General features: G+C 39.6%; 50 protein-coding genes and 1 riboswitch (1 of these 51 running past the window's edge). Of the genes, 26 read left to right on the forward strand and 24 right to left on the reverse strand.

What is annotated here, in order from left to right; genetic code table 11:
- On the reverse strand, positions 1-65 hold a 65-nt coding region (locus AKG98_RS23055), incomplete at its 3' end, for a helix-turn-helix domain-containing protein (RefSeq protein WP_157534181.1).
- 280 nt (positions 66-345) lie between these two features.
- Here AKG98_RS23055 and AKG98_RS19740 point away from each other — a divergent pair.
- The 5 genes from AKG98_RS19740 (at position 346) to AKG98_RS19760 (ending at position 5,745) form a co-directional block, all read left to right on the forward strand.
- The gene (locus AKG98_RS19740) at positions 346-693 is read left to right on the forward strand and encodes a metalloregulator ArsR/SmtB family transcription factor (protein WP_067050144.1); all 348 of its coding nucleotides are present in this window, start codon (positions 346-348) and stop codon (positions 691-693) included.
- A gap of 8 nt (positions 694-701) precedes the next feature.
- A complete protein-coding gene (arsB, locus tag AKG98_RS19745) occupies positions 702-1,730 on the forward strand; it encodes an ACR3 family arsenite efflux transporter (protein WP_067050147.1) in 1,029 nt (342 codons plus the stop codon).
- A gap of 88 nt (positions 1,731-1,818) precedes the next feature.
- A complete protein-coding gene (locus tag AKG98_RS19750; RefSeq protein WP_067050150.1) occupies positions 1,819-2,826 on the forward strand; it encodes an ArsJ-associated glyceraldehyde-3-phosphate dehydrogenase in 1,008 nt (335 codons plus the stop codon).
- The gene (gene arsJ, locus AKG98_RS19755) at positions 2,823-4,046 is read left to right on the forward strand and encodes an organoarsenical effux MFS transporter ArsJ (RefSeq protein WP_067050153.1); all 1,224 of its coding nucleotides are present in this window, start codon (positions 2,823-2,825) and stop codon (positions 4,044-4,046) included. The genes AKG98_RS19750 and arsJ overlap by 4 nt, the downstream gene beginning before the upstream one ends.
- 229 nt (positions 4,047-4,275) lie before the next feature.
- Positions 4,276-5,745 carry a carbon starvation protein A gene (locus AKG98_RS19760; RefSeq protein WP_067050156.1) on the forward strand — a complete coding sequence of 490 codons (1,470 nt, stop codon included), beginning with the start codon at positions 4,276-4,278 and terminating at the stop codon, positions 5,743-5,745.
- 134 nt (positions 5,746-5,879) lie between these two features.
- Here AKG98_RS19760 and AKG98_RS19765 read toward each other — a convergent pair whose 3' ends face one another.
- The 7 genes from AKG98_RS19765 to AKG98_RS19795 form a co-directional block, all read right to left on the reverse strand.
- Positions 5,880-6,578: an ABC transporter ATP-binding protein gene (locus AKG98_RS19765; protein WP_067050371.1), complete on the reverse strand. Its 699-nt coding sequence runs from the start codon at positions 6,576-6,578 to the stop codon at positions 5,880-5,882.
- A 16-nt stretch (positions 6,579-6,594) separates the two neighbouring features.
- A complete protein-coding gene (locus tag AKG98_RS19770; RefSeq protein WP_067050159.1) occupies positions 6,595-7,878 on the reverse strand; it encodes an ABC transporter permease in 1,284 nt (427 codons plus the stop codon).
- Positions 7,879-7,880: 2 nt separating this feature from the next.
- Entirely contained in the window at positions 7,881-9,098 is a 1,218-nt protein-coding gene (locus AKG98_RS19775; RefSeq protein WP_067050161.1) for an ABC transporter permease, read from the reverse strand.
- Positions 9,095-10,321 (reverse strand): TolC family protein, encoded by a 1,227-nt coding sequence (locus AKG98_RS19780; protein ID WP_228140372.1) that lies wholly within the window; start codon positions 10,319-10,321, stop codon positions 9,095-9,097. The genes AKG98_RS19775 and AKG98_RS19780 overlap by 4 nt, the downstream gene beginning before the upstream one ends.
- 49 nt (positions 10,322-10,370) lie before the next feature.
- Entirely contained in the window at positions 10,371-11,507 is a 1,137-nt protein-coding gene (locus AKG98_RS19785; protein WP_157534176.1) for an efflux RND transporter periplasmic adaptor subunit, read from the reverse strand.
- A 162-nt stretch (positions 11,508-11,669) separates the two neighbouring features.
- On the reverse strand, positions 11,670-12,620 hold the full coding sequence (locus AKG98_RS19790; protein ID WP_228140373.1) for an alpha/beta hydrolase: 951 nt from the start codon (positions 12,618-12,620) through the stop codon (positions 11,670-11,672).
- Positions 12,621-12,699: 79 nt separating this feature from the next.
- Entirely contained in the window at positions 12,700-13,173 is a 474-nt protein-coding gene (locus tag AKG98_RS19795) for an ASCH domain-containing protein (RefSeq protein ID WP_067050171.1), read from the reverse strand.
- 312 nt (positions 13,174-13,485) lie between these two features.
- Here AKG98_RS19795 and AKG98_RS19800 point away from each other — a divergent pair, with 312 nt between their 5' ends.
- Positions 13,486-14,775, forward strand: a complete 1,290-nt coding sequence (locus AKG98_RS19800; RefSeq protein WP_067050173.1) for a serine hydrolase — start codon at positions 13,486-13,488, stop codon at positions 14,773-14,775.
- 56 nt (positions 14,776-14,831) lie between these two features.
- Here the strand turns inward: AKG98_RS19800 and AKG98_RS19805 are convergent, their stop codons facing one another.
- Positions 14,832-15,800: a YheT family hydrolase gene (locus AKG98_RS19805; RefSeq protein WP_067050176.1), complete on the reverse strand. Its 969-nt coding sequence runs from the start codon at positions 15,798-15,800 to the stop codon at positions 14,832-14,834.
- Positions 15,801-16,004: 204 nt separating this feature from the next.
- On the opposite strand from AKG98_RS19805, the gene AKG98_RS19810 reads away from it, so the two are divergent.
- Genes AKG98_RS19810 through AKG98_RS19825 form a run of 4 tightly spaced genes read left to right on the forward strand, consistent with a single transcriptional unit; the run spans position 16,005 to position 20,119 of the window.
- The gene (locus AKG98_RS19810) at positions 16,005-17,150 is read left to right on the forward strand and encodes an ABC transporter substrate-binding protein (protein WP_067050377.1); all 1,146 of its coding nucleotides are present in this window, start codon (positions 16,005-16,007) and stop codon (positions 17,148-17,150) included.
- Positions 17,151-18,902: an ABC transporter permease gene (locus AKG98_RS19815; RefSeq protein ID WP_067050179.1), complete on the forward strand. Its 1,752-nt coding sequence runs from the start codon at positions 17,151-17,153 to the stop codon at positions 18,900-18,902. It begins immediately after the preceding gene.
- Positions 18,868-19,521 (forward strand): ATP-binding cassette domain-containing protein, encoded by a 654-nt coding sequence (locus AKG98_RS19820; protein WP_067050181.1) that lies wholly within the window; start codon positions 18,868-18,870, stop codon positions 19,519-19,521. The genes AKG98_RS19815 and AKG98_RS19820 overlap by 35 nt, the downstream gene beginning before the upstream one ends.
- Positions 19,514-20,119: a CDP-alcohol phosphatidyltransferase family protein gene (locus tag AKG98_RS19825; RefSeq protein WP_067050184.1), complete on the forward strand. Its 606-nt coding sequence runs from the start codon at positions 19,514-19,516 to the stop codon at positions 20,117-20,119. The genes AKG98_RS19820 and AKG98_RS19825 overlap by 8 nt, the downstream gene beginning before the upstream one ends.
- Before the next feature lie 52 nt (positions 20,120-20,171).
- Here the strand turns inward: AKG98_RS19825 and AKG98_RS19830 are convergent, their stop codons facing one another.
- A complete protein-coding gene (locus AKG98_RS19830) occupies positions 20,172-20,600 on the reverse strand; it encodes a MarR family winged helix-turn-helix transcriptional regulator (protein ID WP_067050187.1) in 429 nt (142 codons plus the stop codon).
- 16 nt (positions 20,601-20,616) lie between these two features.
- Positions 20,617-21,237, reverse strand: a complete 621-nt coding sequence (locus tag AKG98_RS19835; protein ID WP_067050190.1) for a cytochrome b/b6 domain-containing protein — start codon at positions 21,235-21,237, stop codon at positions 20,617-20,619.
- A 127-nt stretch (positions 21,238-21,364) separates the two neighbouring features.
- Here AKG98_RS19835 and AKG98_RS19840 point away from each other — a divergent pair, with 127 nt between their 5' ends.
- Both AKG98_RS19840 and AKG98_RS19845 read left to right on the forward strand, forming a co-directional pair.
- Complete coding sequence (locus tag AKG98_RS19840; protein ID WP_067050193.1) at positions 21,365-21,841, forward strand: cytochrome c; 477 nt, start codon at positions 21,365-21,367, stop codon at positions 21,839-21,841.
- A gap of 56 nt (positions 21,842-21,897) precedes the next feature.
- Positions 21,898-22,359 (forward strand): hypothetical protein, encoded by a 462-nt coding sequence (locus AKG98_RS19845; RefSeq protein WP_067050194.1) that lies wholly within the window; start codon positions 21,898-21,900, stop codon positions 22,357-22,359.
- A 76-nt stretch (positions 22,360-22,435) separates the two neighbouring features.
- Here AKG98_RS19845 and AKG98_RS22545 read toward each other — a convergent pair whose 3' ends face one another.
- From AKG98_RS22545 to AKG98_RS19870, 6 genes are all read right to left on the reverse strand, one after another.
- Positions 22,436-22,612, reverse strand: a complete 177-nt coding sequence (locus AKG98_RS22545) for a hypothetical protein (RefSeq protein ID WP_198155575.1) — start codon at positions 22,610-22,612, stop codon at positions 22,436-22,438.
- A gap of 78 nt (positions 22,613-22,690) precedes the next feature.
- Entirely contained in the window at positions 22,691-23,125 is a 435-nt protein-coding gene (locus AKG98_RS19850) for a bifunctional diaminohydroxyphosphoribosylaminopyrimidine deaminase/5-amino-6-(5-phosphoribosylamino)uracil reductase RibD (RefSeq protein WP_067050197.1), read from the reverse strand.
- Between the two features lie 223 nt (positions 23,126-23,348).
- Entirely contained in the window at positions 23,349-24,272 is a 924-nt protein-coding gene (locus AKG98_RS19855) for a M14 family metallocarboxypeptidase (RefSeq protein WP_067050200.1), read from the reverse strand.
- A 166-nt stretch (positions 24,273-24,438) separates the two neighbouring features.
- Positions 24,439-26,307, reverse strand: a complete 1,869-nt coding sequence (locus tag AKG98_RS19860; RefSeq protein ID WP_067050203.1) for a M4 family metallopeptidase — start codon at positions 26,305-26,307, stop codon at positions 24,439-24,441.
- Between the two features lie 277 nt (positions 26,308-26,584).
- Positions 26,585-29,878, reverse strand: a complete 3,294-nt coding sequence (locus tag AKG98_RS19865; protein WP_067050206.1) for a hypothetical protein — start codon at positions 29,876-29,878, stop codon at positions 26,585-26,587.
- 345 nt (positions 29,879-30,223) lie between these two features.
- The gene (locus tag AKG98_RS19870) at positions 30,224-31,414 is read right to left on the reverse strand and encodes an acetate/propionate family kinase (protein WP_067050209.1); all 1,191 of its coding nucleotides are present in this window, start codon (positions 31,412-31,414) and stop codon (positions 30,224-30,226) included.
- A 404-nt stretch (positions 31,415-31,818) separates the two neighbouring features.
- On the opposite strand from AKG98_RS19870, the gene AKG98_RS19875 reads away from it, so the two are divergent.
- Positions 31,819-33,198, forward strand: coding sequence for an L-cystine transporter (locus AKG98_RS19875; RefSeq protein WP_067050212.1), 1,380 nt, complete (start codon positions 31,819-31,821; stop codon positions 33,196-33,198).
- 210 nt (positions 33,199-33,408) lie between these two features.
- Positions 33,409-35,172: a hypothetical protein gene (locus tag AKG98_RS19880; RefSeq protein ID WP_067050215.1), complete on the forward strand. Its 1,764-nt coding sequence runs from the start codon at positions 33,409-33,411 to the stop codon at positions 35,170-35,172.
- Positions 35,173-35,281: 109 nt separating this feature from the next.
- Here the strand turns inward: AKG98_RS19880 and AKG98_RS19885 are convergent, their stop codons facing one another.
- Positions 35,282-36,019: a hypothetical protein gene (locus tag AKG98_RS19885; protein WP_067050218.1), complete on the reverse strand. Its 738-nt coding sequence runs from the start codon at positions 36,017-36,019 to the stop codon at positions 35,282-35,284.
- Positions 36,020-36,336: 317 nt separating this feature from the next.
- Between AKG98_RS19885 and AKG98_RS22365 the strand changes: the two genes are divergently transcribed.
- The gene (locus tag AKG98_RS22365) at positions 36,337-36,477 is read left to right on the forward strand and encodes a hypothetical protein (protein WP_157534177.1); all 141 of its coding nucleotides are present in this window, start codon (positions 36,337-36,339) and stop codon (positions 36,475-36,477) included.
- A gap of 32 nt (positions 36,478-36,509) precedes the next feature.
- Here the strand turns inward: AKG98_RS22365 and AKG98_RS19890 are convergent, their stop codons facing one another.
- The gene (locus AKG98_RS19890) at positions 36,510-37,349 is read right to left on the reverse strand and encodes a TOBE domain-containing protein (protein ID WP_067050221.1); all 840 of its coding nucleotides are present in this window, start codon (positions 37,347-37,349) and stop codon (positions 36,510-36,512) included.
- Between the two features lie 456 nt (positions 37,350-37,805).
- On the opposite strand from AKG98_RS19890, the gene AKG98_RS19895 reads away from it, so the two are divergent.
- From AKG98_RS19895 to modC, 5 genes are all read left to right on the forward strand, one after another.
- Positions 37,806-38,903 carry a diguanylate cyclase gene (locus AKG98_RS19895; protein WP_067050380.1) on the forward strand — a complete coding sequence of 366 codons (1,098 nt, stop codon included), beginning with the start codon at positions 37,806-37,808 and terminating at the stop codon, positions 38,901-38,903.
- Positions 38,904-39,035: 132 nt separating this feature from the next.
- Positions 39,036-40,196, forward strand: a complete 1,161-nt coding sequence (locus tag AKG98_RS19900) for a diguanylate cyclase (protein WP_067050224.1) — start codon at positions 39,036-39,038, stop codon at positions 40,194-40,196.
- A gap of 137 nt (positions 40,197-40,333) precedes the next feature.
- Positions 40,334-41,131 (forward strand): molybdate ABC transporter substrate-binding protein, encoded by a 798-nt coding sequence (modA, locus tag AKG98_RS19905; protein WP_067050227.1) that lies wholly within the window; start codon positions 40,334-40,336, stop codon positions 41,129-41,131.
- 27 nt (positions 41,132-41,158) lie between these two features.
- Complete coding sequence (gene modB, locus AKG98_RS19910; RefSeq protein WP_067050230.1) at positions 41,159-41,845, forward strand: molybdate ABC transporter permease subunit; 687 nt, start codon at positions 41,159-41,161, stop codon at positions 41,843-41,845.
- Complete coding sequence (gene modC, locus AKG98_RS19915) at positions 41,845-42,933, forward strand: molybdenum ABC transporter ATP-binding protein ModC (protein ID WP_067050233.1); 1,089 nt, start codon at positions 41,845-41,847, stop codon at positions 42,931-42,933. The genes modB and modC overlap by 1 nt, the downstream gene beginning before the upstream one ends.
- 21 nt (positions 42,934-42,954) lie before the next feature.
- Here modC and AKG98_RS19920 read toward each other — a convergent pair whose 3' ends face one another.
- From AKG98_RS19920 to AKG98_RS19935, 4 genes are all read right to left on the reverse strand, one after another.
- Positions 42,955-44,271 carry a type II toxin-antitoxin system HipA family toxin gene (locus tag AKG98_RS19920; protein WP_067050236.1) on the reverse strand — a complete coding sequence of 439 codons (1,317 nt, stop codon included), beginning with the start codon at positions 44,269-44,271 and terminating at the stop codon, positions 42,955-42,957.
- A complete protein-coding gene (locus AKG98_RS19925; protein ID WP_067050238.1) occupies positions 44,272-44,544 on the reverse strand; it encodes a helix-turn-helix domain-containing protein in 273 nt (90 codons plus the stop codon).
- Between the two features lie 654 nt (positions 44,545-45,198).
- Complete coding sequence (locus AKG98_RS19930; RefSeq protein WP_067050240.1) at positions 45,199-45,960, reverse strand: ankyrin repeat domain-containing protein; 762 nt, start codon at positions 45,958-45,960, stop codon at positions 45,199-45,201.
- A gap of 88 nt (positions 45,961-46,048) precedes the next feature.
- Positions 46,049-46,720: a hypothetical protein gene (locus tag AKG98_RS19935; RefSeq protein WP_067050243.1), complete on the reverse strand. Its 672-nt coding sequence runs from the start codon at positions 46,718-46,720 to the stop codon at positions 46,049-46,051.
- A gap of 182 nt (positions 46,721-46,902) precedes the next feature.
- On the opposite strand from AKG98_RS19935, the gene AKG98_RS19940 reads away from it, so the two are divergent.
- Positions 46,903-47,610 (forward strand): AraC family transcriptional regulator, encoded by a 708-nt coding sequence (locus AKG98_RS19940; protein ID WP_067050246.1) that lies wholly within the window; start codon positions 46,903-46,905, stop codon positions 47,608-47,610.
- A 145-nt stretch (positions 47,611-47,755) separates the two neighbouring features.
- Complete coding sequence (locus AKG98_RS19945; RefSeq protein ID WP_067050249.1) at positions 47,756-48,619, forward strand: DMT family transporter; 864 nt, start codon at positions 47,756-47,758, stop codon at positions 48,617-48,619.
- Positions 48,620-48,749: 130 nt separating this feature from the next.
- Here AKG98_RS19945 and AKG98_RS19950 read toward each other — a convergent pair whose 3' ends face one another.
- Entirely contained in the window at positions 48,750-51,149 is a 2,400-nt protein-coding gene (locus AKG98_RS19950; RefSeq protein ID WP_067050252.1) for a glycosyl hydrolase family 18 protein, read from the reverse strand.
- Positions 51,150-51,674: 525 nt separating this feature from the next.
- A riboswitch (purine riboswitch) is annotated at positions 51,675-51,774 on the forward strand.
- Between the two features lie 29 nt (positions 51,775-51,803).
- Here AKG98_RS19950 and add point away from each other — a divergent pair.
- The 4 genes from add to AKG98_RS19970 all read left to right on the forward strand — a co-directional run.
- Positions 51,804-52,799, forward strand: a complete 996-nt coding sequence (gene add / locus AKG98_RS19955; RefSeq protein ID WP_067050255.1) for an adenosine deaminase — start codon at positions 51,804-51,806, stop codon at positions 52,797-52,799.
- Between the two features lie 834 nt (positions 52,800-53,633).
- On the forward strand, positions 53,634-55,211 hold the full coding sequence (locus AKG98_RS19960) for an NAD(P)-binding domain-containing protein (protein ID WP_067050258.1): 1,578 nt from the start codon (positions 53,634-53,636) through the stop codon (positions 55,209-55,211).
- 50 nt (positions 55,212-55,261) lie between these two features.
- Positions 55,262-56,284: a 2OG-Fe(II) oxygenase family protein gene (locus tag AKG98_RS19965; RefSeq protein WP_067050262.1), complete on the forward strand. Its 1,023-nt coding sequence runs from the start codon at positions 55,262-55,264 to the stop codon at positions 56,282-56,284.
- A 112-nt stretch (positions 56,285-56,396) separates the two neighbouring features.
- On the forward strand, positions 56,397-57,671 hold the 5' portion of the coding sequence (locus AKG98_RS19970; protein ID WP_067050265.1) for a tryptophanase. It continues 96 nt past the right edge of the window; only the first 1,275 of its 1,371 coding nucleotides appear in the window; the start codon lies at positions 56,397-56,399; its stop codon lies off the right edge, out of view.

Genomic DNA, 57,671 nt, shown 5'->3' on the forward strand with positions numbered 1-57,671 from the left:
TGAGCAAGTATTGTTACCTGCTCATTGTTTGGGTAGAACCTGTATTTATACGCAATAAGTTTCAATTTTCAGCACCTTAGATAACTGTATCCATATACAGTATCAAGTTCTAAACGTAGACTCTATGTGCAAATATGTCAATATTAATAACAACACAGAGTGCTTATTGCTACGCAATAATGACTTACATCACAGCCCTAAAGGACAGTGTTTTTCGTCAAAGGTGATAAACCAACAAATATCACAAAAAACATATATAACAAACAATGAATATAACAATTGACACATATAACAAGTTATATATATACTCAGAACATAACAAAAATCATATATGAGTGAGGCAATATGGAACCGACACAACTTTTTAAAATTCTTTCTGACGAAACTCGCCTAAGAATATTAATGTTAATTGATATTGAAAAAGAGCTTTGCGTATGTGAACTAATCTCGGCAGTGACCGCAAGCCAGCCAAGTATTTCCCGTAATTTAGCGCAACTCCGTAAGTCTGGTTTATTAGTTGATAGAAAGTATAAACAATGGGTGTTCTATGCCATTAACCCAGAATTACCGGAATGGCAAAAAGCCATTATAGATCTTAGCACACAACAAAATAGCAGCTTAATCAGTACTGATATACAACGACTAAACGATATGGGTAAACGCCCTGAAAGAACACAACAACACTGCGAGTAGGAACGAACATGGGTATATTTGAACGGTATTTATCAGTATGGGTAGCACTTGCTATCACCACAGGTGTGATTTTAGGCGCTTGGCAACCAGACGTTTTTCAGTTAATTGCAGATTTAGAAATTGCACATGTTAACTTAGTTGTCGCCGTCTTTATCTGGATAATGATTTATCCAATGATGGTACAAATCGATTTTTCTGCCATTAAAGATGTCGGCAAAAATCCAAAAGGATTATTCCTCACCGTATTCATTAATTGGATCATTAAACCCTTTACTATGGCTGCTTTTGCCTGGTTATTTTTTAAAGTGTTTTTCGCTGACATGGTCGACCCAAGCTCTGCACAAGAATATATTGCGGGGATGATCTTACTCGGTGTCGCGCCTTGTACTGCAATGGTATTTGTTTGGTCACAACTCACCAAAGGTGATGCAAATTATACCTTAGTGCAAGTGTCCGTGAACGATATTATTATGGTCTTTGCATTTGCCCCTATCGCTGCATTTTTACTGGAAGTCAGTGATATCAATGTACCTTGGGAAACCTTGCTGTTATCTGTTTTACTCTATGTTGTCCTGCCATTAATTGCAGGTATCCTGACACGTAAAACATTAAATAAGTCAACAGACAAAGAAGCAATTCAGCATGCGCTAGCAAAGCTAAAACCTTGGTCTATCTTAGGCCTACTCGCCACCGTTGCTTTACTGTTTGGTTTTCAGGCTAACACCTTACTGAACGATCCTAAGACCATTGTTCTCATCGCTATTCCGCTGGCATTGCAGACATACATGATCTTTGCGATTACTTTTTTTGCCGCAAAACGCCTTAAACTACCGCATAACATCGCAGGTCCGGCTTGCTTAATTGGTACCTCCAATTTCTTTGAGCTCGCTGTCGCCGTTGCTATCTCGTTATTTGGTCTGCATTCTGGCGCAGCACTTGCCACTGTGGTGGGTGTACTCGTTGAAGTGCCTATTATGCTATCGCTCGTCGCCATTATTAATCGTAGCCAAGGTTCTTTTAACTATTCAAAACCTTAGTGACTAAACTTACGTCAATAAAAAGAGTAATCTACGTAGTAATGAAATAGAAACATACATTGAAATAATCTGTATTTTGGAGAATAAAATGACTATTAAAATCGGTATAAATGGATTTGGCCGTATGGGTCGCCTGGCAATGCGTGCAGCCTTTAATTGGGATGATGTTGAAATTGTGCAAATTAATGATCCTGCTGGTAGTGCAGAAACACTGGCGCACTTACTTAATTTTGACTCTATTCATGGCCGTTGGGAACATCAAGCTGAACATCTTGGCGATAAAATGATCATCGCAGACCGCTTTATTCCTTGTACGCGTAATACCGCCATTACCGATACCGACTGGTCACAGTGTGACGTGGTACTGGAAGCGTCAGGCAAAATGAAAACATCCGCGCTATTACAAGGTTATTTAGACCAAGGTGTTAAGCGCGTAGTGGTCACTGCGCCAGTAAAAGAAGAAGGCGTATTAAACGTGGTGATGGGGGTGAATGATGACCTTTACAACAAAGACCTCCACCCTATTGTTACCGCAGCATCTTGTACCACTAACTGCCTCGCGCCTGTGGTTAAAGTGTTAAAAGAAAAATTGGGTATTAAACATGGTTCAATGACCACGATCCACAACATCACCAATACACAAACTATTCTAGATGCACCGCATGCTGATTTACGTCGTGCCCGTGCTTGTGGTACATCATTGATACCGACAACGACGGGATCTGCAACGGCAATTACCAATATTTTCCCAGAATTAACTGGTAAGTTAAACGGTCATGCTATCCGAGTGCCGTTAGCAAACGCATCACTCACCGATTGTGTTTTTGAAGTAGAACGTGAAACAACGGCAGAAGAAGTGAACAGTTACTTTAAGCAAGCGGCAGAAAACGAACTTAAAGACATCCTTGGTTATGAAGAACGCCCATTAGTATCGGTTGATTATAAAACCGATCCGCGCTCAAGCATCATTGATGCCTTATCAACGATGGTTGTTAATGGTACGCAAGTGAAAATTTATGCTTGGTATGACAATGAATGGGGTTATGCAAATCGTGCCGCAGAATTGGCTCGTATGGTAGGTCGCTTAGACAAATGATAAAAGCGTTGGCGGGTATTTCACCACAAATAAAACAATATCTCATTATTACCGGTAATTATTGGGCTTTTACCTTAACCGATGGCGCATTGCGCATGTTGGTTGTGCTGTATTTCCACCAGCTTGGCTACAGCCCTTTTAATATCGCCATGTTATTTTTGTTTTATGAAGTGTTTGGCGTCATCACTAATTTAATTGGTGGTTGGCTAGGTGCTCGGCTGGGATTAAATAAAACCATGAACATTGGTTTAGGGCTGCAAATTGTCGCTTTAATGATGTTAACCGTACCCGCTGACATGCTGACGGTTGTTTATGTGATGATCGCACAAGCCTTATCCGGTATAGCTAAAGACTTGAATAAGATGAGCGCCAAAAGTGCTATTAAGTTGCTGGTTCCAAAGGGTAATAACGATAGCGGTAGTAATAACAAGCTGTACCAATGGGTTGCGGTTCTTACCGGCTCTAAAAATGCGTTAAAAGGGGTTGGTTTTTTCTTAGGTGGTGTCCTATTAACTACGCTTGGTTTCCAAGGTGCAATTCAGCTTATGGCAGCAATGCTATCTGTGGTCTGGATGTGGAGTTTAATCAGTTTAAAAACCGAACTAGGTAAAGCCAAAAATAAGCCTAAATTTACGGAAATATTTTCTAAGAGTCGTTCGATAAACCTACTCTCTGCAGCACGGTTATTTTTATTCGGTGCCCGTGACGTTTGGTTTGTAGTTGCACTCCCAGTATTTTTAGCAACAAGCTTTAACTGGGATCATTGGTGGGTTGGCGGCTTTATGGCAAGTTGGGTTATCGGTTATGGCATGGTGCAGTCAATCGCTCCGCGCTTCACCGGTAAATCACCATCACCAAGAGCTGCAGCACGATGGGCAGGTTATTTAGCCATTATTCCAGTATTGATTGCCATTGCACTGCATTATCAATTCTATGTGCAATTCTCGATTATCGTTGGCTTATTAATCTTTGGTGGCTTGTTTGCCATCAACTCATCATTACACAGTTACTTAATTGTGAGTTTAGCCAGCAGTGATGGCGTATCCATGGATGTTGGCTTTTACTACATGGCTAACGCAATGGGACGACTGATTGGTACTGTGTTATCGGGCTGGGTATTTCAACTTTATGGCTTAGAAATGTGTTTGTGGATATCCGCCTTATTTATCACCATGTCTGCCATGATTGCATTAAAACTAAAAGACTCATCGACAAGCTAAACCGCAACATAACTTGGTAATAGTTTACGCTATTACCAAGTATGCCTCCCCCTAATGACTTAATTCTCCCACCAAATATCATCACGTCACAAAATAAACTCCATTTGCTTGAAGTTACCTACAAATAGTTGAAAATTGGCAGGTTAACACCTTTCATGTGCAACCTTTACATATAGAGTCCTACACTCCCAATTAAATCCATACAGCCAGGACGGAGTAATAAACAGCTATGATTATCTTTTTTATCTGCATAACACTATTAATATTAGGGTATAAATTTTATAGCCCCTTTGTTGAAAAACAAGTTGGTATTGACCCTACTGCGCAGACACCACAAGTCAGGTTTGAAGAAGGCATCGACTACGTTGCAATTCATCCTGTTAAAGCCTTCCTTATTCAATTTTTAAACATTGCTGGTGTTGGCCCTATTTTTGGTCCGATCCTTGGTGCGCTTTATGGTCCAATAGCCCTTGTTTGGATCGTCCTAGGTAATATTTTAGGTGGTGCAGTACACGATTATTTTTCAGGCGTACTCAGTATTAAAGAAGATGGTAAAAGCCTACCTGAAATTGCAGGACACTATTATAACGTCTTCTTTAAAGCGGTGATGTTAGTATTCACTGCTATGCTACTATTTTTTGTTGGCGTGGTCTTTATCATGAGTCCTGCAGGTCTATTAAGTAACCTCACTTATTTCGAAGGCACTTTCCTCGCTGGCAATACGTTTTGGGTATTAGTGATCTTGAGCTATTACTTACTCGCAACCCTGTTACCTATTGATAAGATAATTACTAAGTTTTATCCTATTTTTGGTTTATTAATGATTGTAATGACTTCACTTATTGCGATTTCATTACTTTTCAATGCCCCTCATTTACCTGTCGCTGGTGATTTTTTGGGGTATTTCAACGCCGATCATTACAACCATGATTTCTTAGAACCCAATGCCGATGGTCTGCCAGTGTGGCCATTATTATTCATGACCATCACCTGTGGCGCGATCAGCGGTTTCCATTCTACCCAAGCACCTATTATTGCCCGCTGCTTAACCAATGAAAAATATGTTCGTCCCGTTTATTATGGCGCGATGATGTGTGAAGGGATTGTCGGTTGTGTATGGGCATTAGCAGGTATTGCCGCGTTTCCTGAAGGTTACTCTGAACTTAAAGCATTGCTTGATCAAGGAGGTCCAGGTCTCGTGGTTAACCATATAGCAAACAGTTATCTTGGTGCACTCGGTGGTATTATGGCTATCATTGCAGTTGCCGTATTCCCTATTACGTCAGGTGATACAGCCTTCCGTTCATTACGTTTAACGTTAGTTGATGCGTTTAATATCCCGCAAAACTTACGCAATCGTTTGTTACTGGCAGTGCCAATTTTGATTATCGCTTATTTCATGACTAAGTTAGACTTTTCATTAATCTGGCGTTATTTCGCATTTTCAAATATGCTGCTTTCTACCTGTGTATTATGGCTAGCAACTAAATTCTTATTTGAACGCGGAACTTTCCATTGGATTGCTAGTTTGCCTGCCGTTATTGGTACCAGTGTTACCGCATCTTATATTATGACTGCAAGAATTGGTTTCAATATGCCGATTGAATACAGTAAACCGATTGGTGTTGCTGTTGGTGTCGTCACGTTACTATTACTCATCATTTCACATAATAAACGCCCAAAAACTTTGATTACTTAATGATGACAAAACAGATTGCAGCCATTGTTCAAGCATGCAACTACCGTGAGTACTATTCTTACTTAGTCCAAGTAAAAATAGTAGGCACAATGCTGAATAATTAATTCAGCATTGTGCCCTGGTGAAGTCAAGAACTAAGCCACACGTTCATCTGAAACAATTTGTCCATCTTTGATATTGATAATACGTTTGGTACGCTGAGCCAAAGCGTTATCATGAGTGACGATAATTAAGGTTCGACCTTCTCTGTGTAATTCATTAAACAAGGCTTCGATTTCGGCACCTGATTTAGAATCTAATGCTCCTGTCGGTTCATCCGCCAGGATAATTTGCGGATCATTAACCAATGCCCGAGCAATCGCAACCCGCTGCTTTTGCCCACCAGAGAGTTGATTAGGCTTATGGTGCATACGATCCCCCAAACCAACTCGTTCAAGTAATGCAGCCGCTTTTTTCCTTCTTTCAGCTGCTTTTACGCCTCGATACACCAAAGGTAGAGCGACATTTTCCAATGCACTCGCATATTCCAATAAATTGAAACTTTGAAAAACAAATCCAATATTCAGATTGCGAATTTTTGCTAACTGATTACCGCTTAATGCGGACACATCTTGGCTATTCAAATAGTACTCACCCAAGGTTGGTTTATCTAAACAGCCGAGCATATTCATTAATGTTGATTTACCAGAACCCGAGGGGCCTAATATAGAAAGAAACTCACCTTTATTTATCGACAAAGAAACACGGTCCAAGGCACGTATTTCTTCATCACCACTTTTATAATGCTTACTGATCCCATTTAGAATAACGAGTGTTTCAGCTGTAGGTATCATATTGTTATCACTATTATCATTCACTTTGTAACGCCTCTAAAGGTGTAATGCTGGCGGCCCTATTTGCAGGAAACCAAGCCGCTGCGACTCCGACTAGACTGAGGGCAAGAATAACCAAGCCGATGATAGAAAAAGAGAGTTCAGGTGTAGGTTTTCCGAGTTCTTCATACAAACGATTTCCCGAAATAGGTAATGCCTGAATCGAATTTATCAAACCAAAAGTCAGTCCTAATCCGAGTACCCCTCCAATTGCCATAGTAAAAAGAGACTGAGTCAAATAATGAAGTCTGATCGTTGCAGGGCTTGCTCCTACGGCCATTCTTAAGCCAATGTCACGAGTAGCACGCTTAACCGTTGCGTACATCACATTAGCGATCCCAATGCCCGCAACACCTAAGGTAACAAACCCGATAATACCTAAAAAACTTTGTAAACCAATTAAGAAACGACGCATCGTTTTTTGCCTCAACAGCATATCTTGGACCTGAACCAACTGCTTATCCTCGACACTTGCACCATACTTTCTCGCAATTACTTGTTTCACTGTGGCCGCAACTTGCTTTCGGTCTACTTGTTTAACAGGTTCAATATTGAGCGCAGAAATAGCGCTGTTTTGATGAAAACGCTGCCAAGTAGAGAACGGCACAAAGATCGACTCGTTCAATGGAATTCCTTGTTCTACATTTGCACTGCTACTTTTTATCAGTCCGATAACGATAAACTCTTCACTGCCTACCTTGACTTTTTTCCCCACGGGGTCAACATTTAAAGTCGGCGTGTTAATCCAGTCAAACCTATCAGATTTATTAAATAGAGATATCGCGGCGCTTTCTCCCATGACTATGACCTTACGCTGTTCCTTCATGTCCATAGGATTAAACCAACGACCTCCGGCTCTAATTTTCAAACCAGTCATCGTTTGGTATCCAGGATAAACACCAAGCGGCATTTGCCATGTTCGACGATTCTCAAACGTCACACGTTCATTCCATTTTGCACTGGGTTGGACATTTTTAACACTCGGCAGCACTTTAATCACATTAAGATCTTCACTCTTTAATTTAAGCTGTTTACCTATATAGAAATTACCCACATTTTTAGTCGCGTAGCCACCTGTCAGATAAATAAGTTTGCCATTGCCACTTTCAGAACTTCGAATAAGTCCTTGCCGTAAACCTTCACCAGAAGCCAACATAATAGCAATACATAGTGTGGCCCACGCAACCGCTAAAATGGTTAAACTAAGACGCAACTTTTCAGCTGCCATCTCCTGAAAAATTTGTCTTATTGGAAGTAACATTCTCAAGCCCTCGCATTTAAAGCAATAACAGGAACAAGGTTTGAAGCACGTCTAGCTGGAAAATAAGAAGCTAAAAGAGCAAGTACGGTAATTACACCTAACGACATCCAAACAGTCTCAAGCGTTATCATTGGAAAACCAAGCCACTCTGGCATACCAATATAATTCAATAACGCAACAATGGCATAAGAAGAGATAATGCCGATCGCCGTACCACAAGCCACTAAGATCACGCCTTCAGCTAAAAATTGTCCGAGGATATTATTTGGTGTCGCTCCAATCGCTAAACGAACGCCTATTTCGCGCGTACGCTCAGTAACAGACAAAAACATAATATTAGCCACACCAAGTGCACCGACCGCTAAAGTCATTGCGCCACTTGCCCCAAGAAATAACTGAATACCACGTAATAGGGTCTTAAAGAAAATAGCTTCTCTTCCTAAATCGGGCATATACATTGAGTCTTTATCGCTTGGATCAAAATGTTGCTGCTTAGCAAAAAATGATAACAAACTCTTCCGTAGCATCACGCCAGACACAGTGTCAGCAGGTGACACTAATAGCATCCCAGGCTTGCTTTTCCATAAATCATTAAACGTTGAACTTGGGATCATAGCTTGGCTTTCTGCACTATTGAATGAGATACCGCTTTCATTTTTTTCTGTCACACCAATAACAATAAAAGGAATGCCATTAACCTTCAATGTCCCACCAACGCTTAGATTGCCAATATCAGCCAACCGCCAACCAACCACAGCAACACGGCTGTGATTATTTAAATCGCTGCGATTGATTTCTCGTGATTTATTTACTAATTTCTGGTTTTTTATCTCGAAAAACTGATTATCAATCCCCCTCACATAACCAGGTAAAGATCGTCCTTGGCTGTCAGTAACCCTTGCATCCCATTTCTCATAAACAACAGAAATATTACGAACTGCTGATTGCCTAGATATTTCACGCATGTCACTTTCAGAAGGTGACACATTTCTTCTGACAGGTAATCCTTGCCAAGCCTTGGCCGTCTGACTCGGAAATACCATTTGAGTATCACTCATTAATAGCGCAAAAGACTTAGTATTCGTTTGATAAAAACCTTCGCCTAACGCCACCAATACTAATACTGAGATAACCCCCCATACAATAGCAATAACGGCTAAAAAGCTGCGTAGACGATGAGCAAGTAAAGTTTGAATCGTTTGAGACAATAACCCGGTCATGATTGCAAAGCCCGCGAGATCATACTGATAGTATTGTCATCCAGCTTTCCTACCGACTTAAGCAAAGAAATACGGTGTTGCCAGTATTGATAAAATAAAGATTGAAGCGCATTCTTACTACTAAAAAGACGGTTATGTGCATCAATAACATCCGATGCTTCAGCCATGCCCGCGTCATAAATAATTTGCTTACTTTTTAATAATCGCTGCCGAGACTCTACTTGGTGTTGAGCAATCTCAACACGTTCCCAATCAACTGATAACTGAGTATATCGATTTGAAATAGTACTCTTAATACGTATTTGGACCGCTCGCACCTCTTCTTTGGCACGCAGTACCCGTAACTTAGCCCGGTCAACATTAGCACTGGTAGAGCCGTTCAAATCCAAAGGGACTGTCAGCGTCAAGCCAGCGTTCACATTACCATCGGTATTATAACTACCTCCGTAGCCTACAGAACCTACCACCGTAGGGTAATAGCCCGCTTTCGCCTGGTCCTTTCCAAACTCAGCCACACGTACATTCTGTTTTGCCACAAGCAGTTCTGGGCTGTTATCATTGGCAAGCTTTAACCAAGCCGTTTCGCTGTTTACAATCAACTTAGGTGGGGTCAAATTAGTCGTATCAATTTCATAAACAACATGCGGAGGAATATTAATTAAAGCGATTAAGACCGCCTTTTTATCCGCAACTTTAGATTGGCTTGCTAAGATATCAGCACGTTCATCAACATGATTCGCTCGCATATCTTCAAGCTCTGTTGAATGAATTTTACCCGCTTTATAACGCAGATCTGTAATGTGCAGCATCTTAGTTCCTTCATCGAATTTTTGCTGCGCTAAACGTAAATCACCTTGAGACTGAGCAAGCGCTAAATAAGCATTAATAAGGCGTTCTGCCAGCTCATTGTGGCTCTGTTTAAACTTTAATTTAGAAGTAAGGAACTGAGCCTGAGATTGGTCCAAGGCCGCCCACTTGCTGCTATCCCAAATCGTTTGAGTAAATCCCAGACTGTAACTATTCGTATTACTGCTACCATCATTCCATTGACTGCTTGCCGTTATGTCGGCGCTCGGTAGTAATGCACTTCGACTCGATCTTACTTCTGTTTCGCCGATTTGCTCGTCCAATTGAGATTGCTGATAAATGGGATCGTAATACTTTGCAGCATTCCATGCATCCTCAATTGTGAGCGCAAAACTAGATGGGCTAAAACTAGCCATAATAAGTCCGAAAAATGAATTAAAACAAAGAAATCGAACAGCCCTTTTTTTATTCATTTGGCTCTCCCATCATCATACTAATATCGATAATGGCTTCTCCATTTTCTAAGCCAGAAAGCACCTCTACTATAATGCCATCAGACAAACCTAGTTTAACTTCACGTGTTGAATATCCAGATTCTGATTCGTCAGGGATCCATACTTCTGGTATTTCACCATTAAAATTTAAAACCCGCTCAGGAATAGTAACAACGTCAGAAACATGTTTAAGAATAATTTTCGCTGTCGCAGAAAAGCCCGAACGAATCGTTATATCTTGCGGAAATTGAATATTACCGACTTCAACTTGAAAGCCATTGTCAAAGCTTTTGTTACTATCCGTAGTCGTTGAATTCAGCATCTCAGACTGCACTGCAACTTTACTTAACGTCCCTTTCATGACCACTCCAGGGTAAGGTGCTAATATAACATTAACGGGAGTACCTACTTTCAACTGTGCAGCGTCATGTTCACTAACACTACCCTTGAAAATCATGTCTTTCATATCCGCAACTGACATCATTTCTGTTGCTGCTTGACTTGATTCTGTTGACGTAATAGGTTCACCTATCTCAACCTTCAAGTTCAAAATCGTCCCATCAATTGGCGCTATAATGGTAGACGTCAGCTTTGAATCACCAATTGACGATTCACCGCTACGAATAAGATCGAAGTTTTGTTTCTTCTGCTGAACATCTGCCTGGCTCGACTTCACATCAGATCGAGCTTGAATGTACTCTCCATAATTCTTCGGAATAATATTTTTCGACACCAGTTGTTTTAAATTATCTAATTTTTGTAGTGCCGACTCTAACATTGCTTCGCTTCGCATTAACTCGGTATTGGCCAACGTTAATGCTGTAGGAGTAGGATTGGGACGGACTTTAATCAGTGGCGTACCCACCGTGACATAATCCCCCACTTGATGGTAAATCTCACCAACAATACCGTCTATTTGAGATTTAATAGAGATTGAATGTGCAGGAACAATTTGACCGACTGCAACAGCTTGTTTTTCAATCGTTCCTAATGAAGCCGTAATAGAAGGCAACTCGTCATTTTTATTCAATGATTGAGTCGTATTGTAATACACGGCTCCCATCACCGATGCTGTGAATAAAGCCATGAAGACCCAGCGTTTTTTCATAATATGTTCCATGTACAATAGAGATGAATGATGCGCAATGAACATATGACTACAAGTCGTTATTTATGTTCAATAAGCATGATACATAATTTATAAAATACGCGTGTTGATTTGTTTCGTACAACATGGAAGGTTGACTGACATGAATAGGGGTATTACTGATTATTCAGATATGCTCTCTTGAATATAACGACCGATATATTCAGCGCCAGATAAAATGATAGAAAAGTGAGTGTCATCTTTTAGTAGCTTTATTTCATTATTAACTTGAGTCGAGTTTGTATCAGCAAATCTCGTTACTTTTTGAGCATCAAATGCTTCATCGTTTTCACCAATCCATAAGCCAAAACGAGTGAGATTAGCGATCTGTTTAGCGGGTTCACTCGGCGTTAGTGCATTCGACATGTTAACAGTGTTAAACGTGACAATCTCAGGGTTATTCTTTAACACTTGTTCAGGAAAATTAAACATGACTGCTTTATCATGCCCCGCCAACAGCCCAAAGGACACTGAGTTAAGGATAAACTTCAGGGTATTTACGTCAGAGAATGCCACACGATTATTTTCATCATCAAGATTAGTTTCTGATTTATAACCAAAATAAGGCGCTAAGAAAACATAACCATCGATATTTTCACGCTGCGACCAGTTAGAATAATTTAATGCTAAACCAGCGCCGCTTGAGTGCCCACCAACATATATTGGCAATTGAGGATATCGATGTCGCGCTTGCTGAATAATCGTATTAATATCAGCCCAAACTTGTTCTTTGTTTGGCGCATCACCACGCGCGCCTTCAGAACTACCATGCCCCCTAATATCGGGCATATATACCGCAATATTAAAGTTATCTCGTAGGCCAATACCAAGATGATTATAAGAGAGTCCACTGTGCGCGCCACCACCATGAAAAAATATTAATACCGCGTTAGCGTTAGTCGGAATGTAAGGTCGATAAGCTAAAAAAATGTTATCTGTTGATTTGATATAATGTAATGACGCAAGCGGTTTTTCATCTGCCATTTTCAAGGCTGAAAGTGAAAAGAAATCACTGGCGATACTTGATGTCGGCCAGATCATGGCCATAGTGAGTAGACATACTTTGAGTAACACGGACTCCCCCTTCTAAACCAGCCATTGAGACTAAGTATAGTCCGCATCAATGGATAACAAATCTAAATTAATTAAGCGTTCAAGCGGCTGTACCATGCACCACTTGAAAATGCTCTAATACCAGCATCATATCTTCATTTACTTCAATATCAGCAGCAACACACTCATTAGAAAAGAAATCCCAATGCGCAGCACGCCACCAATCGAGGGTACGATCACCTTCACCTTCAGAACAGGCAAACTCAGCGGTCACATCCGAATATTTACATTCACTCACCGCGGTAATCTCAACAATCGAGGTAGGTTCACCATCCCAATCCGTAACCACCAATAAGTGTCCAGCTTTTGGCATAGGTTCAACCCCGGCTTCATACCAGTGTTTCATACTACAACTTGCTGTTTTAATACCCTTACTGATTAAGTCTGCGCAACGGTTGGCATTCGTTTCATCATTACAAAAATAATCTGCACTAAATGAAGTATATCGCTGACGTTCTATCTCCGTCAGCGTCGCTAAATATTCATTAAGAAAAGTTTTTGTTTTTTGTTCCATACCAACCCCACTAAACTACATTATTTTTGTATATCATCAATAACTTAACCTGTTATCTCTTCAACATAACATTAAAACTACCTCATTGAGTGTATTGAACTTTATAACTCGAAACAAGTATTAAGTTCACAGTTATTAAAATTGTATTTACCGATATAACTGACTACTTTATTTTCGATTAACAGTAGATTTAAACTGTACGTGTGCTTATTAACACTTTACTGCTAAGGTTTAAATATTGGGGATCTAATTGTTTATTCTAAAATATAACTCTATCGTCATTATCTATTCACCAATACTTGAGCTAAGAATATGATTATTGATTTTGGATTGAAGAGTTTAGTACATATAAATAGATACCTGCGTCTCGGTAATACGATCCATCTACCAAAATCTCTAGCGACAGTGACGACGGTTAATCGAGAGGAAGAAGTCGAACCAACAACAGTCGGTATGACACAAGATGGCGTAGACTCTATTTGGCAATCGGTTGAAGAAATTTATAAGACGGCGACACACCCGGCTATTTCACTGTGTTTTCGCCGCCAGGGAAAAATAATTTTAAGCCGTTCCATTGGTTATGCAAATGGCCATAAACCAAATGGAAAAGCAGACAAAAACGCACGACTCATGCAACCTGAAACACCCATTTGTTATTTTTCAGGTTCGAAAGCGGTTACCGCTTTTTTAATTCATTTATTAAACGAAGATAGACTTATCGATTTACATGATACCGTTAGCTTTCACTTACCTGAATTTGGTCTGCACGGTAAGCAAGATATCACTATCCATCAAGTATTATCACATCGCAGTGGCATGTCGGCCTTGCCAAGTTCACTTGGTATTAATTCACTTTCAGATAATGACGAAGTTTGGCTACAGCTTTGTGCGAAAAAACTACCCGAAACACAGGTTGATAAACTCGCCTACCATGCGCTGAGTGGTGGTTATATTTTAGAGCGTATCATTAACAAAGTAACGGGTATGAGCATACAAGAATTTCTTGACTTAAGAGTTCGTAAGCCGATGAATATGAAATACTTTAGTTATGGACTAAGCAAATCAAAAGCGTTAGATTTAGCCGACAACTATGCCACTGGCATAAAAGCAATGTACCCGATCTCGTATTTTATTAAACGTGCGTTGGGTGGTTCATTTGACTGCGTTGCTGAAGTAAGTAATACACCGATGTTTCAACAAGCTGTTATACCATCAGCCAACTTGATGGGGACAGCTGAAGAAATGGGGCGTTTCTATCAAATGCTGTTAAATAATGGTGTTTGGGGAGGAAAACAGATTTGCAAACCGATGACAGTAAGGCGTCTCATACGTGAATACGGTTCATTAGAATTTGATCGAACCCTGATGGTGCCAATGCGTTACAGTGCAGGACTCATGCTGGGGGCAAACCCTGTCGGATTATGGGGGCTGCATAGTGCCCAAGCATTTGGGCATATCGGTTTAATTAACAAATTGTTATGGGCCGACCCAGAGCGTGACATTTCAGTGTCTTTAGTCAATACCGGCTTACCGCTAGTCGCAAACAATGTGCCTTCGTTAATCAACTTCATGACGAGCATTAATAAGCACTGTTCACGTTAAGCTGGTTACTCAAGATCCATTTACACGAGTGCAAAAAATAATTACTGCAAGCCGAATTACTTCGCTAACTCGGCAATACGTTCACTTGCCCAACTTTCAAACTTCCAATTTTTAATAAACGCACAATGTCCGCCTTTCGCTTGTAAATCAATACTCAACCATTTCGATTGATGTAAATGACTGAGATGACCAGCAGGGATCATCGGGTCGTCTTCAGAGGTAATGATCGTAGTTGGTATTGCTAATTGACTTAAGCCATCATCAATAACCGAGTAATCCTCAAAATAATCATTTCGACTAGAAAAATGCGTGTAACCGTCCACAAAGAACAGGTTCATTTCATCAAGTGTTTTTAATTTTTTCAGTGCGCGACCATATCCTAACTGCGGATGATGACGCAATTTTTTGGTGAGCGAACGTTTCCACTTGGCAACAAAATATTGTTCATATATTGGAAAACCAGTACTTAACTCCGCCATCGTGGTCTGTGGGTGTAACACAGGACAAATAGCAATTGCTTGATGTAATTGAATATCTTCTGATTTAGCGATATTAGCAACACGTAAACAAAAGTTACCGCCGAGCGAATAACCGCATAACACATTATGCTTACCACCAAATTCAGCACACAGATATTTAACCGCTTCGGCAACTTCTTCTAAGCGGGCTGAATTAAATAACTCAGGATTTAAATGATGTGTATCACCATGATCTCGGAAGTTAAGGCGAAATACATCATAACCCGCATCGAGTAGCTTTTGGCCGCTTGATAGAACATACAACGAGTCAGCACAGCCTTCCCAGCCATGGAGAATAATCGCGAGCCCTTTGGGTGATGAAGCAGTATGTGAAGTTAGAAAACCTTCTAACTTCACCCCTTGTGGCGTAGTGATGATATGTCGTTCGGATAGACGAAGTAATTGCTTAGCGCGACGCTTTTCCAAAAATGTTCTAGGGCCAGAACTCGATAAAATTGATTGCAGGTGATTATTGCTCAGCCCTAACGCTGGTTTAAATTTAGTCATTGTTATTCACTTCTACGCCATTACCAAAAAATGAAGCGTTAACTGTACAGCATAATTCACAGTTCTAACATCTTAACGTGATTTGGCTATCGACGGCTAAGATGTGTATATGAATATGATTACAATGCGTTATAATTAATCTTTTAAACATTACAGATTGTGATGTTAGCTCAACGAAGAAAAGGAAATTTCATGCGTAAACTCATGCGTAAATTATTCGCCGGTGTTGGCTTATTGTTAGTCAGTGTTTTGAGCCAAGCAGCAGACCTTAATTGGCAAGCAGTAGAAAAAAAGGCCAAAGGACAAACAGTCTATTTTTACGCATGGGGCGGCAGTCCAGAAATCAATAACTATTTACGTTGGGCGGATAAGCGCTTAAACAGTGAGTACGGCGTACGCCTAAAGCACGTTAAAGTCGGCGATATAGCAGAAGCCATCACCCGTTTAGCCGCAGAGAAAACAGCGAAAAAGAACAGCAATGGCAGTGTTGATATGGTTTGGGTTAACGGTGAAAACTTCAAATCAATGAAACGCTACGACCTCATTACCGATTCATTCGCAACGCAATTACCCAACTGGCACTATGTTGATAAAACCTTACCTGTTGATAGTGATTTTTCTGAACCAACGTTAGGCTTAGAAGCACCTTGGGGCGTAGGTCAACTAGTGTTTATTTACGATACTGAAACCCTGAAGAGCCCACCTATAAGCTTTAATGAACTGCTTGTTTACGCGATTAAACATCCAAATAAAGTGAGTTATCCCAAACCACCCTCGTTTCACGGCACCAGCTTCTTAAAAGCCGCATTATTAGAATTAGCGAGTGATAATACGCCCTTATACAAATCAGTAGATAATAAGACGTTTACGACAATATCAGCACCGTTATGGGATTATCTCGACAAGTTACATGCTGTAGCCTGGCATCAAGGTAAACAATTTCCAGCCAGTGCTGCCGAAACGATTCAACTGTTAGATGATGGTGAACTTGATATTGCCCTTTCATTTAACCCTAACGAAGCAACAACATCACAACAAAGCGGCAAGCTCAGTGAAACCACGGTTGCTTATGCGATGGAAGCAGGGGCATTATCTAATATTCATTTTCTATCCATCCCTTGGAATGCCAATGCAAAAGAAGGCGCATTAGTTGCGATTAACTTCTTGTTAAGCCCAGAAGCGCAATCTCGTAAAGGTGATTTAGCCATTTGGGGTGATCCGACTGTATTATCACCACAATACATCACAGGCTCAGCGCAAAAAACTAAACTGTTTAAATCAATTCCAGAACCACACCCAAGTTGGCAAGCTGCGCTTGAAGCTGAATGGCAAAAACGCTACGGACATTAATTGAACGCTTTATTAAAATATGAAAAAAAACAGTCGGTAACATCTATCACTTTTAAAATTATGGTGTTACTGACTATAGTTATCATTTTTTCACCTTTGTTACCGGGACTTATTGGATTAATTTTCGCCGCGTTTGGCTATATCCCCGCGATAGATCAATATACATTTTCACTTGATGGTTTTAATGCATTACTCGCTTGGCCGGGGTTACATCAATCCATCGTGCTAACTTTATTCGTGAGTATTTCGAGCACGTTATTAGCCGCTTTTTTTTGCGTTGCTATTTTACAATCCTGTTGGCATAGCCGATGGTGGAAACAAATAGAAACCCTGCTAGCCCCTATCATGGCACTGCCACACGTCGCTTTTGCCGTTGGTTTTGCATTCCTATTTACACCGAGCGGGTTTATCGCGCGTCTGTTTGGCGAACAAATTAACTGGCAATTGATTCATGACCAATATGGTTTTGGCCTCATTGCAGCACTAACGCTCAAAGAGATCCCCTTTTTGTTGTTTATGAGTATTCCGTTACTTAAACAATTGAATATTAATACGACCCTTACCACAGCGAAAAGCTTAGGTTATAACAATGCACAAGCATGGCAAAAGATCATCTTGCCGCAATGGTTACCCAAAATCCGGTTCTCGCTATTTGCAGTGATGGCCTATAGTATTTCGGTCGTTGATGTGGCGCTAATTATCGGCCCGACTCAACCGCCCACATTATCCGTACTGGTGTGGCAATGGTTAAATGATGCCGATCTTGCGACACTGCCAAAAGCCTCTGCTGGCGCCTTAGTATTACTGCTTATATGTTTAGCCACCCTGCTTAGCATCCGTAGTGCAGAATGGTTCGTCACCCTAAAATGCAGAACTTGGCTGTCAAATGGTCGATTTTCTCTGCCTATTGGTGGTAAAAGTATTATCACTATCACGTATTTAATCACCCTTGTAACCTTACCTATTTTACTGCTGTGGTCGTTTGCACAACGCTGGCGGTTCCCTGATATAACGCCATCACGTTGGTCACTGCGATTTTGGCAACAAGAGTGGGATTATTTGTTAGATGTCATCGCCAATAGCATCATGATCGCGTTAGTTAGTGCTACGATAGCCTTAGTTTTTGCGATTATCGTGCACGAACACAGCGTTAAAGCAGAGGCAAACAAACAATTTTTAAAAGTACCACGATTACTCATCGCTATTCCGATGCTGGCACCACAGTTATCGCTGCTGTTTGGCATCCAAGTAGCCACCTTATACATCGCGAATCAGTATTATTATTTATGGGTCACTTGGGCGCACATCTTCTTTGTTTTCCCTTATATTTTTCTTGCACTTGATGGCCCTTGGCGCAGTTATGATCAACGCTTAGATAAAGTAGCATTAAGTTTGGGCATGTCCCCTTTCAAGGTCTGGTGGAAGATTAAGCGACCGTTATTATTACCTGCGATTTGGATAGCTTGGGCTGTAGGTATCAGCGTTAGCCTTGCACAATATTTACCAACCTTGATGCTAGGCGCTGGACGCATATCAACTTTAACCACAGAAGCAGTAGCGCTATCTAGCGGACAAGATCGTCGTATCAGTGCCATTTATGCGCTATTACAGTCCCTTGCTCCCTTTATATTTTATATCATCGCCATTATTGCTAGCCGTAAAACAGGTTCGCTAGAACAGCAAAAATCCACATCAACCAGTAGGATATCGACATCGAATGTCTCTGTCAGTCAACAATCTAACCATCCTTGATAATCATAATCAGCCCTTATTTGCACCGGTATCTTTTACTGTTGCGCAAGGAGAGGTTCTCACATTAATGGGCCCTAGTGGCTGTGGGAAGTCCAGCTTATTAAGTGTTATTGCAGGGCATACATCCGCTGACTTTAGCTATCAGGGTGAGTGCTATTATCAGCAACAATTATTAAATAACTTGCCCGCAGAAAAACGGAACATCGGCATGCTATTCCAAGATGACTTGTTATTTCCGCATCTGAACATTTGGGAAAATCTCGCTATCGCATTACCAAATAAAGTGAAAAAGGCACAGCGAAAACTAAAAGCCCTTGAAACGCTAACGCAGCTAAACTTATTAACGCTGGCCGACAAAACACCCATGCAAATATCAGGTGGCCAACGCGCACGTATTAGTATGATGCGCATGTTACTTGCTGAGCCTGCCGTTGTATTACTTGATGAACCATTCAGTAAGCTAGATAAATCATTACGCAGTGAATTTAGAAACTGGGTGTTTGCCCAAACGATCAGTAGACAGTTACCTGTATTAATGGTCACGCACGACGCTGACGATGTCCCTAACGGAAGTAAATGCCTACACTGGCCATGGAATAAGGAAAACCAAAATGCTTGATCGTTACGCTATTAAAATTATCCGTTGGCCAATTAACACAACAGCCAAACTCGTGCATAAGACAGGAATAAAGGCCGATCAGGTAACCCTATTTGGTTTTATGCTTGGGTTAATGAGTTTTCCTGCATTAGCGTTGCAAGAATACAATATTGCCTTGGTGTTCATACTTTTAAATCGAATATTGGATGCTGTAGATGGGGCCGTTGCTCGGATACAAGGTATTACTGACAGTGGTGGTTTCTTAGATATCACCTTGGACTTTTTGTTTTATTCACTCGTCCCGTTTGGCTTTGTTGTTGCCGAACCAAGCGCCAACGCTGTCGCGGGTGCATTTTTAATATTCGCTTTTATTGGCACGGGTTCAAGTTTTTTAGCCTTTGCGATCATGGCCAGCAAACAAAAAATTGAGAACCCGGTTTATAAACACAAATCGCTGTATTACATGGGAGGGTTAACGGAAGGAACAGAAACCGTTCTTTGCTTCATATTGTTGTGCCTGTTCCCGTTTTATTTTGCTAACATTGCATACACTTTTGCGACACTATGTTGGATAACAACAATGTCTCGAATTTGGGCTGGCTATCAGACACTAAAGTAAGTTCTACTCTTTGAGAGGATCCAAAAGTAGCGCTTAATTACACCTGAATGAATTAAATATCAGCAACCACTTTTTGTAATAAGCGCACTATTTCGCACTGTTCTTCAACGTCTAATGAACTAAGTAACGCTGTATTAATTGCCAATGGAATGGGTAATAAACTTGTTTTTAAAGCTTTACCTGCTTCAGTCAAGTAGATACGAAATGTACGACGACTATTTGGATCATCTCGACGCTCAACTAATCCTAACCCCACTAATTTATCCAATGTACGTGTTGTCGTTGAACTCTCAACTTTTGATTTTAAAGCAATGTCACGTTGTGTCACCCCTTCCTCTTCCCATAAGCACATTAAAGTCGGCCATAGCGCTAATGATAATCCTTGTTTCTTTAATTCTGTATCAAAGTCTTTTGATGCTTTGTTAGCAACGACATTAAGTAACCAACCAAAGCTTTTTTGACGATCAAATTTATGTTCCATTCTGTACCTATACCAATTAAGAAAGCGCAACTATTGCTATGGTAACTAATACCGCAACAATAAGCACCAACAAGGCTTTTAAATTTGATTCAAAGCGTACAGATAAAGCAACACATTTAGCTTGATATCCAGTAACCATCGCCAATACTAATGGCTTAGCACATAATTTATAACCAATAATAGCACCGACATGAATGAAGATTAATAGCGGTAAGATATAGAACAATAAGTTATGAATAGACGAAAAAACATCAAATAACCAATCTGTTAGCCACAATTCTGCCAGTGGTAAGTTATCAGCAAAGCCAGCGAGTACTAGGCCAGAAATACATTGTAATAATAAACAAAGTAACAGACTTATCACCATCCAACCACCAGCAGGATTATGACCAATACTCTCCTCTTCCTGCTCACGGAAGTATCGTAATATTACTTCTGGCGATCGAACAAACTGTTTAAAGCGACTCGTTTCACTGCCAATAAAGCCCCACATTGCTCGCCACATAATTAACGTGAATAAGCCTAAGCCTAACTGTATGTGCGGCCCTTCGCCATTATAGCCAGTAATGATAAGCGCCATAAATAATACAGCTTGTAACCAATGATATAAACGTATTGGTAAATCCCAAATTTTCATTTTTAAGACCTCAGTTAAATGCAACAACAACAATATACACAACAACAGTTGCACGCGCAATAGTTGTTGTGTATATTAATGGGCAAGTCAACAGAGACAACCCTAAACACTTAATCAGGAGTTAACCATGTCAGTATCAAAACGCGTTAATACAGTAATCTCAGCGCTATCACTCACTCTTAGCCTTGCTATCACATCAGTAGCAGCGTCAGAGAATTTATCGACAGCGTCATTAATACAAGATGTGGAACAACGCCAAACCGCTTTTTCACAAATTGATAAACAGCAAAAACAAATTAACAAAGCATTGGGAAACTCAACACCAAACTGGCAACAACTTGAAGTGCAGAGTGCAGAGCTGACCGCTCACTCAGCATCTTTACAAACCCTATTCGTACCAGGTAGTCAATCAGGCAGCAAAGCCAAAGATAAAGTATGGGATGACAATATGAAATTTAAAGCCGCATTAACAAAAATGGACAATAGCTTTATAAAAATGGACGGAGCGATCAAACAGCAAGATAAGTACGCAGCTAAAGATGCACTAAAAGAAGCAAACAAGACTTGTCGTAACTGTCACCGCCAATACCGTTCACGCTGGTAAATTCAGATACAACAATAGTCATGTAATCACTTTTATCACTCATTTAGGACATAACCATGAATACTAAAACACTAAAAAATATACACAAAATAGCGGCGATATTTGCACTTTTACTTATAACATCATTTATTACAAGTACCATCATTGCTGATCTGTTAGCAACACCACAGCTGATTGCACACGTTAAAAGTACCATACTCATGTTTATTCCTGGACTCATTTTAGCCATGATGGTCACCGGTATATCTGCAAAAAAACTATACCCTGGCGCGATGAAAGGCGTATTTAAGATCAAACAGACTCGGATGAAGATTGCAGCCATCAATGGGGTGATCATTTTATTACCCACAGCAATAATATTAGCGAGGTGGTCTGCATTAGGGCAATTCGATGGGTTATATTGGACAGTTCAAATTTTAGAAATAATCGCTGGGATGACGAACTTTACCATGATCGGCTTAAATATTAGAGATGGGATTCGTTTAGGATATAAGGCAAAAAAACGCACTGCTCGCTAATATTACAATAATGAGTTCAATGCGTCTAAAAGTGCTCATCGATGATGCCTTAGCACTTTTATGCCTTTATTTTAATCTAGTTTTTAACTTCGTTACTTAGATCTTTAGCAATATCACGAGATGCATGGCCAATCGACTTAGTGACATCTCTTGTTGCATGACCGATATCACGACCAACGGTCTTTAGTTCTGCGCAAGCAGTCAACCCGAGTGTAAATGTTAATGCAGTTATCGTTACAGCTAACTTTTTCATTAAGGTAAATCCATCTATCAATTAAATACTAAATAAAAATATCTAGTACATTCAGTTAATTAGAATAATACAAGCTTACTACTTCAATAAATAAGGCGTGATAAACTCGCTCACTTCACGCTGGCAGACACCTACTTCAACCTCAGTTCCGGCATCAGTTAACACTGTAATGCCCTTACCACTGTTACGCGGGTCAGGGTCAACAACTGCCACAACCACACGTTTTATATTACGACCAACAAGCGAATGCGCACAGGATGGTGTACGTCCGATAAACGAGCAAGGCTCTAAAGTAACATAAGCAGTTACCTCTTCCAGCGAATTGTCATATTGAGCGATAGCTTGTGCTTCGGCATGATGTTTACCAGGCGCTTGAGTAAAACCTTCGCTAACAATTCGATTATTTTTAACTAACACACAACCAACAGGTGGATTAGGTCGACAATGTGGTAACGCTAATTTAGAAAGTTCTAATGCATGGAGCATAAACTTTTCATCATTCAATAAATCCAAAACTTATCCTTACAACGTGACTTTCGGTCAGACGACTCTGCTTCACGTCATATCATTACAATGCAATATTATACAGCGGCAGTGCGTAAACACTGATTAATCTTTGATGGTAATCGTTTTACCAGCAAAGATCGAATCGTGTACAAAATTACCGCAGTTTTTACTCGCTTAATAATATTGCCCTATCCACCTTAAAGCGTAATAGAGACTTACCTTTAATTGTCTATTTAGCCTTTTTAAGTAGGTAATCAAGACCGCTGGTAATCGCAACAACCTGTGCTTGAATGCAGTTCTCATCATCCACTAATGGACTATCAGGGTATACTTCCGTTGTTGTGCCATAAGTACAATCACTGAACCCAGAGCATAAACCTAACGCCTTAGTTGCATAATTAATGACACCAAACTGAGCCAGTTTTTCACCAATAATACGACCGCTATCATCGGCTGGTGCGACATGGGTAACCTTGCTAACGGCATTAATAATATGCGTTTGAAATTCAGTATTCGGGTTAAGCGTATCACCCACTAAATAAAATCCGTCGGGAATACTCCAATTATCATGAACAACAGCATCACGCGCAGCCAATGCAGGTCTAAACTCACTATTATCTGTATCCGTCGTTTCATGTAAATCGATATGTGCAGTGATCTGAACATCAAGTGTCGCAATACATTGCATTAATGCGGCAGACTCTTCGGCTGGACTATTTTCAACAAAAGAACGGTTTGGATCAATGGCGTTTGGATTCCAGCGATTAATGGTTTCATAACCCCAAGGACTAACACAAGGTGCAACCACAATATTAAACTGCGCGCTATAATTTAGTGCTTGTGTTTCAATGAAACGAATAGCACCTTGCACACCACTGGTTTCGTAACCATGCACGCCACCAGTCACTAATATCGTCGGTTTAGCATTATCCCAATGACGTGTTTTAACAACAAACAACGGAAAACGAGCCGGGTCATAAGACAGAGCACCATACTGTTCAACATCAAAATCTTTCTTTAGTGGTGCTAATTTAGCAAGTACCTCTTGCTGGTAAGTCCGTACTACAGTTTGTTTCGCCAACCATGCAGCTTTATCTTCAGCGGTCCACTTTTGACCAGGCGTACCGATTTTATATGCTTGTTCATGATCCATTTAATAACCTTCCTTAGGATAATAATGTTTATGTTATTATAATGCGCTATTAAGGTGTGGATGAACAAGAGAAAGTTTTATATTGAACAAATTGAGTAGAATGATCACCTTTACCAACAACCTAAGGTGATCACTTATTTATAACTAGAATAAAAGACTTAGGCCATTATTGAGCCTGAATATTAAGGATCACATCCGACGTTGAACCATAACTGCGAATATCAATCTTCCAAATACCAGCCTTTGGATTATCAATTACGCAGGTTTCAATATTACCCGGTGTTTTGGAGATGCAATCCGATTTAGAGAATAATAATTTATCCCCATGTTTTACATAAAGATCGGCATTACCCGTTCCACCAGCCAATGTCACGGTAAGACGCGTGTAGCCTTTACCTAATTCTTGTTTAAAATGAGCGGGCCTGAAAAATCTGGTCGATATATTTGATTCTGTTCTATCAATTTCAATAACAGGTGGTGGCGTAACACTACATTCACTGTCATCTTTCACATCAGCAACGATACCTACGGCCGTTAACGAGGCCAGAACATCATCCACACTATAGTCTAGGTCACAGGCTGCATCCATAACCCCGTTACCAGCATCATCCCAATTACTGTTTGGTGTCCAGTAACGTTGATTAGCCGTTGCGTATAAGACAAATGCTTTCTTAGTATCCCAACCAGGCGTTGTCGCTAAGTTATAAAACGCTTTGTTATACACACCCGAGCTGTGATGAACATTCATAAGATAACGATAATCCGCTTGGTTATCGATCGAGTTACCATCCATCGTCGGATTACTCATAGACCGTAACGCACCACTACCTTTCATTATTTGAGCACCGACCAACCAATCGTTACTGCCACGCATATAAAATTCAGCCGCTTCACCAGCCATATCAGAGAATGATTCATTTAAACCACCAGACTTACCTGAGTATACTAGTCCAGAGTTTTGCTCTGTAAAACCATGGCTCACCTCATGCGCTGATACATCTAAACTAACCAAAGGATAAAAGGTATCTGCACCATCACCAAAGGTCATAGATTCACCATTCCAAAACGCATTCTCATAACTGTTATCATAATGAACGCGCATCACTAACTGTGATGTTAACGGAGAAACATTTAGCCAATCTTTATACATATCAAAAATGACACCACCAAAAAAGTGTGCATCGTTAAGTGGTGAATAAGCGCCATTAATCTGCTTAACGGTATTCTCTGGGCAGGTAAAGCTAAATGCTGTGGTCCCTTCCGTTTCATGATTTAAATTAACCGTTTTCAACTGTTCATTGCTCATCGTACAGGTGTCACCAGACTGGCTCACATTTAGCGCTTTAAAATCACTACCATAACGATACTCCCCCGTTTTTTCATTACCACCGGGACCAATTCCATCCGCTGTTTGCAAGTTATCAAAATGCAACAAGACTTCACCAGACAGAGCATCAATAATGTAGTAAGGACGTGACGGTTCATCTGCACTTTGAAAGAAGCTCACTTCATATACTAACCTAGCAACGCCATCATCATCCTGCCAAACTGCAAGTCGCGACGTTTCGTTTTCCGTTACAATCGATTGACTCATTACTAATGGACTTACAGGTATACTTAAGTGTTTCGCTTTTAATAATGCATCTACTTTTGTCATCGATGGTGTGATATCAAAAATATCATCCGCAATATTATGTAATACTGCACCGTGAGCACGTTTAAAAAGGCCCTTCTTATTATGAGATATAACAGCCTGTTCACCAATAACAGGTAACCCAAAGTAGGTTTGCTGATAACGGGTGATCGTATCTCCCTTATTATTTCGATACGTTTTAATCACACTTAATCCGTCGTTCCGTGACAGCCCCAAGAGTTGTGCAGGTGCTCTCGCTAATATGCTAGGATCTGCTAATGTAGCCGTTGCTAGCTTCTGCACACTATCACGTAAATTAACTCTTTCTGCCGCAATTGTATTTACAGAACTAAGGAGACTAAACGCAATTGCAGAAAGTATAAACTTCTTATTCGCCATCATATTAAATACCTCAAATTAAGTACATCGAGCATTAGTAAACCATGATTAACGGCTCGCAAAGTACCAAAGTGAGTAATACTAAAGTACCAAAATCTTAATTTCAGGATCTGTAAAATGGTCGTGGCCTATTTCTATCCAATGAAAAAGACCATAATCTAACCTTATGTTCAATATGTAACTAACAATCAATTACGTAATCGAGTTCAGTCAAAAATACCCACCAGCTAGGCTGACGGGCATTACATAACAAATATCTATACTAAAATACGATGTTTAGTTATTCGACATCAGGGACTTTCAATACACGACTCCCTAACTCACCGAGATCTGTATCATCAATACCTTGTAACGCAGTGCTTCGGCTAAAGACTTTAACACTAAAATCAATGCCGTTCGTTTCAACAATTGTAAGGTAATCATGGGCGGTTTGAGCTACATCATTTCCATCTGTATACTCCATAACAATCTTAACGATACCCTCTTCGTAAATTATCCAAGTCATTGGAACACTGACATCACCAGCGCCGTTGTTATACGTAAACACGCCACTACCATCTTGGTTAAACTGGTATGTATCAATATCATCCGCTTGGTTTAATGCATCACCTGTCGTGAGCGTAATCCCTCGGTCAATCAAACCATCACTGAATGCCGCGAGTAATTTACCATCCTGACAAGATGTAACAGCTTGTTTAAACTCATCGAAACTACGATACGTGAGTGGCACATCATTCACTTCGTCCCATCCTGAGTCCAGATCTTCACAAGCGAGTATATCAACCGAGAGATCGACACCTTTATAAGTCGTGCTCCATATCGATTGACGACCGTTATCATACACTGCAAATTTTAGGTTGCCGTTTGTGTCATCAACAAGTCGCATAACGTAATTAAGAGGTTGTTCTTCACCATTATAAAGTTCTAAATTACTATCATCATTGATTGCCCATATACGATTGTACTTAACACCGTTACGATAATAAAATGCTGTATTATCAAGATTAAATACATAAGAACGAGTTTGAAGAGAACCTGTGATCCGTAAAATAGAGTTATCTGCTAAATCCATGTCAGGCAGGACACCACAAGCCGCAAGTTGTGCATTGAACTCATCGATAGATGCAGGACCTGAGTTATACCTAATTTCACAATCATATGCGCCATCCGCATCTCTAAGATCGAGTAAGCCCGACCAAACCTCACTGTTCGTAATAAGTTGGTTATCACCGTCACGATAGGTTGCGCTATCATAGACCTTCATTGACCATGCAGCGTCAGTACTGTCTAATAAAGCCCAGATACTATTGTTACTTTCTTCACCATTTTCACCAAATGTATTACTTAACTGGATACGATCACCATTAATGCTCCAATCTTGAGTATAAGATTCAATCCCCTGCTCATAAACAACAACGGTACCGTCATTGCTAAATACATGGTTTCGACTCTCTCCTTGATCGTCAATACGATGGAAACTTTGTAACGTTAGCATCTCACTGGTAATGGGTTGAGAAGATCCACCACAATTTGAAACAGCTTGCTCAAAGTCATCTAAGCTAGCATCCGTATCAATATCGCCTGAGCCACAAACGGTAATATCCACTTGGACCGCATTCACAACAGCATTTTTAGCAACCTCGTTCATAAACGCAGATTTATCACCGTCAATTAACTCACCAGATTTCTGCACTGAACCTCTCACTACCCGATCTTGATATACGCTGAATATAATATGTGGGCTATCGTATACCCAACGGTCAACCCAGCTATCAATGACCATTTGCGGCGCCGTGAATGAAATAATTTCCTCGCCATTTAATGATGTTAACGACCATGTTGTAGATGCAATTTTTTGTGCAGTTTCCATTTCAGAAAAATCAAAGGTGTAAAAGTTAACCGTGTTATCTGCCACTAATTCCACACCAACATGCTGTCCTAATGAAACCCCATGTACAAGACCCGAATCAGGGTTATTACCAGCACTCGACGCTGTAATAAGTTCATTTAAAGTGGTTGCGTCAGCGCCATCACCGACACCGCTGTTACCACGTAATACCCAAATAGCGTCGCCTGATAATGAATAGGTATCCTGATTTGCAGTTAAACTAAAGAGTGCTGAAATTGCGCCTTCTGGATATACCGTACTATCGTCAATGAACATTTCCCAATTAATGCTGTTTTCAGCGATATTTAAACCACTGAGTTCAGACATAACACTAGTAACTTGGTATGAAATATCAGAATAGCGAGTCGGATAAGCCGTGAGCATACCATCCGCTAAATCAAGCGTATAACCACCACCTACATTCGTCCAACCCAATACTGTTAACAGCAGATCGCTAGACATTTCAGTCGATAATGACGCCGAAGAATTATCAGTTCTAATGCGTTGATAAGATTCTGTGACAGCTAAATCGCCATTAACGACAAATCCATCTATGTATAATTCAGATACATTATCATTCAACTCTTCAGACAAGGTGTAGAAGATACTGCTATTTTGTAAGAACTGAATAACTTGTTTTGTTTCTGATAGCCCTAAGGCTGGATCGAATGGATCAATATCAAGCTCGTCAATAACACCATCGTTATCGTCATCAGGATCAGCATTATTACCGATAAGATCACCATCAAAATCTAACCACTCATTTGCGTCGTTAGGAAATGTATCAAGACCATCAGGAAGCCCGTCACCATCAGAATCGGTATCTAAATCATCGTCATCATCAAAGATGGATACTTGCGTATCAAAGTCTTCTTCCGCTGTTATTTCAACAACACCTTTAATCATGTCGCTGACGACTGAAACCTGCTTATTAAATGCAGCATCATCCGAATTATCGGCAATGATGACTGTAAATTCATCGGTATCATTTGGTAATATTTTTGAGATGACAATATGTTCTGCTGCATAAGCCGCACTACCACTGCCGCTAGCGATATAATCACCAAGAACATACTCTTCTTGAATGCCGAGATCATTTGCAATTTGAGTAATAACAGCTTGCTGGATTACAGCCCGTTCTTCCGCTGTTTCAGTTCCATCGGTGTTGTGTGCGATACCAATACTAACCAATGTCGACAGTGGCGAAATTACCTTTTCACCGGGAGGTGCTGACATCACATAACCATGTGCGACTGGACCTGTATCTTCATCAACTGTTTGACCAAAAATTATTTTTGCAAATGCGGAGTATTGCTCAGGGTTAACAGTATTAGTAACATCTAATTGAGCGACGCCCCCATCACCCGATAATATTGAAGGTTCATCATCATCACGTTGTTTATCACCGTCAATATCGAGCCAAACTTGCGCATTTTTTAAATACCCATCGATTACTTTTACGTTATAAAAAACGGATGTAGGAACGGGTGTAGGCGCTGTGACCACCGGAGGTATAACTACGGGTGCAGGAGCTGTGACCACCGGAGGTATAGCTGTGACCATCGGAGGTATAACTATGGGTGTAGTTACCTTCCCCGTGTTTTTATCATCACCATCACCACCACAACCAACCAGCGAGATTGAACTGGATAAGGCTAACGCTACAAATAATAGTTTTTTCTTCATGTTTTTATCCTTAACACTTCAATAACAAGAGTCAAATTCAAACAAGAAGATGGTAAATACGTACAACATTAAAGGAACATACCATCAACACATAATTACTATACTAGACACGGATATAGCTCATCGCACGAGATATTAACAATGAAAAATTAAGATATGCAGTATTTAAAGTTAATAAATAGTTAACAAGCAGGTTAATAGGATGTTACCCACGTTAAATTTCTTATATTTAACAACATCAAACTTATTGGTGATTGTGTGAGATATTTAATGATGAATGGGCTAAAAAAACATAAAAAAAAACCCGCTAAAAAAGCGGGTTTCATCATTTAAATTAAAAATTATTTATGACAGTAGTTCTACTGACTGCTGAGCAATCACAAACTCTTCATTGGTAGGAATAACCATTACAACAGCGGTATCCGCTTTAGTAATAATACCGCGATTACCAAACCGAGCGTCTTCATTCGCTTGTTGATCTTCTTGATAACCAAAGATTTTAAGGTAATTTAGTACTTCACGACGGATCGGTAATGAGTTTTCACCAATGCCACCAGTAAAGATGATACCGTCGAGTGATTCAAGCGATACCATGTACGAGGCGATATATTTTGCCACGCGGTAAGTAAATACTTGGAATGCTAATGTCGCACCTTTATGGCCTTGCTCCATTGCTTCAACGATACCACGACAATCGCTTGTTAAACCAGATACACCCATAAAGCCTGAGTTAGTATTCAGCTCTTTAAAAACGTCGTCTTGTGACCAGCCTTTTTTAAGTAAGAACTCAATGATACCAGGATCTAAGTCACCACAACGCGTCCCCATCATAAGGCCTGCTAGTGGCGTAAAGCCCATGCTTGTATCAACACTTTGGCCATCACGAATCGCACATACAGACGCACCATTACCTAAATGAACGGAAATAAAGCTGCTTTCTTCAACAGGCTTATTAATCATTTTCGCGGCTTCACGACTAACGTAATAATGACTTGTACCATGGAAACCATAACGACGAATACCGTAGTCTTTGTAAAGCTTGTTCGAAATCGCACCAGTAAATGCTTTTGCAGGCATGGTCTGGTGGAATGCCGTATCAAATACTGCAAACTGTGGTAATGATGGGAAAGCATGCATTGCAGCTTCAATACCTTTTGCACCAGCAGGATTATGCAACGGCGCAAGGTCTGACAGGTTACGAATTTCGTTTAATACAGATTCATCAATTTGTACTGTGCTGGTAAACTTCTCTCCACCATGAACAATACGATGGCCAACGGCAACAATTTGTGACGTTAAACCTAAACTTTCAATTAAGGCCACAATACGATTAATCGCCAGCTCATGGTGATCACCTTCAGCTGTAATTGCTTCTTCAGACTTCTGTCCTTCGTATTTCCAGCTAACAGCCGCTTCAGGAAGGCCAAAGCACTCCCCTAATCCATTAAGAACAGCATCTCCAGTATTTGAATCGATAAGAGCAAATTTTAGCGATGAGCTACCAGAGTTGATCACGAGTACAAATGAGTTAGACATGTGAATATGATTCCTGTTTCAGACTATTGTTGTGACTTGAGTCACTTATATTGAACCCCTATTATTCAACATTATTTGAATAATTCAACTTAATTTTACATCAAGTTGATTAACAGCCAACATTTCGTTGATCTGAGACAGTTATGCAGCGACTAAAGTTACTCCCTATGAGGTGATTATCCGCCAAAACTAATTTTATAATCTCAGATTTATACTTCCACCACCCCTCACGACTTTTTATATTACTAAATGCACTATCTAATGAATTTTAATTCTTTTAGGTAACCAGATCACTAGTGTAATCTGCTGTAATAAATCCAACCCATTGTTATTAAATAGCTTAAAAAAACCGCATAAGGCAGTACTCTGGTTGTTTAAGCTAAAACCACCCACAGGAATTGATCATGTCATTAGCTGTTATCGCTAACTTAGCCGTCTTTGGTATTCTCATTTATTTATTAAATGGCCAACAACGAAAGGGCCATACTCTTTCACGCCTTGTTTTATTAGGCCTCGTCTCAGGTAGTATATTTGGCTTACTACTCCAACTTGGTTACGGCGAAGGAAGCAGCATCATTACAGAAACCCTTGCTTGGGTTGATATCGTCGGTAAAGGCTACGTTGGGTTACTAAAAATGGTGATCATGCCATTAGTATTAGTATCAATGATCTCAGCGGTAGTGAAATTAGACCGTTCAGGTTCGCTCGGTAAAATCAGTGGTTTAACCATTTGTGTATTACTGTTTACCACCATGATCTCTGCGCTTATTGGTATTGGTATCGCGCAACTGTTTGGCTTATCTGCTGAAGGTCTAACCGAAGGTGCTCGTGAAGTAGCGCGTGTAACAGTTATCGAATCACGTGCAGGACAAGTAAGCGATTTAAGCATTCCACAAATGTTAGTGAGCTTTATCCCGACGAACCCGTTTGCAGATTTAACAGGCGCACGTTCAACGTCGATTATTGCTGTCGTTATCTTTGGTATTCTAGTGGGTATTGCGGCACTTAAAGTCAGTACTGAAAATGCCGAATTGGCAAAACCAATCCATACCTTTGTTGATGTATCACAAGCTATCGTCATGCGTTTAGTTAAAATGATCATGGCGATCACACCTTACGGTATCTTAGCGTTAATGATGAAAGTGGTAGCCACATCAAGTGCAGGAGATATCCTTAACTTACTTGGTTTCATCATCGCATCTTATGTTGCTATCTTACTGATGTTTGTTGTACACGGTATCTTAGTTTCGTTTGTTGGCGTTAAACCAACAGAATACTTCAAGAAAATCTGGCCAGTACTGACTTTTGCCTTTAGTTCACGCAGCAGTGCAGCAACAATCCCATTAAACGTAGAAGCGCAGATCAACAAGCTAAACGTACCACCCGCAATTGCAAACCTGTCAGCATCATTTGGTGCAACGATTGGCCAAAATGGCTGTGCGGGTATCTACCCTGCGATGTTAGCTGTCATGGTTGCACCAAGTGTCGGTATTGACCCAATGGAATTTAGCTTCATCTTATCACTTGTCGCGATTATCATTGTGAGCTCATTTGGTATTGCCGGTGTGGGTGGTGGCGCTACATTCGCCGCGCTTATCGTATTACCAGCCATGGGATTACCTGTGACTATCGCAGCATTACTTATTTCGATTGAACCATTAATCGATATGGCGCGAACCGCACTAAATGTAAGCGGTTCGATGGCCGCTGGTACAATCACCAGTCGATTGCTTAAATCAAAATCTGAAACAGTAGACAGCCAAACAGAACAAACAACGGCTTAATTTACAAGACTAAAAATACAAAATGCCTATTAGTTAACGCTAATAGGCATTTTAATCTACACCTACGTATGCAGATAATCGTTCTGTGATCACTAATTCATAATAATCATGCGTTAATGATTTAAATTTTAGATTAAAAGCGCGTCCTTTAACTAACAAGATATAAATATACCATACTATAAATAACAAAATATAAGATGGATGAATACAATGAAACGGATTTTAATTGTCGGTATTTTAATTACCGCAGCCGCAGCTGGGGGTTATTTACTGACACAAAACAATGTATCAAATGAACAAACTCTATTAAATAAACACACCGCATTAAATTATATCCCAGCAAACACAGCCATCTTCTCTGGTCAATTAGTGCCATTCCCCGTAAAACGCTATATCAATTCAATGGCTAATACTTACAGTGACTCACCAGACGATATCATTACCGCCATATATGAAGATGAAGATTATGACCCGACAAATACCACACTAAGTTTTTTTATAAGTTTGGCACAAAGTTATCTGGAAAATATGCAAGATGCTGATGCCTTTATGACTACGTTTGGTATTGCAGAAGAAATACAAGGTTACTTCTATACCCTCGGCATTATTCCCGTATTTAAAGTGGACGTAATCAATCCAGATGCTATATGGGCACTGTTAGATAAAGCAGAGGCTAAAAGTGGATTTACCCATGAACAACGGCAAATAAAAAAACGCGAGTATCGTGCTTACACGCTCACTGACGAAACAGACCAAGAACAGCTAGAATTGATTATTAGCCAACATGACAATCTATTGACCATTACCTTTAATATTGGGTTAAACGAATCATTGCTATTAGAAAATGCATTAGGTATAACACCTGTCGAACAATCGATGGCTAACTCAAACATACTCGACGAAATTATCGACAAACACAATTTCACCTACCAATCAGTTAGTTACATAAACCACAAAGCAATCACCCAAGCAATTACCTCACCAAATGAAAGCTTACTTGGTCAACATATTGCGAAACTTATGCAGACAAAATATCAAAGCCAACTACAAATATATCAACAACCCCAATGTAAAATGGAACTAAACAGCATTGCCAACAGTTGGCCACGCACGGTATTTGGCTTTCACCAATTTGACATTAATAACGATAAAACAACGTTCGATATGTCGATGGTCATCGAAAGCAATAATCAAACAATATTATCCGCCTTAACACAACTAACAGGCTTCATTCCTGAATACGTAAACGACCTCAATAATACTGTTTTATCATTTGGTATAGGGTTGGATGTCGGTAGTTTATCACCCGCAATCAATAATATTTGGAATGAACTACAGCAACCCGCTTATAGCTGCCCACCTTTACAACAGATGCAATCCGCTATTCAACAAAATAACCCTGCGATGCTAAGTGTGATGACTGCAATGGCCAATAGTATTAAAGGAATTTCCGCGGCAATAATTGATTACAGCTTAGATGAAAATAAAAGTGAACTGACCATCAAAAGTTTAGACGCAATCATTAGCTTATCAGCCAACGATCCAAGAGCATTGTTTAATATTATTTCGACTTTCAGACCTGAATTCGCCGATATGAAATTACCAGCCAACGGTAATATTGTGGAATTATCATCGCTGGTGCCACTTTCCCCCTTGCCAGGACTTAACCCTAAGTTAATCATGCATAAAGAACATATGGTTATTTTCAACGGTGCTAAATCCGAAAAAATTGCTAATGCACTTGGCGATAAACTCATGACTGCAACAGGGATATACAGTATCTCAATCGATTACAGTAAAGCATTTACACCATTGGTTACCGCAGCAGAACTCAGTGGTCAAACCGTACCGCCCGAATTGGAAGCGCTAAAAAATTACAATCTACGTATTAACACTGGATTACAAATAAATGAACAAGGTATTGAATTCTCCTCGTATATGGATTTAAAAACAAAAACAAAAACCATACGATGAATCAATAAATAGCACCGCGTTAAAGCTCGATATTAATGGGGATCAACTGAATATACAGCCTTTCAAAAAGACAGCTTAAACATTTGATATTAAGGTTCGCTCCGTCTTCTTACTGAACCTCAATATCCGTTTTATCTACATTATTAAGAATGCTTGTTTTCTTGCCTGTGTCACTATAAAAATGAATAAATGATTCGGCCTCAAAACCGTTAAAATCAACCACGCCTGTAATGCTGGTTAGGCTATCTGTATATGTAACACGTTCTTCTTTCAAGTTTTCACTCAAACAACGTTCTTCCATTCCATCACTTTTACATAAAGTGATAGCACCAGATAAATTAACCGTTAACCGATAAGAAAGGTACAAATCCGCTTGAGCATCCGTAGCAACCTGATAGGTAAAAGTATCATTCGTATACTGATAAGATAAATCTTTCAACCATAACCCTGCAGCTTGAAAAACCGTATCATGCGTTACATATAACGCTTTACTGTTTTTAGTACCGACTACAACAAAGTTATACGGTTTCATATAACTTTGATGGGCACTTTCAACATATTCCATCAAATGATGAATTGCTTTTACTTGCTTTGGGTTTACTTTGTGTAACTCCACAAGTCCAGCGTCAATAACACGAATTATTTCTTTACCTAAAGCCATAATTTGCTCAGATTCAGGTCCCGTCGCCGTATAATTTACAAATTCTGCAATCGATGTTTCAATGGCTTTGAATTCAACCGTATTCAACTCTATCGACTTTAACGTTAACGGCCTAAGCGTTTGAGACTGTTGCGCATTAACATTCACTGATAATAGTAGCGTCAGTGTAATTAAACATAGGTTCATAAAAATCTCGATAATAACAAATGATTTATATCAATAATATATAGTAATGTTAGCGGTGTCATTATGGATCTAAAAATATTTACCATCATCAATGGTTTATCATGTTTACAAACATATAATCAATAAAACCTCGTTATTTTCGCGCACTACAAGCATAAACATACATAAGATATCTAGTTACTATATAGGTGTAACCAACAATTAATTGTAAGTAAATGTCAGTAAACCCTATAAATGCTCAGAATTGTAACAAATTGTAACAAAGATAATCAGTAGTAGAGGTAAGTCACTGACACCTGAACACACTTTGGTGCCTATTGGCATTTTCTCAGCACTGGTACCATAATGGGAGTGATAACGCAGCCTATCAAGCACGTGATAATGCCACTGGAGTGGGTATTGAAATTCATTTTTTAACCAATGATAAAGGCTTTGTGGGGTTCGCCGCTATTGGTTAGACTGGCGTTAAATAATAAACCTAAAAATCAACTTAACTCATACAAGCCACTATTGTTTGGCTTGATGAAAATACCGCATAACACTGACCACCTACAGTAAGGTTAAGTTGATTAGCCAACTGTGTATCAATCGACGCATAAATCATTTGTGGCATCGTGCTTTTAGCCATGTCCAGTTCGTTAAGAATCATTAAGCTCACTTCAGTTGTCTGACTATTACTGTAGATCTCATGAACGGTACTTAAGACTTGATTACTACTTTTACACGCTGATTTTCCCAGCGCAATACTGACCGCAGGGGCTTTGAATAACAATAAAATGGGCTTACCAACGACTAATGACAAACGTGCGCAACTACTTTGGGTTACACAAGCATTGAGTAATAAGCCACTAGCGAGTTCGACTTGAAGGCGTACATTTAAATTATCTTGGTGGGAGTCTGTTCCCGAAAGATGATTATCTAATGATAAAATAGTGCCAGATAATTGATTGCGAGCACTGGTTTTTAAGGAAAAATGCCCCACCACATCCAGTAAACTATTCATTGGGATAGCCTGGTTTTGTAAGGCTTCTAATACCATATCTTGCATTTGACCAGTCAGTGCATACATTTGCAGTAGGCGCTCACCAAAGGGCGTTAATTTAGCACCACCACCCCCTTTACCACCCTTTTCGCTATTTACAACAGGTTCTGATAAACGAGTATTCATATCTTTAACCGAATCCCACGCGGTTTTATAACTCATCCCTGCGAGTTTAGCACCCTGACTAATCGAACCACAGGCTTGTATCTGCTGTAACAACGCGATCCGTTTAGGGTTAGCAAACACTTTATCTGCAACGGAAATCGTCAGTAATGCTTTTAAATCCACGATATATTATCACCTTAAAAATGAAGTACATATTGTGCGTTATCAGTAAAACAATAACAACATGGCTGTAGCATGGTTACAAACGAACTGGATGAACAGTGTAAAAAACACACAATGGTAAAGTAGTATTCAGTAATACCGACGCAACCATCATTAATATCATGTCAGCATGATCGACTAAGCACTGTAATATATACCATATTATAGTGCTTATGCCATTTTGAATAATCACACCTAGATTTACATTGATTGGGGGAAATAAGTAGATTAATGACAAATGATAGCGCTAACTTGACCATTAACGTATATAATAACACGCTATGTCACATTCCGTATGTGCATAAAGATGCACGACCTCATTAATGGAATTTAACGTTATTAGGAGTAACAATGGACAACCTATCCTCAAAGTCGTATCGACTACCACTCCAAAATAAATTGGTTGGTCTGTCAGTTATGATTATTATTGGGATCGTTGCCTTTGTATTATTCTTCTATCATTCTTTTTCAACTAGTTTAGAAGAAGAAAAAAAAGCCCAATCCAAAAACTTTATCGAATCAGCCCTCGGTATTATTCAACACTTTCATCAGCTCGAATTATCTGAAAAGCTAACTACCGTCGAAGCTCAACAAATGGCGATGCGGACACTAGAGTCGGCAACATATGGTGATGATGGCTATTTTTGGATCAACGACAGTAAAGGTAAGATCCTCATACAGCCTTACATGCCTAATTTAGTCGGCTTAAATATGACGAATTGGGCAGACAGTACTGGTAAATATATTTTCCAAGAATTTGATCGAGAAGCCAGAAAAGGCGGAGGTTGGGTTTCTTATACTTGGCCTAAATTAAACACATCTGAAGAATTCCCTAAAATATCTTATGTTGCGCACTACCCAGCTTGGGATTGGCTTATTGGTACAGGGCTTTATCTTGACGATATGAAATCCAATATTTTCTGGGCGGTATGTCGAACATCTGGTGTCTTGCTACTTGGTTTTCTCATTTTCATTATCACTATCGTTGTCATTATTAACTATTTTGTACATCAATTAAGTGAGCTATCGGTACGTGATTCCCTGACTAATTTGTATACAAAACGTTTTTTAAAAGAGATTATACCGACATTACTGAATCATAATAAAATGACTAATCATCATCTTGCAGCCATATTTATTGACCTGGATCACTTCAAATCCGTCAACGACAAGCATGGCCATGACAACGGTGATAAAGTACTGAAACACGTTGCTAGAATAATGAATGACAACGCTAAACAGAATGATTACTGCATGCGTTACGGTGGTGAAGAATTCGTCCTTATCGGCTTCTTCGATAGTGAAATGTCTGCTGTTGATATGGCAGAACTAATCCGTCATCAAGTCTCTGAATTACGCTTCATCAGTGACGAATCCACTTTTAATGTCACGTTAAGTGCAGGAATTGCACTACACCATAGTCATAGCAACCATAGTTTTGAGCACACGTTAAAACGCGCAGATATGAAGTTGTATGAAGCAAAAACTGCTGGGCGTAATCGCGTATCAATTTAATTTCATTAATAGTGTTATTTTTGCAAAAAAATTAAAAAATTATTAATTATCGGTTTTTTTTCTTAAAAAGGTATATTTACACATAATTTATATTCTACAATATCAACAGATTACATCATTAACTGTGTCACTATGCCTAACTTTTCAGCCAATTCACACCGCTTACCAATTCAAAATAAGTTAATTGGTTTATCAGCTCTGATTTTGACAGGGCTCATTGCTTTCTTATTATTTTTTTATGACTCTTTCTCTACGAGCTTAGAAAATGAAAAAAAAGCACAATCAAAGCACCTCACAGAATCGGCATTAGGGATAATCCGTTATTTTTATGATCTTAGTTCAGATGGCCAGTTATCAGATAAAGACGCTAAGAAATATGCAATGAATGCGCTTAAATACGCAACCTACGGTGATAATGGATACTTCTGGATAAGTTCTCTCGATGGTGAGATCTTATTACAGCCATATAAACCAGAACTGGTTGGTATGAGTTTATTAGATTGGCAATACACAGATGGAACCCACCCTTTTCGCAATATTGACAAAGAAAGGCGTAAAGGTGGTGGTTGGATCAACTATCTTTGGTCTAAAAATAATTCATTAGAACAATACCCCAAGATAGCCTACGTGAGTTACTTCGCTCCTTGGGACTGGTTAATTGGCACCGGTATTTATCTTGATGATATGGAAAACAATGTATTTTGGACAGTATCAAAAGCGACCGGGATTTTACTTTTTGGTTTTGTACTATTCATTAGCGCATCAACCCTTACTATCAACTATTTTATAAATAAACTCTCTGAGCAGTCAGTTCGTGACTCGTTGACAAAGCTCTATTCCAAGCGTTTCCTAGAAGAAGTGATTCCAGGAATGTTAGAAAATGAAAAGCGTCATAACAGAGCGCTAGCAGCTATATTTTTAGATATCGATCATTTTAAGAATATCAATGATACTTATGGTCATAATTGTGGCGATAAAGTACTTCAAAAAGTAGCCAGTGTTATGATGGAATGTACACGTACTGGCGATTACTGTATTCGTTATGGTGGTGAAGAGTTTGTTATTATCGGCCCCTGCGATAATAGCACAAATGTAATTGCTGTCGCAGAACGTATAAGAAAACAAGTATCAAACTTAGTATTCACGCACGATAGTACAGCATTTAGCATCACCTTAAGTGCAGGTATAGCCCTACATGATCACGCCAAATCCTCATTTGATGAAACGTTAAACGACGCAGATATGAAATTATACGAGGCAAAAAAAGCTGGGCGTAACTGCGTTGTTATCTAACGTCAAATCAACCGGATGAAATTTTAGCCTTGTTAATTTAGGTTAACAGGACTAAAATCCACCAATCGATATATAACAAACTATACATCGATTGTATTTACCTCGCATTCAAGCAAAATATACATAAAGGATTATTCATGACACAGAGATATCGCAGCAGGTTAAAACAGCTCGTTACCATTATTTTATTTATTTTCAGCAGCCATGTTATGGCTAAAGAGCGTTTAACCATCTTTGCAGCGGCCTCATTAACTAACGCCTTAACAGAAATCGGTGATACGTTTAGAGCTGACACAATAGCAAACCCAACAAAAATAAATCCGGTATTCTCTTTTGCTTCATCTTCAACCTTAGCAAGACAAATTGCCCAAGGGGCACCCGCTCAAATCTATTTATCCGCAAATCAAAAGTGGATGGATTACTTAGTGAAACAAAAAGCGGTTGCGGCAGACTCTCGTGTGACTTTGTTACGTAATTCACTGGTGCTCATCGCCCCGAGTACAAGTCCATTAAATAACGTCGTATTAAATAAGCACTGGAATATCACGCATGCAGTGGGTGATAGTAGAATTGCAGTTGGCGATCCCGATCATGTACCTGCTGGTCGCTATGCTAAACAAGCATTAGAAAGTTTAGATTTATGGCAAAAAGCGATGCCGTTATTAGCCCGTGCAAGTAATGTTCGCGGTGCATTAGCGCTAGTCGAACGTGGTGAGTCGCCACTGGGTATTGTGTATGCGACTGACGCACAAATATCTAAAAAAGTAAAAACAGTGGCGATCTTCCCAGAAAATAGCCACAAAGCCATTGAATATCCACTGGTCATTGTCGGTCATAACACTAATTCGGCCACCAGAATATTCTACCGATACTTGCAAACAAAAGCGGCACAAGCAATATTTGTAAAATACGGTTTTAAGGTACTCTCTGTTTAAGGTCAACTCTATTTAAAGGTAATAGCTTTGTTAAGTGATTATGAAATTGCAGCCTTACTGCTCAGTTTAAAAGTGTCTAGCGTGGCCGTGTTATTCAGCCTACCCTTTGGTATCGCTTGCGCATGGATATTAGCCCGTTGTGAGTTTCCAGGTAAGTCGCTATTTGATAGCCTGATTCACTTACCTTTGGTCTTACCGCCCGTGGTGATTGGTTATATGTTATTAATCTCTATGGGTCGTCAAGGAAGCATTGGTGCAGTACTTTATGACTGGTTTGGCTGGAGCTTTAGCTTTAGTTGGCGTGGTGCAGCGTTAGCGGCTGCGATCGTCTCGTTTCCGCTAATGGTACGTGCGATCCGCTTGTCATTTGAAAGTGTCGATATACGCTTAGAACAAGCCGCGCGAACCCTTGGTAGTAATCGCTTACGGGTATTTTTTACCATTACCCTGCCGTTAACCTTACCCGGTATTGTTTCTGGTATGGTGCTGGCCTTTGCTCGCAGTTTAGGTGAGTTTGGTTCAACGATTACCTTTGTTTCTAATATCCCCGGTGAGACGCGTACTATTCCTCTCGCCATGTACTCTTTTATTCAAACCCCAGGTGCTGAGCATGAAGCCGCACGCTTGTGTGTGATTGCTATTGTTATTGCCGTATTATCATTAACAGCATCACAATGGTTAGCCAAAAAAGCCCAACAGCGAGTCGCGTCATAATGTTAACTATTGATATAAAGAAAAAACTGGGTGATTTGGACTTACAGGTGAATGCACAAATTCCGATGCAAGGTATCTGTGCTGTGTTTGGTCGTTCAGGTGCAGGTAAAACATCGTTGGTGAATATTCTTGGCGGGTTATCAACACCAGATAAGGGTCAGCTAACTTTAGGCGATACACACCTTTACCACCAGCAACTGCGGATTAATTTACCGCCAGAACGTCGCCGTATCGGTTATGTATTTCAAGAAGCGCGTTTATTCCCCCACTACAGCGTGCGCGGTAACCTCAATTACGGCAATAAAGATAAAGACCAAGTTCATTTTGATTCTGTGGTGAAGTTACTTGGTTTAGGTGAGTTATTAAAGCGTTATCCATCAACTCTTTCAGGCGGTGAAAAGCAGCGTGTTGCGATTGGTCGCGCCTTGCTAACACGGCCGCAAATGTTATTAATGGATGAACCATTAGCAGCATTAGATTTACCCCGTAAGCGTGAGCTTATTCCTTATTTGTTACAGCTAGCGAAAACCCTTAATTTACCCATTATTTATGTAAGCCATAGCTTAGATGAGATCTTACAGCTTGCTGACACCATGCTGGTATTAGATAAAGGTAAAGTGTTAGTTAACGGTCACTTACAAGCGGTTTGGGACAGTGCAGAAATGCGCCCTTGGCTACCAGTAAAAGAACAAAGCTCACTGTTAATGGCGACAGTAACGGAACTGAATGAAGGCTATCGCATGAGTAAGTTATCACTCGCTGATGGTACTTACCTGTGGATCAATGGTTTGCCTTTACCCGTGAGCAGTAAACTACGTGTACGTATTCATGCTAACCATGTATCTCTGTGTAAAACACGTCCACAAGACAGTAGTATTCGTAATATTCTACCGACGACAATTACCGAGATCATACATTCAGATTCAAGTGATAATGTGCAGGTTAAATTGGCGTTTGGTGATGACCACATATGGGCAAACATCACCCAGTGGGCATGTGATGATTTAGCACTAACAGTTGGGCAAAGTGTATATGCTCAGATCAAAGGCGTAAGCATGACAGAGAGTGAATTAGCGCAGTCGTTTTGAGGATTATAGGTATACAATAAATTACAAACGCGCAGCCATTTTAGTTACACCATTAAAAATGGTTTCACTAATCAGTTTAGGAAAATCAGAAGGTAATTGTTCTCTTACTCGTTCAATAACTTGAGGTGTTTTAATTTTAAAATCAATTAAAATTAGCTGCATTTCGGCATCACTAAAACCAACAGCTTTAGCCGTAGCCATAAAGTGCCTAGGAAAAAGCTGCTGCCAATTATATTTCCGCGCTTGTGAGCCTTCTTTTGACGTATAAAGCCCCATCGCTAATTTTACTTTTTGCGGTCTGATACCATTTCCTCCCATCAGAGGATAGGTGGATATAATGTCATAAAGTGGTGTAAGTTGGTAACCACCGCCCGCTTTAATAAACACAGAGAAGTTTTTTGCATGTCCATCTGAAGCGGCCAATAGCCAAAATAAAACCTGAGCTTTCATAAATTCACAGCGATCATGTGTTGGTCTATCAGATGACAATAAATACTGCATGATATCTTTGATCCCTGGTCCACCATCTTGCTCATATTTCCGTCCTGAGCTTACGTTCAGCACCTGACAAAAATCTTCTTGTGGCAAACGTATAATCCATTGCTTATTCTCTGACAGTTTACGATCAAACCGCTTGATAGCGAGCGCTTTAACTCCCTCCACATTTAAGATCGAGCAGTCTGCCGTATCTAATCCATATTCTTTAGCAAGTAACATACACACCAGTTCATTTTCAACGCTGTCACTTAAATCAATTGAAAACGAATGGCTTTGGATAGTACCAATAGGTAACTTGAGAATATGCGTAGTAGGCGTACTTCCAAGTGGCAAATACCACTGTTCAGCAATTTTAAGCAGCGCCGTTTTCTCTTGTGCGCCTGCAATGGATATACGAAACTCATCCTCGTCTTCAATCATGCCTAATGGTGCTGCTGATTGATAGCCATTTAATATTCTCGCAATGCCACTATCATCAAGAGGTTTAGCTTCAATGTGGGTAATATCGGCAGGCAATTCATTTGGCGGGTAAATTTGTAATGCACCGACACTATCACGGCCAATTTTAGCGAGTAGATCAAAAGGCTGGTTTGAATGCGCGCCATGGCGTGCGACAACTCGATCTCTTACTTGATTATTATCTGGTAATAAATTATCAAAAAAGTTAAATACGGCATCACCTTTAAAAACTGCAGTTCGCAAAGGTAATGATAGCGAGATAGGTCTAGCACCAGGTTGAGCAAGCCAATCAGGTGAATAAGAGAATGTATGCGCGCCAGTCGTAGTCTTGAATAGAGTACCAACAAAATAGCCATTCATTGCAACGTTAAGCTTATCCATTTACCACTCCTCTTTCCAACCCGTAGGAGTTTGAACATTTTCAACGTTTTCTGGTAACCCTTCACCCCGCGGGGCCACGTGAAGCTCTAAGTTTAGCGCCGCTAACATTTTAAATAATGTATCAAGTTTGGTGCTATCGGGGTTTAGTTCGAATTTAGACACCGTATCTTGTCGAATCCCAACTTGTTTGGCAACATCTGTCTGAGATAATGCTTTTGTTTTCCGCGTATCTTGCAGTGCATTCGCTAATTGCTTCGCTGACGTTATCTTCATTCCAACCTTCTTATACTTACACGCTATAACAGGTAAATATAAGAATACACGCTATAACAGGTAAAGCAAGTTTTACACGCTATAGCGTGTGGAAATAAGAATGTACACTATTCAACAGGGAGCCAGATTTACCCTTAACTCAGCGTAAATAGTTAGAATCAGGTGTACGTATTCATGCTAACCATGTATCTCTGTGTAAAACACGTCCACAAGACAGTAGTATTCGTAATATTCTACCGACAACGATTACCGAGATTATACATTCAGATTCAAGTGATAATGTGCAGGTTAAATTGGCGTTTGGTGATGAGCATGACAGAGAGTGAGTTAACGCAGTCGTTTTGATTTTAATATTGAGCCACTCTCGTAGCGTCCAAAAAAGTCTTAAGTTTGATTAATGCCAAGTTACGAAGATTTTTCGTGAAATAATAAAACCTAAATACATAAAAATACTATTGTAAGTAGTATGATTATAATTACAGACCCCTATGTACGCTACAGATTTAACATAACGAGTCCCGAATCTTGATGTTATATTTCCGATTATTAATCCCAAGTATTACTGACTGCTACAGCCCATTAATTATATTGGAAAGTCATTTACCACTCCTCTTTCCAGCCTGTGGCAATTATACAGATTTCGGGACAGGGCCCTTACTCATTTTCTAAAGGCACCCGTAGATTTAGTTCCATGCCTTTGCTTTCCAAAAATTCAACAACCTTTCTTCGCCATTGACCCTTTTCACCTTGAGTACCATAGCCGTTTATTTCGATGTATGATTGAATACCAACTCCTCGACTATCTTTATAGTTAAAATCGGCACCAGCATTAAGAAGGTCCATCGTCATCCTCCACGCTCCGGTTGACGTCGTATATGTCGTCGGTGTTTGTTCAGTAGTAGTAACCACATTAGGGTTGGCACCACGTCCAAGTAATAACGTAAAATTATCGTACCTGTCAGTCATAATTGTATTAATGAGCGGATACTGCATACTTTTTTGTCCGACATTATATAAATTGATATCACCGCCATAGCTAATAAGCAACTTTAGAAATGAATCATCTTTGTACTGTGCAGCCCATCCCATTGAAGATATTCCCCGCTGGTTTGTATAAACCCAGTTAGGATTTCCTCCCAACTGTAATAGTTTTTCTGCTAATTCAATATTGTCAGTCATAATTGCAGCAATAAGAAAAGAATGACCATTTTTATCAGGCTGATTTATATCGAAATTGTTCTTCTCTATAAATTCTTCGGCGACTTCAATATTATCTATTGTTTTAAAAAAAGCACTAATTTCAGCTTTATTTTCAGGCTCTACCTCGTAGACTTTAGAGAGTTTACTTAACTCATTACAACCATTTAAAAAAAATAAACTAGACATCATTATTAACCTTATTAGTACATTATTCATTAAATCTCCATATTCATAGATGTGTAATTTTTGGTTGCTTTTATTACGTTGATATTTACATTAATACTATTATCGAGTTAATTAATATTTACCAACGTTGTAAGTAATCATCGATATCATCCCTGAAATTAAGTTTTACACGCTTAAGCTCAATCACCTTAACTCTCGCAGTCTCAGTACCAATAAAGTGCAATGCAGATAATACATCATCAATAATTATCTCTTTTTCAGACTCTAGAGCTAACCTTCCTAGTGCATCAACCGCAGCCTCATCTTTAAATACCGCAGTAGCATCAATAGCGGCCCCAACCTCATAAATATCCCCATTAAAAAGTATTTCTAATATTCTATTTTTCTCTGATTTTTTTACTCTATTATTTACCGAGGATAAATGTTCAATTCGGCTAAACAATGCCATTAATAGAACATTCCTATTTCGAATAAAAAACCTGTTATCTTTTTTAGCTAGGCATATTTCAATATCCTTAAATTCATCATACGATATTGAAATTGAACTAATTTCATTTAGATAACCATAAAGAGACGTAATTTCATCCCTTCTTCTCTCAATACCAAAGATCAATGCTGATAATTCACTCTGGTCAATATAAGGGGTTTTATTATGAGTAAATGACTCACAACTTAGTGGCGCAGCTAACGCTAAATTCACCGGCAGTATCATGTACCATAAAAGCGCTTTGCTCACTTGGCAGAGATGTACAACTAGATACTTTAGCTGTTTTTCTTGTATTTCATTCATATCGCCGTTCTAATATCTTTATAATTAATTCATATTATTCTATTAAATCATAATTTTAAATGATTTGTCAGCTACAAAACATAAAATTAGCACTATGTACTTAGATACATTTACCTATCAAAATAAACACTTACCCTTTAAGATATTAAACATTGCTCATCGCTAAGGAAAAGCAGATTCACATGCCTAACAACCTTTCAATTCGCGCTTATACCAGCCAAATACGCAGTCATTATCATGAGTTCCACCAGCTGGTGTTGCCATTACATGGCGCGATTGATATTAAGGTTGGTGATTACACAGGTAAAGTTAGCATTGGTGATTGTGTAATTATTAAAGCTGGGCAACAACATGACTTTCGGGCAGATGATGCAGCCCGTTTTATTGTCGTTGATATGGAAAGCTTTCCAGATAACATTACCGAATCAGGTATTGAAAAATTCTCGATAAATCCCCCTCTACTTGCGTATATACAGTTCATCGATAAGCAACTGGCACATCAAGTAAATAAACAGCTTGAATCGACTGCGTTTGAATTGTTCTATCAACTCCTTGCTCAACAAACATGTCATGAACGTATCGACGCTCGTGTAGCAGAGGTTATCCATTTCATCAAACAAGATATCAGTGTGCTATTTAGCATCGAGCAGTTGGCTAAAATTGCGTGTTTAAGCACAAGCCAATACAAGAAGCTGTTCAAGCAAAATATGAGCATGGCTACCCACAAATACATCACCCAACTGCGGATGGAAAAGGCCTCAGCACTGCTCGCTCATACCGATCTGCCTATTCGCATTGTCGCAGAGCAAGTTGGCTACCAAGACCTGTCAGCTTTTAGTCGACGTTTTTCAAACTATTTTGGTCAATCGCCTAAAGCATTCAGCTACTAACTCATCATCTATGACAATTTACCTATCCTATCCCATAGCAATACAACAGCAGCGTATTAGCCAACAAAAACGTCCTTTCAGCAAACAAGCTAATTTATGAACACCTTATAATTCGGTCATTAAAATTACTTAAGGATCATAAATCATGGCTACATTATACGGTTTTATTGCAATCGGATTATGGGGTACTTTGGCGCTTTTAGGGACAATAACTGCGAACATACCTGCATTTCAATTACTTTCACTTTGTTTTTCTATCTCCGCAATCATTGTCATCATCAAGCGCATCGCGATTAAAAAGCCCATATTTACCAAACCATCGCTAACCCTAGCACAGTGGCTGATTGGCATAATTGGATTGTTTGGTTTTCACTTCTGTTATTTCATGGCGCTTAAATTAGCCCCCGTTATCGAGGTCAGTTTAATTGTGTATCTATGGCCATTATTATTAGCAACACTGGTCGCCAACAAACAAAATCGACTAAGAGCACTTATCGGCGGCAGCTTAGGGTTTATCGGCATCGCTTTCATTATTGTTGGTAATGGTGAGCTAACATTAAATAGCGACTATCAGATTGGTTATTTTCTTGCTGCTATTTGCGCTGTTATTTGGGGCAGTTATTCATGGTTCTTATCCACATCAAACAACGACGTTGAAGATATCGCGTGGTTATCTGCAGCCGTTGCATTGTTGGCATTAATCGCGCATTGGCAATTTGAAACCAGTAATTGGAGTTTTAGCATGTCAGAATGGGGCGGAATATTGTTACTCGGATTAGGTCCTGTCGGCGGCGCGTTTTACTTATGGGACATAGCCCTAAAAAAAGGTAATCAGCAATTACTAGCGTCATTAAGTTTCAGTACACCGCTCATCTCATCTGTCATTTTGGCCATTGCAGGTCTTAATGCTTGGTCTACTAACATCATCATTGCACTCGCATTAATATTATCCGGTGCGATTATTGCCAATATGAAGAAAAAAATAGCGTTTGGTGATAACCCTATATAGGCGAACATCACCCTTCAAATTGATAAACGCATTAATATCTCTTATCAGTAAAATATTAATGCGTAATTTAGTACCAGTACAACTCATCGTCAATGAGTGACGATTCTTCATCACTCATTAACTGGTCAACTTAAGATCCAGCGCATGCCATAGGAATCCAGAACCAAGATGTTGCGGTTGGTACTTCCCAAATACCAGGGCTATTTTTAGCTTCGTAACACAAGCCTTGATACGAGTATACTTCACCGTTAGATGCTTTAGTCGAACCAGCAACAAATGGTGTTTCACTAACAACCTCATCTGCAACACATTTACCATCGACAAGCGAAGAGCCTTCTTCACAAACGACAGGGTCTACAACACATTCACCGTTTACAACAGAAGAACCTTCTTCACAAACTAAGCCTTTAGCGTTACCAGTAATGGTGACGGTTTTCTGAGATAAAGCGCCTTCATTATCTGTTGCTTTGAATATAACAGTGTTGCTACCAACCGTTACCACAAAGCTGCCAGAGTAAGTTGTAGCATCTTGTGTCACAGTTTTAGTTACACCATTAACAGTGACGTCAACAGTTGCAACTGATTTATCATCCGTAATTAATGCTGAGAACTGAGCTGTATCACCTTCAGTATGAACCACTGAACCAGATGGAGATGCAATACTAATGCTCGGAGCTTCATTCGTAATGATGTTACCAGACCAATCCGTTTGACCTTGTGGGTTATTTACAGCTTGGTTCATTGCGTTTAAGATATCGCCGTTACCATCACCATCAATTTCCCACGAGAAGAGACCACCAAGACCTAGGCTCTTAAGGTATTCACCTTTAGCAAGTACTGAGCGAGGCGTATCATATGTCAACAATGTACTACTCACTTCATCCCAAACAAATGATGCTTTAGCTATTTCATCCCAACCTATGATTGCATTTGGGTTTGACTCTAGGAATTTAAGGACACCACGATAATCCATGATGCCAGCTTCCCAAGCCCAAGCGGCTTCGTTTACGTCGGTACCATCGCCACCCAGACTACCGTTAAATGGACTACCCTCGGAAGAATCGATGTGTGAACCGATAGCGCCGATTGGGTTACCATTTTCAGCTACAACATCTTGCCAACCACGAGCATACATTGCAGCACCAACAACTAATTTCTTAGCTGGCACACCTTGTGCGAGTAAAAGTTTAGTTGCGTTATCTAATGTGTATTCAGGTTTCCCAGCAAACTCGCCAGTACCGTTACATTTGTCAGCTGAAATGTGAGCACCACAATAAATACCGGTTTGGTGACCCGTATTTGGACCCCATGCACCGTAGAAGTCGTAAGACATCATGAAGATATTATCCATGTACTGCGAAGCAGCACCATAATCAACATCTTCAATCTTGTCGTAACCAACACCAATTGCAGATGTTAGTTCATATTTACGACCATATTCAGCTTCAAGTCCATCCAACATTACACGTAATTCTTGCATTAATGCGATGTAAGCTGGGCCGTCTTTGTCTGGATCTCCTAAGCTTGCATTTGCACCGTCACCACCTGGGAATTCCCAATCAATATCGATACCATCGTAGAATTTCCACGTTTTTAAGAATTCTTTTGTAGAGGCGACAAATACATCACGGTTTGCTTTTTCAGTGAAACCGAAGAATGGGTCAGATAATGTCCAACCACCGATAGATGGAAGAATTTTAATGTGTGGATTCGCTTTTTTAAGCGCCATTAAGCCTCCGTAAGTACCTTTACCTATTTCTAATGAACCCACTTTTTTACCGTCTAAACGTGTTGCAGGTTGACCGTAAGAAGAGTTAAGTGCCGCCCATGTGTCATGAATAACAACAGAGTAATCAGGCAGGCCTGCGCACATTTTTTTTAATAACTGGTGACCCGATGGGTTTGGCTCTAATAAAGATTTGTTATCACCTGTACCACCACAAATTGGAATGAAGCCGTAGATAATGTGCGTTAGGTTATTAACAGGAATATCGTTAACGTTGTATTTACGACCGTAAACGCCCCATTCAACGAAGTAAGTACCGACAATATTATCTTTTTGTTGTGCGTAAAGAGTGTTAGCCGGATCAGTCGTCATTGGCAGGTCCGCTTTTAAATGCGAACCGTCTGTATCCGAGATTAATAGTTCAGTCGTTGCGCTTTCGCTGCAACCATCGGCGTTACATAAACGCACAACCATGTCTTTTAAACCACCTTCAGTGAAAGATAAAACAGTACTTTTCCCTGTACCTGAACCAGACATCATTATTTCACCGTTAACTTCTACCTCCCATTTTGTCGCTTTATCACCAGACCAAACATCCCAAGAAACAGGTACTTCAACAACGTCAACACGTGTATACATGTCTTTATAACTAACGATCGCATCAGTATTAATTGTGACAAAACCTAGTTTTGAATAATCAGCCCACGCGATTGAGGGTACTTGAGGTGCTGCCGCAAGTACAGGTGCACTAATTGCCGCTACCATCGCTAACTTAAGGGAACTTTTTAAAAAAATTGATTTCACAAGAACTCCATGTAATAAATTAGAAAGTCGAAAATAGGCGTAATTACATACAACATGTATTGACGGATATTCAAACAGTAATCATGCCAGTCAAGATCAAACCTCTCCAGAGGCTTATATAAAAACTATGCTTAATTGTTAATTTGCGCAACGAAAAAAGAACATAAAAACAACAAAGTTAGAGTTCTATCAAACAATTCGGTCAGACCAGTACATTTTTAATTATTGAAACAGTGAGATAATGGGTTATGTTAATCCCGAATACCCACCTCTACAAAAAATACAACCTTCCAATTTAAAAACAAACACTTAAAAATTATTGCCACCATCATTCATAGCAAGTAAACCAAAATGAGATGCGATGACACAACTTTTCTGTTATTTCATCGTACTCAAATTCACGTCTGTCATCGAGGTCAATCTAATTGTTTTTTCATGGCCATTATTAACCATACACGTCGCTAATAAGCAAAATTGATTAAGGCACTAGTCTAAGCGAATTGCAGAGTCGTTTTCAGACTGCTAAACTACGCGGTTAAATAACTTCGTATAATCCCAATAATATGGTTTGGGAGTTTCTACCAAGATCCTTAAACTCTTGATTATGAAGTCTGTAACTTTAAAACCTAAAAAAATAGATAAAGGTAGAGACTCATGAATTACTTTGACTTACCGAAGATTGACCTACATTGCCACCTAGACGGCAGTGTTCGCCCAGAAACAATCATTGCGCTTGCAGCGGAACAAAACATTACCCTACCAAGTAACGACATTGAAGAAATCAGAACTTTAATGATCGCACCTGAAACATGTACAGATCTTGGTGAATATCTACAGCGTTTTGACCTGCCATTATCAGTAATGCAAACAGCGGAAGGTATTGAGCGCATCTCTTTTGAAGTATTTGAAGACGCAGCACAAGAAAACGTAAAATACCTAGAAGTACGTTTTGGTCCAATGCTACACCTTGAGCAGGGTCTAACCCTTGAGCAAGTATTTGATAGTGTTGTTGCAGGTATGAAACGTGCCGAAGCAATGTATGACATCAAGGGTAACTACATTTTATCTATCTTACGTCATATGCCAAAAGACAGAATCAAAGAAGTACTGGATACGGCCGCTAAATACTTAAACGATGGTATTGTTGCATTCGATCTCGCAGGTGGTGAAGCACCAGGATTCTGCGCTGAATTTGTTCCTTATGCACAATATGCTATTGAAAAAGGCTACCGTGTAACGATTCATGCTGGCGAGCAAGGTGTGGGTCAAAACGTATTTGATGCTGTGTCATTATTAGGTGCTGAACGTATTGGTCATGGTATTCATATTACTGGCCATGAAGATGCATACAACCTTGTTAAAACACAAAACATTGCATTAGAAACATGCCCAAGCAGTAATGTGCAAACCAAAGCCGTTGAAAACTTAGCAAGCCATCCTGTTAAAGCTTTCTACCAAGACGGAATTCAAATCACCATTAATACTGATAACCGTACTGTGTCAAATACCACAATGACAGATGAAGTACGTAAAGTAATGGAAGAATTTAGCTTAAGCCGTGAAGACTACTTCAACATTTACAAGATCAGCATTGAACATGCGTTCGCATCTGATTCTGTAAAACAGCATTTATTCACATTTGTTGAATAACGACAGCATTTTTCGTCAAAGATGATAAAGACAAATAGAAAGGCGGGTATCACAGCCCGCCTTTCTATTTATTCCCCCCCACCCGACTCTCTTCATATCACAAGCCGACTCTCTTATTCGTAATCTCGGTCATTTCATCGATCAAGTTAACACCAATTACCTTTTTACTATATTGAGATTCAAAATCGATAGTAATCGTTTAAACAATACCGCCGAGAATGCTCAATAAATTAAAGATGCTTTCAAAAATCCTAATATAACTAAGCAGCAGTGATGACGATTCGTCAACATCACCTGTTAATAACGTATTGTCAATAACACCAATATAATAAAAATAATAAACCAACTAATATAATCAATTAATATATTAAAATAATTCATTATATGAATAATTATATATGTAACAAATTAATTCATATATTGATTTTACATATTAAATACATAAAACATGATAAATAAATATATAAAACCAACATGTTAATTAGGCATGTAAAATACACAATAATTAACACCACGTATCAACACAACAAAAAACCCACTGTAAACTGCTGATTTAAAAACATTAATTAACGTGACAACCTGAAACGAAAACATGACAATGACATACTCCAATAGGGATAAGTTCAATTTAATTTAATTTAACTTTAACCTTGACATTATTAAACCACAGCCATATTAATAAATAGGACAACAAGTTTTAAACATTGATATAGCAAGGTTAATTACGAAACAGCTTATGGACAAGATTATATTTTATATATATATATCGAAATTAAATGTGCTAATTAAATTAATTTACATCCCTCATTTTGAGGCTATGTCTAAAGGATATTTATGCAAACACAACAAAAAAATATATGTGTCATCGGAGCGGGTAGTTCTGGATTAGTTGCGATTAAAGAGTTGCTCGATGAAGGACATCAAGTAGCCTGCTTTGAAACGTTAGATAAACCAGGCGGCAACTTTTACTGCAGTGATGATGTAGAAATATCAGGGTCGTATGACTCTACTATGTTGACAATATCTAATTATATGATGGCTTACTCAAGCTACCCTCCAGCATTAAGCGAACAAAGAAAGTTTTGGTCAGCGCGTGAATATCAAGAATATTTATTAGATTTCACTAAACATTTCAACTTAGACCAACACATAACATATGAAAGTGCCGTCAATAATGTTAAAAAATTAGATAACGGTAAGTTTCATGTTGACGTCAGATCTACACATGATGAAGCGCAAGTATCATCATTCACTTTTGATGCGATTGCGGTATGTACAGGTAGCAGCCGCGTACCAAAATACATTGATATAAAAGGACTGGAAACGTTCAAAGGCGATGTTTACCACTCAGCATTTTATAAAAATGCTAAGCCGTATGCTGGCAGATCTGCCTTGTGCATAGGTATGGGCGAGACAGGTGTTGATGTGGCAAGTGAAATAGCGGGCGTCGCAGACAAATGCATGCTTTCTCTACGTCAACGTCAACCTTCTGTAGAGCGCTTTCCTTTAGCTAAAGATCACCCAAGTGACGCTTATACCTCACATTTCCTATACGCGATGCCAGTATCTGCAGGTAACGCCAGAATGAAATTACAATTCCAAATAATGAAGAAGTTTGGTAAAGAAGAAAAAACCAGAGCATTCGCCGATTGGAACTTAAAAGCGGGCAACTACTTTAATTACTTTAACCTAAAAAATGACGTCTTTGTCGATAGGATCGTCGACAACAAAATGGCAGTGAATACCTCAGGTATTGATTACTTAGGTGAGGACTATGTCGCTTTTAACGATGGTCATAAAGAAAGCATTGATATGATCATGTTAAATACTGGTTATACAGATAAGTTCGATTTTCTCGAAGATATTAAATTACCGGACATGAGACAACTCTATAAACATATGATCCATCCCGATTTAGGCAGTGATATCGTCTTTATCGGTTGGGCTAGACCAGCCGTTGGTGGTGTACCAGCCTGCTCTGAAATGCAAAGCCGCTATTTTGCTTTACTTTGCAGCGGTAAAAAACAACTACCAGAAATGCACAAACTTAAACAACTCATCGCACAACAAGCATTTTATGAAGACGAAGTGTATTTTAAAAACCGTAATGTACGCTCACTTGTTCACTACACTGGCTACATGGCTGATTTTTCTAAAGTCATTGGATGCTCACCTTGGCGCTTATCCACCTTCTTAAATCCAATCTTAACCTATCGGTTATGGGTTGGTTCGCAAATGCCATCGTTTTATCGACTGTATGGCCCACACAGTAACTACGATAACGCAAAGAAAAGCATTTTTAATGTACCCATTGCTTTTAACCTCATCGAAGCCGCAGTGCTTACCACTTATACCTTATTAACCAGAGGATTAGCGACATTAGGCATCATAAAAGCAGACCCGAAATATTAATCACCTCTATTAATCCCTTTAGTAATAACAATGTTCAGGAGAAGTTTACGATGACAACTTTGACAATTAATAAGCAAAAAGCCACTGCAATCACAGAACCTGATTTTGGAATATTGGATTTTAGTCAACTAAATTGGAGCTCAGAAGCAAGTCTTTCAGCTCAAATTAGTATTTTTGATCTGCAAGAACTGCGTGCTGGTAAAGGATTAGATACGTTAAAATCGGCATTAGAAAATAACCTCCCTTTTTATATCAAAAATTTTGGTATTCCAGAAAGTGAAATTGAAACCGTATTTAATGTCACCCGCCATTTCTTTAACCAGCCCAAAAAAGAAAAAGAAAAGATGTCTCATCCAGAGCTACCGCTTATTTTGCGTGGTTATTCAGCTTATGGCGCTGGTGCATACGAAAATTCTCTCAATGGCGGTAAAGCGATTAACCAATATACCAAATATGCTTGGGGTCCAATTAAAAATGTCGCCCCCAACACAGCATTTTATAATGCCTACGTAAAAATGCAGCACAAGTTATCCGACGTTTCCGATCAGGTGCTTGATTGCATCGGTGAAGCGCTTGATCTGAAATCTCATGATCAATGGCAAAACTTATTCCAAGGTGAAGATACAGTATTACATTGCCAATGTTATTACCCTGAAAAGCCACTCGGTAAATCTCGTATGGTGACACATGCCGATGCGTCATCAGTAACGTTACTCACACAGCTTCCTTCTGAGAACGGTCATGTGGGATTAAACGTTGAATCTGGAGAGGATTACATTGGTATTCCAGCCATTCGTGGCACGATCGTGATTATGGTCGGTGAGACAATGAATTCTCTCAGTAATGGACGCATTAAACCCGTAATGCATGCCGTGACAGGCCCAACCGAAAACATTGAAACAAGCGAACGCAGCTCGATGCCTTTCTTTGCTAATCCACGTGATGCATTCAAAATGAAACAACCACCACAGTCAACACACAGCAAGTTTTATAATACGGACAATGAAACAACATTTAGACAATATTCGAACAATATCGCCGCCGCTTATGCGCGAACAGAAAAAGCCGTGTAACGCCTAATCCGTAATCCGTCGTAATTAAGATTCTGAAAGTATGCGCTTAGCGTTTGTTGTCTTCAGAATTATTTATTTTTAACGGCCCCCCAACCGATAAGGCGATCAACCGATGAAAACAATTATTGAACCGTTTCGCATTAAAAGTGTTGAACGTTTAAAAATGACTACAGAAGCACAGCGTAAGCGCCTACTCAAAGACGCGCATTATAATGTGGTGCTATTAAACTCAGATGATGTGTTAATTGATTTATTAACTGACTCAGGTACTAGCGCAATGAGTGCAGAGCAATGGGCAGGCTTACACCTTGGTGATGAAAGTTATGTTCGCTCTCCTTCTTATTATAAATTTGTCGCTGCGGTACAAAAATATATGCCGTTTAAACATGTCCTGCCAACACATCAAGGTCGACCAGCAGAACGTATTTTAGCCCGTGTAGTCTCTAAAAATGGCAGCATCATTCCCAATAATTCACACTTCGATACAACCCGATCAAACTTTTCACAGGCCAATGCAATACCCATTGATTTAGTCATTGATGAAGCGAAAGACCTAACAAGTCCACATCCTTTTAAAGGCAACATGGATATAGCCAAATTGGCGTCACTATTCGAAGCGTCGCAACAAGACGTACCCCTCGTTATGCTTACGATCACCAATAATACAGTCGGTGGCCAGCCGGTCTCTATGGCTAACATTCGCCAAACGAGCGAATTATGTAAATCCTACAACACGCCATTATTTTTTGATGCTTGCCGATTTGCTGAAAATGCCTATCTCATTAAATGTAACGAAGAAGAATACAAAAATGTCAGTATCAAAAACATCGTTCAGGAAATGTTTTCTTACGCTGACGGTATGACCATGAGTGCCAAAAAAGATGCGCTCGTTAATACCGGCGGCTGGTTAGCGCTCAACGATGATCAATGGGCTGAAAAAGCGATGGACCAATTGCTCTTAACCGAAGGTTTTGTCACGTATGGTGGATTAGCCGGGCGAGACCTCCATGCAATGGCAATTGGCATTGAAGAAGGTATCGATGAAGATTACTTAAAATATAGAATTAACAGTGTCAAATATTTAGGCAATGCGCTCGATAAAATAGGTATTCCTGTGCTAAAGCCTTTTGGTGGTCATGCCATATATATCGATGTAAAAGCCATGTTCCCGGACATTCCCGAATCAGCCTATCCAGGTCAAGCACTGAATATGGCGCTTTACGAAGAGGCCGGAATTAGGGCTTGTGAAATTAGCTCCGTCAAACTCGATAACAGTGCCAAAACTCAAAGTGATTCGGAAAATATAATTGTTCGACTCGCAATCCCAAGACGCGTTTACACACAGAGTCATCTCGATTACATCGCCGAAGCTTTTGACAATATCAAT

Origin of the sequence: Moritella sp. JT01 (assembly GCF_001574435.1) — a bacterium.
Classification (GTDB): domain Bacteria; phylum Pseudomonadota; class Gammaproteobacteria; order Enterobacterales; family Moritellaceae; genus Moritella.

Coding starts and splice junctions, on each gene's coding strand:
- AKG98_RS19740 (WP_067050144.1), top strand. CDS start 346: ATGGAACCGACACAACTTTTTAAAATTCTTTCTGACGAAACTCGCCTA.
- arsB (WP_067050147.1), top strand. CDS start 702: ATGGGTATATTTGAACGGTATTTATCAGTATGGGTAGCACTTGCTATC.
- AKG98_RS19750 (WP_067050150.1), top strand. CDS start 1,819: ATGACTATTAAAATCGGTATAAATGGATTTGGCCGTATGGGTCGCCTG.
- arsJ (WP_067050153.1), top strand. CDS start 2,823: ATGATAAAAGCGTTGGCGGGTATTTCACCACAAATAAAACAATATCTC.
- AKG98_RS19760 (WP_067050156.1), top strand. CDS start 4,276: ATGATTATCTTTTTTATCTGCATAACACTATTAATATTAGGGTATAAA.
- AKG98_RS19765 (WP_067050371.1), bottom strand. CDS start 6,578: ATGATACCTACAGCTGAAACACTCGTTATTCTAAATGGGATCAGTAAG.
- AKG98_RS19770 (WP_067050159.1), bottom strand. CDS start 7,878: ATGTTACTTCCAATAAGACAAATTTTTCAGGAGATGGCAGCTGAAAAG.
- AKG98_RS19775 (WP_067050161.1), bottom strand. CDS start 9,098: ATGACCGGGTTATTGTCTCAAACGATTCAAACTTTACTTGCTCATCGT.
- AKG98_RS19780 (WP_228140372.1), bottom strand. CDS start 10,321: ATGGCTAGTTTTAGCCCATCTAGTTTTGCGCTCACAATTGAGGATGCA.
- AKG98_RS19785 (WP_157534176.1), bottom strand. CDS start 11,507: ATGAAAAAACGCTGGGTCTTCATGGCTTTATTCACAGCATCGGTGATG.
- AKG98_RS19795 (WP_067050171.1), bottom strand. CDS start 13,173: ATGGAACAAAAAACAAAAACTTTTCTTAATGAATATTTAGCGACGCTG.
- AKG98_RS19800 (WP_067050173.1), top strand. CDS start 13,486: ATGATTATTGATTTTGGATTGAAGAGTTTAGTACATATAAATAGATAC.
- AKG98_RS19805 (WP_067050176.1), bottom strand. CDS start 15,800: ATGACTAAATTTAAACCAGCGTTAGGGCTGAGCAATAATCACCTGCAA.
- AKG98_RS19810 (WP_067050377.1), top strand. CDS start 16,005: ATGCGTAAATTATTCGCCGGTGTTGGCTTATTGTTAGTCAGTGTTTTG.
- AKG98_RS19820 (WP_067050181.1), top strand. CDS start 18,868: ATGTCTCTGTCAGTCAACAATCTAACCATCCTTGATAATCATAATCAG.
- AKG98_RS19825 (WP_067050184.1), top strand. CDS start 19,514: ATGCTTGATCGTTACGCTATTAAAATTATCCGTTGGCCAATTAACACA.
- AKG98_RS19830 (WP_067050187.1), bottom strand. CDS start 20,600: ATGGAACATAAATTTGATCGTCAAAAAAGCTTTGGTTGGTTACTTAAT.
- AKG98_RS19835 (WP_067050190.1), bottom strand. CDS start 21,237: ATGAAAATTTGGGATTTACCAATACGTTTATATCATTGGTTACAAGCT.
- AKG98_RS19840 (WP_067050193.1), top strand. CDS start 21,365: ATGTCAGTATCAAAACGCGTTAATACAGTAATCTCAGCGCTATCACTC.
- AKG98_RS19845 (WP_067050194.1), top strand. CDS start 21,898: ATGAATACTAAAACACTAAAAAATATACACAAAATAGCGGCGATATTT.
- AKG98_RS22545 (WP_198155575.1), bottom strand. CDS start 22,612: ATGAAAAAGTTAGCTGTAACGATAACTGCATTAACATTTACACTCGGG.
- AKG98_RS19855 (WP_067050200.1), bottom strand. CDS start 24,272: ATGGATCATGAACAAGCATATAAAATCGGTACGCCTGGTCAAAAGTGG.
- AKG98_RS19860 (WP_067050203.1), bottom strand. CDS start 26,307: ATGATGGCGAATAAGAAGTTTATACTTTCTGCAATTGCGTTTAGTCTC.
- AKG98_RS19865 (WP_067050206.1), bottom strand. CDS start 29,878: ATGAAGAAAAAACTATTATTTGTAGCGTTAGCCTTATCCAGTTCAATC.
- AKG98_RS19870 (WP_067050209.1), bottom strand. CDS start 31,414: ATGTCTAACTCATTTGTACTCGTGATCAACTCTGGTAGCTCATCGCTA.
- AKG98_RS19875 (WP_067050212.1), top strand. CDS start 31,819: ATGTCATTAGCTGTTATCGCTAACTTAGCCGTCTTTGGTATTCTCATT.
- AKG98_RS19880 (WP_067050215.1), top strand. CDS start 33,409: ATGAAACGGATTTTAATTGTCGGTATTTTAATTACCGCAGCCGCAGCT.
- AKG98_RS19885 (WP_067050218.1), bottom strand. CDS start 36,019: ATGAACCTATGTTTAATTACACTGACGCTACTATTATCAGTGAATGTT.
- AKG98_RS19895 (WP_067050380.1), top strand. CDS start 37,806: ATGATTATTATTGGGATCGTTGCCTTTGTATTATTCTTCTATCATTCT.
- AKG98_RS19900 (WP_067050224.1), top strand. CDS start 39,036: ATGCCTAACTTTTCAGCCAATTCACACCGCTTACCAATTCAAAATAAG.
- modA (WP_067050227.1), top strand. CDS start 40,334: ATGACACAGAGATATCGCAGCAGGTTAAAACAGCTCGTTACCATTATT.
- modC (WP_067050233.1), top strand. CDS start 41,845: ATGTTAACTATTGATATAAAGAAAAAACTGGGTGATTTGGACTTACAG.
- AKG98_RS19920 (WP_067050236.1), bottom strand. CDS start 44,271: ATGGATAAGCTTAACGTTGCAATGAATGGCTATTTTGTTGGTACTCTA.
- AKG98_RS19925 (WP_067050238.1), bottom strand. CDS start 44,544: ATGAAGATAACGTCAGCGAAGCAATTAGCGAATGCACTGCAAGATACG.
- AKG98_RS19930 (WP_067050240.1), bottom strand. CDS start 45,960: ATGAATAATGTACTAATAAGGTTAATAATGATGTCTAGTTTATTTTTT.
- AKG98_RS19935 (WP_067050243.1), bottom strand. CDS start 46,720: ATGAATGAAATACAAGAAAAACAGCTAAAGTATCTAGTTGTACATCTC.
- AKG98_RS19940 (WP_067050246.1), top strand. CDS start 46,903: ATGCCTAACAACCTTTCAATTCGCGCTTATACCAGCCAAATACGCAGT.
- AKG98_RS19945 (WP_067050249.1), top strand. CDS start 47,756: ATGGCTACATTATACGGTTTTATTGCAATCGGATTATGGGGTACTTTG.
- add (WP_067050255.1), top strand. CDS start 51,804: ATGAATTACTTTGACTTACCGAAGATTGACCTACATTGCCACCTAGAC.
- AKG98_RS19960 (WP_067050258.1), top strand. CDS start 53,634: ATGCAAACACAACAAAAAAATATATGTGTCATCGGAGCGGGTAGTTCT.
- AKG98_RS19965 (WP_067050262.1), top strand. CDS start 55,262: ATGACAACTTTGACAATTAATAAGCAAAAAGCCACTGCAATCACAGAA.